This window comes from Nocardioides salarius (assembly GCF_016907435.1).
GTDB lineage: Bacteria > Actinomycetota > Actinomycetes > Propionibacteriales > Nocardioidaceae > Nocardioides > Nocardioides salarius.
Genome location: NZ_JAFBBZ010000001.1, coordinates 448,678 through 504,700, shown reverse-complemented (window position 1 = coordinate 504,700; position 56,023 = coordinate 448,678). Strand labels below are relative to the sequence as shown.

The 56,023-nt window shown below is 73.9% G+C and carries 55 protein-coding genes and 1 other RNA gene (1 of these 56 cut by a window edge); 38 read left to right on the top strand and 18 right to left on the bottom strand.

Annotation, left to right across the window (positions count from 1 at the left end):
- Positions 1-42 carry the start of an HAD-IC family P-type ATPase gene (locus tag JOE61_RS02505; protein ID WP_193669202.1) on the bottom strand. The gene continues 2,760 nt to the left of window position 1, outside the view, so the window shows 42 of its 2,802 coding nt (coding positions 1-42); its start codon is at positions 40-42; its stop codon lies off the left edge, out of view.
- 201 nt (positions 43-243) lie between these two features.
- Here JOE61_RS02505 and JOE61_RS02500 point away from each other — a divergent pair, with 201 nt between their 5' ends.
- Positions 244-1,347, top strand: coding sequence for a collagen-like domain-containing protein (locus tag JOE61_RS02500; protein ID WP_227491877.1), 1,104 nt, complete (start codon positions 244-246; stop codon positions 1,345-1,347).
- A 78-nt stretch (positions 1,348-1,425) separates the two neighbouring features.
- Here the strand turns inward: JOE61_RS02500 and rnpB are convergent.
- Positions 1,426-1,824, bottom strand: an RNA gene (gene rnpB, locus JOE61_RS02495) — RNase P RNA component class A.
- Between the two features lie 54 nt (positions 1,825-1,878).
- Here rnpB and JOE61_RS02490 point away from each other — a divergent pair.
- Positions 1,879-2,295 carry a tetratricopeptide repeat protein gene (locus JOE61_RS02490; protein ID WP_193669203.1) on the top strand — a complete coding sequence of 139 codons (417 nt, stop codon included), beginning with the start codon at positions 1,879-1,881 and terminating at the stop codon, positions 2,293-2,295.
- An 18-nt stretch (positions 2,296-2,313) separates the two neighbouring features.
- On the opposite strand, the gene map is transcribed toward JOE61_RS02490, so the two are convergent.
- The gene (map, locus tag JOE61_RS02485) at positions 2,314-3,162 is read right to left on the bottom strand and encodes a type I methionyl aminopeptidase (protein ID WP_193669204.1); all 849 of its coding nucleotides are present in this window, start codon (positions 3,160-3,162) and stop codon (positions 2,314-2,316) included.
- A 44-nt stretch (positions 3,163-3,206) separates the two neighbouring features.
- Between map and JOE61_RS02480 the strand changes: the two genes are divergently transcribed.
- Complete coding sequence (locus JOE61_RS02480) at positions 3,207-3,416, top strand: hypothetical protein (protein WP_193669205.1); 210 nt, start codon at positions 3,207-3,209, stop codon at positions 3,414-3,416.
- Between the two features lie 4 nt (positions 3,417-3,420).
- The gene (locus tag JOE61_RS02475) at positions 3,421-3,711 is read left to right on the top strand and encodes a hypothetical protein (RefSeq protein ID WP_193669206.1); all 291 of its coding nucleotides are present in this window, start codon (positions 3,421-3,423) and stop codon (positions 3,709-3,711) included.
- A gap of 6 nt (positions 3,712-3,717) precedes the next feature.
- On the opposite strand, the gene JOE61_RS02470 is transcribed toward JOE61_RS02475, so the two are convergent.
- The 3 genes from JOE61_RS02470 to panB are packed head-to-tail and all read right to left on the bottom strand — an operon-like array spanning position 3,718 to position 7,078.
- On the bottom strand, positions 3,718-4,887 hold the full coding sequence (locus tag JOE61_RS02470; RefSeq protein ID WP_193669207.1) for a PQQ-dependent sugar dehydrogenase: 1,170 nt from the start codon (positions 4,885-4,887) through the stop codon (positions 3,718-3,720).
- A 34-nt stretch (positions 4,888-4,921) separates the two neighbouring features.
- A complete protein-coding gene (locus JOE61_RS02465; RefSeq protein WP_193669208.1) occupies positions 4,922-6,202 on the bottom strand; it encodes a hemolysin family protein in 1,281 nt (426 codons plus the stop codon).
- Between the two features lie 12 nt (positions 6,203-6,214).
- Positions 6,215-7,078 carry a 3-methyl-2-oxobutanoate hydroxymethyltransferase gene (gene panB / locus JOE61_RS02460; protein ID WP_193669209.1) on the bottom strand — a complete coding sequence of 288 codons (864 nt, stop codon included), beginning with the start codon at positions 7,076-7,078 and terminating at the stop codon, positions 6,215-6,217.
- Positions 7,079-7,271: 193 nt separating this feature from the next.
- On the opposite strand from panB, the gene galE reads away from it, so the two are divergent.
- Positions 7,272-8,285 (top strand): UDP-glucose 4-epimerase GalE, encoded by a 1,014-nt coding sequence (galE, locus tag JOE61_RS02455; RefSeq protein WP_193669210.1) that lies wholly within the window; start codon positions 7,272-7,274, stop codon positions 8,283-8,285.
- 60 nt (positions 8,286-8,345) lie between these two features.
- On the top strand, positions 8,346-10,409 hold the full coding sequence (locus JOE61_RS02450; RefSeq protein ID WP_204797348.1) for an NAD(+) synthase: 2,064 nt from the start codon (positions 8,346-8,348) through the stop codon (positions 10,407-10,409).
- A 92-nt stretch (positions 10,410-10,501) separates the two neighbouring features.
- On the opposite strand, the gene JOE61_RS02445 is transcribed toward JOE61_RS02450, so the two are convergent.
- The 3 genes from JOE61_RS02445 to JOE61_RS02435 form a co-directional block, all read right to left on the bottom strand.
- Complete coding sequence (locus JOE61_RS02445) at positions 10,502-11,986, bottom strand: sensor histidine kinase (protein WP_193669212.1); 1,485 nt, start codon at positions 11,984-11,986, stop codon at positions 10,502-10,504.
- Positions 11,987-12,136: 150 nt separating this feature from the next.
- Positions 12,137-12,985 (bottom strand): JmjC domain-containing protein, encoded by an 849-nt coding sequence (locus JOE61_RS02440; RefSeq protein ID WP_193669213.1) that lies wholly within the window; start codon positions 12,983-12,985, stop codon positions 12,137-12,139.
- Complete coding sequence (locus JOE61_RS02435; RefSeq protein ID WP_193669214.1) at positions 12,982-14,163, bottom strand: GNAT family N-acetyltransferase; 1,182 nt, start codon at positions 14,161-14,163, stop codon at positions 12,982-12,984. Before JOE61_RS02435 ends, JOE61_RS02440 begins: the two co-directional genes overlap by 4 nt.
- A 223-nt stretch (positions 14,164-14,386) precedes the next feature.
- On the opposite strand from JOE61_RS02435, the gene JOE61_RS02430 reads away from it, so the two are divergent.
- The 6 genes from JOE61_RS02430 (at position 14,387) to JOE61_RS02405 (ending at position 21,469) form a co-directional block, all read left to right on the top strand.
- Entirely contained in the window at positions 14,387-15,049 is a 663-nt protein-coding gene (locus tag JOE61_RS02430; protein WP_193669215.1) for a hypothetical protein, read from the top strand.
- Positions 15,050-15,092: 43 nt separating this feature from the next.
- Entirely contained in the window at positions 15,093-16,430 is a 1,338-nt protein-coding gene (glnA, locus tag JOE61_RS02425) for a type I glutamate--ammonia ligase (RefSeq protein ID WP_193669216.1), read from the top strand.
- Positions 16,431-16,432: 2 nt separating this feature from the next.
- Positions 16,433-17,158 carry a type 1 glutamine amidotransferase gene (locus JOE61_RS02420; RefSeq protein ID WP_193669217.1) on the top strand — a complete coding sequence of 242 codons (726 nt, stop codon included), beginning with the start codon at positions 16,433-16,435 and terminating at the stop codon, positions 17,156-17,158.
- A complete protein-coding gene (locus JOE61_RS02415; protein WP_193669218.1) occupies positions 17,155-20,136 on the top strand; it encodes a bifunctional [glutamine synthetase] adenylyltransferase/[glutamine synthetase]-adenylyl-L-tyrosine phosphorylase in 2,982 nt (993 codons plus the stop codon). The genes JOE61_RS02420 and JOE61_RS02415 overlap by 4 nt, the downstream gene beginning before the upstream one ends.
- Positions 20,137-20,266: 130 nt before the next feature.
- The gene (locus tag JOE61_RS02410) at positions 20,267-20,683 is read left to right on the top strand and encodes a pyridoxamine 5'-phosphate oxidase family protein (protein WP_204797126.1); all 417 of its coding nucleotides are present in this window, start codon (positions 20,267-20,269) and stop codon (positions 20,681-20,683) included.
- A 9-nt stretch (positions 20,684-20,692) separates the two neighbouring features.
- Positions 20,693-21,469 carry an isocitrate lyase/PEP mutase family protein gene (locus tag JOE61_RS02405; RefSeq protein WP_193669220.1) on the top strand — a complete coding sequence of 259 codons (777 nt, stop codon included), beginning with the start codon at positions 20,693-20,695 and terminating at the stop codon, positions 21,467-21,469.
- 475 nt (positions 21,470-21,944) lie between these two features.
- Here JOE61_RS02405 and JOE61_RS02400 read toward each other — a convergent pair whose 3' ends face one another.
- Positions 21,945-22,217, bottom strand: coding sequence for a hypothetical protein (locus tag JOE61_RS02400; RefSeq protein ID WP_193669221.1), 273 nt, complete (start codon positions 22,215-22,217; stop codon positions 21,945-21,947).
- A gap of 247 nt (positions 22,218-22,464) precedes the next feature.
- On the opposite strand from JOE61_RS02400, the gene JOE61_RS02395 reads away from it, so the two are divergent.
- From JOE61_RS02395 to JOE61_RS02375, 5 genes are all read left to right on the top strand, one after another.
- On the top strand, positions 22,465-23,112 hold the full coding sequence (locus JOE61_RS02395) for a TasA family protein (RefSeq protein ID WP_193669222.1): 648 nt from the start codon (positions 22,465-22,467) through the stop codon (positions 23,110-23,112).
- 336 nt (positions 23,113-23,448) lie between these two features.
- The gene (locus JOE61_RS02390) at positions 23,449-24,138 is read left to right on the top strand and encodes a signal peptidase I (RefSeq protein WP_204797125.1); all 690 of its coding nucleotides are present in this window, start codon (positions 23,449-23,451) and stop codon (positions 24,136-24,138) included.
- A gap of 347 nt (positions 24,139-24,485) precedes the next feature.
- On the top strand, positions 24,486-25,118 hold the full coding sequence (locus JOE61_RS02385) for a TasA family protein (protein WP_193669223.1): 633 nt from the start codon (positions 24,486-24,488) through the stop codon (positions 25,116-25,118).
- Positions 25,119-25,269: 151 nt separating this feature from the next.
- Positions 25,270-25,611, top strand: coding sequence for an Hpt domain-containing protein (locus JOE61_RS02380; RefSeq protein WP_193669224.1), 342 nt, complete (start codon positions 25,270-25,272; stop codon positions 25,609-25,611).
- Positions 25,612-25,732: 121 nt separating this feature from the next.
- Complete coding sequence (locus tag JOE61_RS02375) at positions 25,733-26,386, top strand: hypothetical protein (RefSeq protein WP_193669225.1); 654 nt, start codon at positions 25,733-25,735, stop codon at positions 26,384-26,386.
- A gap of 24 nt (positions 26,387-26,410) precedes the next feature.
- Here JOE61_RS02375 and JOE61_RS02370 read toward each other — a convergent pair whose 3' ends face one another.
- Entirely contained in the window at positions 26,411-27,202 is a 792-nt protein-coding gene (locus JOE61_RS02370; protein WP_193669226.1) for a response regulator, read from the bottom strand.
- Positions 27,203-27,349: 147 nt separating this feature from the next.
- Between JOE61_RS02370 and JOE61_RS02365 the strand changes: the two genes are divergently transcribed.
- From JOE61_RS02365 to JOE61_RS02345, 5 genes are all read left to right on the top strand, one after another.
- Complete coding sequence (locus tag JOE61_RS02365) at positions 27,350-27,796, top strand: hypothetical protein (protein WP_193669227.1); 447 nt, start codon at positions 27,350-27,352, stop codon at positions 27,794-27,796.
- 133 nt (positions 27,797-27,929) lie between these two features.
- The gene (locus JOE61_RS02360) at positions 27,930-29,777 is read left to right on the top strand and encodes a helix-turn-helix domain-containing protein (RefSeq protein ID WP_193669228.1); all 1,848 of its coding nucleotides are present in this window, start codon (positions 27,930-27,932) and stop codon (positions 29,775-29,777) included.
- Positions 29,778-29,877: 100 nt separating this feature from the next.
- Complete coding sequence (locus JOE61_RS02355; protein WP_193669229.1) at positions 29,878-30,648, top strand: 3-hydroxybutyrate dehydrogenase; 771 nt, start codon at positions 29,878-29,880, stop codon at positions 30,646-30,648.
- A gap of 60 nt (positions 30,649-30,708) precedes the next feature.
- Positions 30,709-31,533 (top strand): CoA transferase subunit A, encoded by an 825-nt coding sequence (locus JOE61_RS02350; protein WP_227491810.1) that lies wholly within the window; start codon positions 30,709-30,711, stop codon positions 31,531-31,533.
- Entirely contained in the window at positions 31,533-32,180 is a 648-nt protein-coding gene (locus JOE61_RS02345; protein WP_193669230.1) for a 3-oxoacid CoA-transferase subunit B, read from the top strand. The genes JOE61_RS02350 and JOE61_RS02345 overlap by 1 nt, the downstream gene beginning before the upstream one ends.
- Here JOE61_RS02345 and JOE61_RS02340 read toward each other — a convergent pair.
- The gene (locus JOE61_RS02340) at positions 32,158-32,595 is read right to left on the bottom strand and encodes an SRPBCC family protein (RefSeq protein ID WP_193669231.1); all 438 of its coding nucleotides are present in this window, start codon (positions 32,593-32,595) and stop codon (positions 32,158-32,160) included. The genes JOE61_RS02345 and JOE61_RS02340 overlap by 23 nt on opposite strands.
- A gap of 19 nt (positions 32,596-32,614) precedes the next feature.
- On the opposite strand from JOE61_RS02340, the gene JOE61_RS02335 reads away from it, so the two are divergent.
- From JOE61_RS02335 to ctlX, 3 genes are read left to right on the top strand one after another with little or no spacing between them, the layout of a single operon-like run.
- Positions 32,615-35,059, top strand: coding sequence for an ATP-binding cassette domain-containing protein (locus JOE61_RS02335; protein ID WP_372440046.1), 2,445 nt, complete (start codon positions 32,615-32,617; stop codon positions 35,057-35,059).
- A gap of 24 nt (positions 35,060-35,083) precedes the next feature.
- Positions 35,084-35,809 (top strand): sulfite exporter TauE/SafE family protein, encoded by a 726-nt coding sequence (locus JOE61_RS02330; RefSeq protein ID WP_193669233.1) that lies wholly within the window; start codon positions 35,084-35,086, stop codon positions 35,807-35,809.
- 37 nt (positions 35,810-35,846) lie between these two features.
- Positions 35,847-36,875, top strand: a complete 1,029-nt coding sequence (ctlX, locus tag JOE61_RS02325; RefSeq protein ID WP_193669234.1) for a citrulline utilization hydrolase CtlX — start codon at positions 35,847-35,849, stop codon at positions 36,873-36,875.
- Between the two features lies 1 nt (position 36,876).
- Here the strand turns inward: ctlX and JOE61_RS02320 are convergent, their stop codons facing one another.
- Entirely contained in the window at positions 36,877-37,944 is a 1,068-nt protein-coding gene (locus JOE61_RS02320; RefSeq protein WP_193669235.1) for a flavin monoamine oxidase family protein, read from the bottom strand.
- Between the two features lie 119 nt (positions 37,945-38,063).
- Between JOE61_RS02320 and JOE61_RS21995 the strand changes: the two genes are divergently transcribed.
- On the top strand, positions 38,064-38,192 hold the full coding sequence (locus JOE61_RS21995) for a hypothetical protein (RefSeq protein WP_264675491.1): 129 nt from the start codon (positions 38,064-38,066) through the stop codon (positions 38,190-38,192).
- A 61-nt stretch (positions 38,193-38,253) separates the two neighbouring features.
- Here the strand turns inward: JOE61_RS21995 and JOE61_RS02315 are convergent, their stop codons facing one another.
- The gene (locus JOE61_RS02315) at positions 38,254-40,524 is read right to left on the bottom strand and encodes a catalase (protein WP_307822764.1); all 2,271 of its coding nucleotides are present in this window, start codon (positions 40,522-40,524) and stop codon (positions 38,254-38,256) included.
- A gap of 216 nt (positions 40,525-40,740) precedes the next feature.
- Here JOE61_RS02315 and JOE61_RS02310 point away from each other — a divergent pair, with 216 nt between their 5' ends.
- The 6 genes from JOE61_RS02310 (at position 40,741) to JOE61_RS02285 (ending at position 49,164) form a co-directional block, all read left to right on the top strand.
- Complete coding sequence (locus JOE61_RS02310; protein WP_193669236.1) at positions 40,741-42,228, top strand: DUF3375 domain-containing protein; 1,488 nt, start codon at positions 40,741-40,743, stop codon at positions 42,226-42,228.
- Entirely contained in the window at positions 42,225-42,986 is a 762-nt protein-coding gene (locus JOE61_RS02305) for a DUF4194 domain-containing protein (protein ID WP_193669237.1), read from the top strand. The genes JOE61_RS02310 and JOE61_RS02305 overlap by 4 nt, the downstream gene beginning before the upstream one ends.
- Positions 42,986-46,453: an ATP-binding protein gene (locus JOE61_RS02300; protein ID WP_193669238.1), complete on the top strand. Its 3,468-nt coding sequence runs from the start codon at positions 42,986-42,988 to the stop codon at positions 46,451-46,453. The genes JOE61_RS02305 and JOE61_RS02300 overlap by 1 nt, the downstream gene beginning before the upstream one ends.
- 15 nt (positions 46,454-46,468) lie before the next feature.
- Complete coding sequence (locus tag JOE61_RS02295; RefSeq protein ID WP_193669239.1) at positions 46,469-47,098, top strand: TetR/AcrR family transcriptional regulator; 630 nt, start codon at positions 46,469-46,471, stop codon at positions 47,096-47,098.
- A gap of 46 nt (positions 47,099-47,144) precedes the next feature.
- Positions 47,145-48,143 (top strand): oxygenase MpaB family protein, encoded by a 999-nt coding sequence (locus tag JOE61_RS02290; protein WP_193669240.1) that lies wholly within the window; start codon positions 47,145-47,147, stop codon positions 48,141-48,143.
- A 64-nt stretch (positions 48,144-48,207) separates the two neighbouring features.
- Entirely contained in the window at positions 48,208-49,164 is a 957-nt protein-coding gene (locus tag JOE61_RS02285; RefSeq protein WP_193669241.1) for a phosphotriesterase family protein, read from the top strand.
- 9 nt (positions 49,165-49,173) lie between these two features.
- Here the strand turns inward: JOE61_RS02285 and JOE61_RS02280 are convergent, their stop codons facing one another.
- From JOE61_RS02280 to JOE61_RS02265, 4 genes are all read right to left on the bottom strand, one after another.
- On the bottom strand, positions 49,174-50,406 hold the full coding sequence (locus JOE61_RS02280; RefSeq protein WP_193669242.1) for an MFS transporter: 1,233 nt from the start codon (positions 50,404-50,406) through the stop codon (positions 49,174-49,176).
- Between the two features lie 69 nt (positions 50,407-50,475).
- The gene (locus JOE61_RS02275; RefSeq protein WP_227491828.1) at positions 50,476-50,715 is read right to left on the bottom strand and encodes a hypothetical protein; all 240 of its coding nucleotides are present in this window, start codon (positions 50,713-50,715) and stop codon (positions 50,476-50,478) included.
- Positions 50,716-50,720: 5 nt separating this feature from the next.
- Positions 50,721-51,611 carry a sigma-70 family RNA polymerase sigma factor gene (locus tag JOE61_RS02270; RefSeq protein ID WP_193669244.1) on the bottom strand — a complete coding sequence of 297 codons (891 nt, stop codon included), beginning with the start codon at positions 51,609-51,611 and terminating at the stop codon, positions 50,721-50,723.
- An 89-nt stretch (positions 51,612-51,700) separates the two neighbouring features.
- Positions 51,701-52,564, bottom strand: coding sequence for a universal stress protein (locus JOE61_RS02265; protein ID WP_193669245.1), 864 nt, complete (start codon positions 52,562-52,564; stop codon positions 51,701-51,703).
- Between the two features lie 168 nt (positions 52,565-52,732).
- Here JOE61_RS02265 and JOE61_RS02260 point away from each other — a divergent pair, with 168 nt between their 5' ends.
- The 6 genes from JOE61_RS02260 (at position 52,733) to JOE61_RS02235 (ending at position 55,967) form a co-directional block, all read left to right on the top strand.
- The gene (locus tag JOE61_RS02260; protein ID WP_193669246.1) at positions 52,733-52,972 is read left to right on the top strand and encodes a hypothetical protein; all 240 of its coding nucleotides are present in this window, start codon (positions 52,733-52,735) and stop codon (positions 52,970-52,972) included.
- An 82-nt stretch (positions 52,973-53,054) separates the two neighbouring features.
- Entirely contained in the window at positions 53,055-53,408 is a 354-nt protein-coding gene (locus tag JOE61_RS02255) for a DUF8129 domain-containing protein (RefSeq protein WP_193669247.1), read from the top strand.
- Positions 53,409-53,464: 56 nt separating this feature from the next.
- The gene (locus JOE61_RS02250; RefSeq protein WP_193669248.1) at positions 53,465-53,701 is read left to right on the top strand and encodes an acyl carrier protein; all 237 of its coding nucleotides are present in this window, start codon (positions 53,465-53,467) and stop codon (positions 53,699-53,701) included.
- A 66-nt stretch (positions 53,702-53,767) separates the two neighbouring features.
- The gene (locus JOE61_RS02245; RefSeq protein WP_193669249.1) at positions 53,768-54,040 is read left to right on the top strand and encodes a DUF7218 family protein; all 273 of its coding nucleotides are present in this window, start codon (positions 53,768-53,770) and stop codon (positions 54,038-54,040) included.
- Between the two features lie 9 nt (positions 54,041-54,049).
- Positions 54,050-55,012, top strand: coding sequence for a TIGR03557 family F420-dependent LLM class oxidoreductase (locus JOE61_RS02240; protein WP_193669250.1), 963 nt, complete (start codon positions 54,050-54,052; stop codon positions 55,010-55,012).
- Between the two features lie 190 nt (positions 55,013-55,202).
- Positions 55,203-55,967 (top strand): universal stress protein, encoded by a 765-nt coding sequence (locus tag JOE61_RS02235; RefSeq protein ID WP_193669251.1) that lies wholly within the window; start codon positions 55,203-55,205, stop codon positions 55,965-55,967.
- Positions 55,968-56,023: the final 56 nt, after the last annotated feature.

The window sequence follows — 56,023 nt, the reverse complement described above, 5'->3', positions numbered from 1 at the left end:
CGCGGGCCGAGCGGGGCTCTCGGTGCGGGCGGGGCCGGCCATGGGTCCCAGCGTCGTGGCGCGCGGCCCGGCTGCTGCAGACACCAACGACCCCCTCGCGCGGGACCTAGGTCCCGCCGGACGCTGACTGCTGGCCTGGCAGGGCGGTCCAGCCCACCAGGGCACGTTTGCGTCGATCGGCTGCGCAGCGACACCAGGGAGTGGGAGCGTTCTCTGACTTCACCCCCGACCGCAAGGATTCCTGTGGCTCTCCACGTCAACCGGTCGCGCCTCGCCGGCGTTGCCGTCGCCTCTGTCGCCCTGACCGTCGCCGTGAGCGGCGCCTACGCCAGCTCAGCGATGAAGGACGACGGTGTCGTCAACGCTTGCTACCGGCTCAAGACCGGCGACCTGCGCCTCGAGAGCAGCAAGCGCCCGTGTGCCACCGACGAGGCCAAGTGGCGCCTGCGCGAGCGTCGCATCTCCTGGAACGAGGAGGGCGTCCGGGGGGCGGCCGGACTGCCCGGCGTCGACGGCATCGACGGCGTCGACGGCATCGACGGCATCGACGGCAACGACGGCGCACCAGGACCGAAGGGGGCGCCTGGCGCTGACGGTTCCCCGGGCCCGGTCGGTCCGATGGGACCGATCGGGCCCGCGGGACAGATCGGCCCCATGGGCCTTCCTGGCCTCGACGGCACGAACGGCGAGGACGGCGCCGTTGGCCCGCAGGGCCCCGAGGGTGAGGCAGGTGAGACCGGCCCGCAGGGGCCGAAGGGTGACACGGGTGAGACCGGTCCGCAGGGTCCGAAGGGTGACGCGGGCGAGACCGGCCCGCAGGGACCGGCTGGCCCCGCCGGTGCGCCCGGTCTGATCGGCCCCGTTGGTCCGCAAGGAGCCACTGGCCCGCAGGGGCCCGCAGGCGCAGGTGGGGGATTCGAGCTCGTCGACGGTGACGGCGTCACCCTCGGGGACCTGATGTCCATCGATCGCAGCTCCTTCACGCTGCTCACCTCGACCGGCTACCTGCTCACGGCCCGTTGGGACGGCACGATTCCCACGTCGCAGACCTACTACACCGGTGCCGGCTGCACGGGTACGCCCTACCTCAACTCCAGCAGCGGTATCCCGGCCTTCGCGAAGACCCTTGTCTACCTCGGCTCACCGGGCTCGCTCGGTGTGCCGGACGTGACCGGCGCCGGGGCAGCGCCGGCGGTATCCCTCACCTCCGCGTCGATCGACAACCCGGCGTGCGGGACGAGCGAGGGAGCCAGGACCGGTGTGAAGATGAAGACCACCACCGCAACCGCCGTCGGGCTCCCGGCCGGGACCACCAACCAGCTGGCGACCCCGCTCAGCATCAACTGATCCCTCGCCGCCCCTGCCGGGGCGCGGGGCGGCGGGTCGGTGGGCTCGCGGACCGACCCCGGGGGAGCGGCCCGGGTGCGGACGGGCTGGCCTGTAGGCCGGGTTCTGTCCCCGGACCTCTCGGACCGGGGGGCGACCATCCATCTAGGCCCACCGTTGCCGGTGGGCTCCAGCGGTCTACCCGCGTGCTCGGGCGGGCCGCCCTCAGACGCACGCGCGCCACCACGAGTGGTGGCTTCTTGACCTTGCTCCAGGTGGGGTTTGCCTAGCCGTCCGGGTCGCCCCGGACGCTGGTGGGCTCTTACTCCACCGTTTCACCCTTGCCCCGTCCGGCCGGAGCCGGTCGTGGCGGTCTGTTCTCTGTGGCACTGTCCCGCAGGTTGCCCCGGGTGGGGGTTACCCACCACCTCGCCCTGTGGAGCCCGGACCTTCCTCGGCGCCCCTCGAGAGGGACGACGCGGTCGCCCGGCCAGCCCGTCCGCGCCACCAGGGTAGCGGAACACCCAGGTGGCCCGGCGCGTTGGACCTTCCATGAGCGAGGAGTACCCGATCCAGGCCCCGCCGCTGCTCTTCCCCGGGCAGTGGGCGCCCGAGTCCGCCTACCGCACCGCCTTCGACCTGCTCGCCCGCAACGCGCCCGGCCCGGCGCTCGAGGTGCTCGAGCCCGCCCTCGAGCGCGAGCCCGACAACCGCGGGCTGCGCTCGCTGCGCGCCTGGGCCTTCCTGCTGCGCGCCCAGCTGGGCCGCGCCGAGGACGACCTGCGCGCGCTGGTCGAGGAGCGCCCCGACGACGTCTGGGCCTGCCACGCGCTGGGGCGCAGCCTCGAGCGGCAGAGCCGGTACGCCGAGGCGCTGGGCTTCCTGCGCCTGGCCGCGGTGATGAGCGACGACCACGAGCACCGGGTCGACGTGCTGCGCGTCGAGGGCCGGCTGGGCGACGACGCCTGACCGGCCGCCGGCCACCGCTCAGGGGTTCGTCAGCACCTCGGCGCCGTCGGCGGTCACCAGCAGGGTGTGCTCGAACTGCGCCGAGCGGCGCTTGTCGGCGGTCACGACGGTCCAGCCGTCGTCCCACATCTCCCACTCGTGGGTGCCGAGGTTGAGCATCGGCTCGATGGTGAAGGTCATCCCGACCTCGATCAGGTCGTCGTGCTGCGGGTCGTCGTAGTGCGGCACGATCAGCCCGGAGTGGAAGTGCGTGCCGATGCCGTGGCCGGTGAACTCGCGCACCACGCCGTAGCCGTGCCGCTTGGCGAAGGACTCGATGACCCGGCCGATGACGTTGATGCGGCGCCCCGGCTTGACCGCCCTGATGCCCCGCTCGAGCGCCTCGCGGGTGCGCTCGACGAGCAGCCGCGACTCCTCGTCGACGTCGCCGGCGAGGAAGGTCGCGTTGGTGTCGCCGTGCACCCCGTCGAGGAAGGCGGTGATGTCGATGTTGACGATGTCGCCGTCCTCGACGACCCGGCTGTCGGGGATGCCGTGGCAGACCACCTCGTTGACGCTCGAGCACAGCGACTTGGGGAAGCCGCGGTAGCCGAGCGTGGAGGGGTAGGCCCCGTGGTCGCAGAGGAGCTCGTGGCCGATGCGGTCGAGCTCGTCGGTGGTGACGCCGGGCACGACGTGGCGCCCGACCTCCTCGCGGGCCTGCGCGGCGAGCCGGCCGGCGACCCGCATCCGCTCGATGGTCTCGGCGTCCTTCACCTCGGGCCCGGTGTAGGGCGCCGGCGCGTCGCGGTCGACGTACTCGGGGCGCACCACGTGGGCGGGCACGGGTCGGCGCGGAGACAGGGTCGCGGGGGCCACGGGAGTCACGCCGACCGAGTCTAGGCGGCCGGCGCACGCGTTAGTCTCGGGGCATGAGCGAAGGCGGCAACCCCGACCAGTACTGGTTCTGCGTCAAGCACCACCGGGTCGAGACGGTCGACGACCTGTGCCCGGCCAAGCACCGCCTGGGCCCCTACGACTCCCGCGAGGCGGCGGCCCAGGCCCTCGACACCGCGCAGGCGCGCAACGAGGAGTGGGAGGAGGAGGACGAGCGCTGGGACGACGCCGGTCTCGAGGACTGAGCCGGTGGTCTCGCGCCGACGCACCCGTCCCGCCCCGCGCCCCGACGCCGCCGACCCGTGGCCCTTCGTGGGCATGGTCGGCATGGCCACGACCTTCTTCCTGTACGCCGCCAGCGCGCCCTTCACGCCCTGGTGGGTGCAGGCGCTGATGCTGGTGTGGTGGGCCTTCTGCCTGCTCGTCGCCTCCGCCTGGTTCACCCTGCACCCGCGCTGGGTGCCGTGGGTGGCGGTCGTCTCGGCGCTGAGCTGGTTCGCCGTCGTGGTGCCCGGCGGCATCTGGCTCGGCTGGGAGTGAGCAGCGCTAGCGCGGCGTGACCCGCAGCACCTCGTCGGCGCCACCGCCGTTGTCGGTCAGCAGCAGCAGGCTGTTGTCGCTGTCGCGCACCACGGTGCGGATCCGCCCGTGCCCGGTCAGCTCGTCGGGCACCCGCTGGGCCCGCAGCCGCCCGCGCGAGTCGAAGTCGAGGAAGCGCACCTGCTGGTCCTTGAGCACCGCCATCGCCAGGTCGCCGCGCAGCGCCCCCCACTTCCCGCCCGCCACGAAGTCGGCGCCGCCGGGGGCGATCGTGGGGTTGCCCGAGCGCCAGCGCGCCACCCGCTGGCGACCCGGCAGCGAGCGGTCGGTCATCGGCACCTGCTCGTCGTAGCCGGGCACGGGGTGCCAGCCGTGGTCGCCGCCGCGCACCAGCCGGTTGACCTCGTCGTCGCGGAAGCTGCCGTGCTCCACCGACCACAGCGAGCCGTCGCTGCGCTGGGCCAGGCCCTGGACGTTGCGGTGGCCGTAGGTGAAGACGTAGCGCTTGCGCGTGCTGGTCGCCCTCGGGAACGGGTTGCCCGGCCAGGGCTTGCCCGTCATCCGGTCCAGGCGCAGCGTCTTGCCGCCCAGGGAGGTGAGCCGGCGTGGGTTCCGGCCGATGGCGGCGTCGCCGGTGCCGACGACCAGCGCCCCGTCGTCGGCCACCAGCAGCCGGCAGCCGCCGTGGCGGCCGGTGGTGGCCGGGATGCCCCGCAGCAGCGGTCCCCGCCGCTTGGCGCGGGTGGCGCGCTGGTTGAGCTTCCACGCCAGCACTCGCACGTCGTGCCCGCCGCCCGACCGGGTCGCGCCCTGGCAGGTGTAGAAGCGCCGGTTCTGCTCGAAGCGGGGGTCGGCGACCAGGCCCATCAGCCCGGTCTCGCCCGAGACCCAGACGTTGCGCGAGGGGAAGGCCAGCCGGCGCACGTCGCCGTCGGCGCCCAGCAGCGACACCGTCGCCCGGTCGCGCTGGGTCACCAGGTAGTCGCCGCCGCCGATCGGGGCGATGTCCCACGGGTGGTCGAGGCCGTCGGCGAGCGTGGTGACCCGCAGCGCCGGCACGGCGCGGCGTTCGGCCGGCTCTGCTGGCCCTGCTGGCTGGCCCGACCCGGCAGGCGGGGCCGCGAGCAGCGCGGCGGCGACGGTGGAGACGAGACCCAGCAGCAGCGGTCGGCGCATCAGCCCACCGTACGTCGCGCCGTCGCGGCGGTCATCAGTCCGTCGCGGTGCCGCTCGAGAGCGGCCGCACCTCCAGGCGGGTGATCCGGTGGCCCTCGAGCCCGACGACGTGCAGCTCGGCGTCCTCGACCGCGACCAGGTCGCCCAGGCGCGCGACCCGCCCGAGGCGGTGCAGCACGAAGCCGGCGGCCGTCTCGTAGGGCCCGTCGGGCAGCTCCAGCCCCGAGGCCGCCCCGAAGTCCTCGATGCTCAGGCCCGCGTCGAGGCCGTCGGTGCCGTTGCGCGCGTGCGCGAGCGGGGCGTCGTACTCGTCGTGGATCTCGCCGACGAGCTCCTCGACCAGGTCCTCGAGGGTGACGATGCCGTCGGTGCCGCCGTACTCGTCGACGACCACGGCGATGTGGCTGCGGTGGTCGCGCATCCAGGTCAGGGTCGGCAGCACCTTGTTGGTGCCGGGCAGGAAGGCGATCTCGCGGGCCAGCGAGGAGACCGGCGCCTGCGGGTCGGCGCCCAGCAGGTCGCGCACGTGCAGGAAGCCGCGCACGTCGTCGGGGCCGCGGCCCACCACCGGGTAGCGGGAGAAGGGGTGCTCGAGCACGGTCGCGACGGCCTCGCCGACGGTGGTCGCCGCGCCCAGCACGACCGCGTCGCCGCGGGGGCGCATCACCTCGCGCAGCGTGCTGTCGCCGGCGTCGAAGACGTCGGTGAGGATCTGCCGCTCGGCCGGCTCGAGACCCTGGTGCTGGTCGACGAGGTAGCGCAGCTCCTCGTCGGACATCTCCTCGGAGGCCGCGTGCGGGTCACCGCCCAGCACCCGCACCACCGCGTTGGTGGAGAGCGAGAGGAACCACACCACCGGACGCACGAGCGTGGCGAAGCGGTCCAGGGGCGGCCCCACGAGCAGCGCGACGCTCGTGCTGCGCTGCAGGGCGATCCGCTTGGGCACCAGCTCGCCGAGCACCAGGGAGGTGTAGGCGATGGCCAGGGTGAGGACGACCAGCGCGAGCGTGTCGGCGGCGCCGGTGGGCAGGCCGAGGGCGACCAGCGCCGGCGCGAAGTCGGGCGCCAGGGTGGAGGCGCCGTACGCCGCGGAGAAGAAGCCCGCCACGGTGACACCGATCTGCACCGCGGCCAGGAAGCGGTTGGGGTCGCGCGCGACCGAGGCGACGCGCGCGCCCCGGCCGCCCCGCTTGTCGAGCTGGTCGAGCTGCGACTCGCGCAGGGAGACCAGCGCGATCTCGGTGCCGGCGAAGACACCTCCCACCATGACGAAGAGCAGGACGAGGCCGAGGTTGAGCAGGGTCTGGGTGTCCACCTGGCCCCCGGCCTAGAAGGTGTGCTCGGAGGCGGGGAAGGTGCCGCCCTTGACGTCGGCGGCGTAGGCGCGCGCGCCCTCGAGCAGCACGCTGTGCACGTCGGCGTACTGCTTGACGAAGCGGGCCATCCGCCCGGTGCGCAGCCCGAAGGCGTCCTGCCAGACCAGCACCTGGCCGTCGCAGCCGGCGCCGGCGCCGATGCCGATGGTCGGGATGGCCAGCTCGGCGCTGATCTCGGCCGCGACGTCGCCGGGCACCATCTCCATCACCACCGCGAACGCACCGGCCTCCTGCACCGCGAGCGCGTCGCGGCGCACCCGCTCGGCGGCCTCGCCGCGCCCCTGCACCCGGTAGCCGCCCAGGGTGTGCTCGGACTGCGGCGTGAAGCCGATGTGCGCCATCACCGGGACGCCCCCGCGGGTCAGCTTCTCGATGACCGGCACCATCTCGACGCCGCCCTCGAGCTTCACGCAGTGCGCCCCGGCCTCCTTCATGAACCGCACCGCGGTCAGGTAGCCCTGCTCGGGGGAGGCCTGGTAGCTGCCGAACGGCAGGTCGCCCACGACCATCGCCCGCCGGGCGGCGCCGGCGACCGCGCGGGTCAGCGGCAGCAGCTCGTCGACGGTGATCGGCAGGCTGGTCTCGTTGCCGAGCACGTTGTTGGAGGCCGAGTCGCCGACCAGCAGCAGGTCGATGCCGGCCTCGTCGAAGGTGGCCGCGGTGTACATGTCGTACGCCGTGAGCATGGTGATCTTCTCCCCGCGCTCCTTCATCTCGCGCAGGTGGTGGGTGCGCACCCGCTTGGCGGGGGCCTGCGCGGCGGTGGGGGCGGGTGCGGGGGTGCCGCTGCCGTAGGGGGCGGTCTCTTCGCTCATCGTCGAGCTCCTCGTGGTGCATCTCGCGGCTCCCTGCTGGAGTCCACGGACTGCCCCCAGGCTAGGCCCGGCCCCGCCCCCGAGCCGATGTGGTGCTGCTCACGCCCGGCCGCGGGTCGTCGGTGTGGTCGTGGGTCTGGGGTCGTCGGTGCGGGGGAGGGGGCGTGGTCCGCGACCGGCTAGGTTGCAGCCCATGCGCGTTCTCGTCTCCGGCGGTGCCGGCTACATCGGCTCACACACGGTCCTGGCCCTCATCGAGGCCGGGCACGACATCCTGGTGGTCGACGACTTCTCCAACGCCAAGCCGACGGTCGTGGCGCGGCTCGAGGCGCTCTCGGGGCGCCACATCCCCGTGCACGCCTTCGACCTGACCGACGTCGACAAGACCTCGCACCTCTTCGACACCGAGACGATCGACGCGGTGATCCACTTCGCGGGCTTCAAGGCCGTCGGCGAGAGCGTCGCCAAGCCCCTGAGCTACTACGAGAACAACCTCGGCTCGACGTTCTCGCTGGTGCGCGCGATGCAGCGCCACGGGGTGCGCAAGCTGGTCTTCTCCTCCAGCGCCACCGTCTACGGCACCGACCAGGCCGGGGCCACCGAGGACCGGGCGACCTTCGCCACCAACCCCTACGGCTGGACCAAGGTGATGCAGGAGCAGATCCTGCGCGACGTCGCCCTCGCCGACCCCGAGTCGCGCTTCGCGCTGCTGCGCTACTTCAACCCCGTCGGCGCGCACCCCTCGGGCACGATCGGCGAGGACCCCAGCGACGTGCCCAACAACCTGATGCCCTACATCGCCCAGGTGGCCGTGGGCCGGCGCGAGAAGCTGCAGGTCTTCGGCGACGACTACGCCACCGTCGACGGCACCGGCGTGCGCGACTACATCCACGTCGAGGACCTCGCCGCCGGCCACGTCGCGGCGCTCGAGGCGCTCGACCGCACCGGCGAGCCGGTCAGCACCTGGAACCTCGGCACCGGCCGCGGCACCAGCGTCCTGGAGCTGCTGCACGCCTTCGAGCGCGCCGTGGGGCGCGAGCTGCCCTACGAGGTCGTGGCGCGGCGCTCCGGCGACGTGGCGTCGTCGTACGCCGACCCGTCGAAGGCGAACGCCGAGCTCGGGTGGCGCACCGTCAAGACCGTCGAGGAGATGTGCGCCGACACCTGGCGCTGGCAGTCGCAGAACCCCGACGGCTACCCCGACTGAGCAGACGGGGGTCGCGGACCACCCTGCTGGTCGTCCCCGAGGCCGGCGGCGGCTGACACACTGCGTGGCGTGGACTTCTACAACGCCTACGAGCACGGGTTCGCCCGGGTCGCCGCGTGCACGCTGCCGGTGGCCATCGCCGACCCCGCAGCCAACGCCGCACGGGTGCTGGAGCAGGCCCGGCTCTGCCACGACGACGGGGTCGCGGTCGCGGTCTTCCCCGAGCTGTGCCTCTCGGGCTACGCCATCGAGGACCTGCTGCTGCAGGACGTGCTGCTCGACGCCGTCGACGAAGCGGTGGCGAGCGTGGTCGAGGGCTCGCGGGAGCTGACCCCCGTGCTGGTGGTCGGCGCGCCGCTGGTCGTCGACGGCCGGGTCCTCAACTGCGCGGTGGTCGTGCACCGCGGCGAGGTGCTCGGCGTCTCGCCCAAGTCCTACCTGCCGACCTACCGCGAGTTCTACGAGCGACGCCACTTCGCCCCCGGCGACGACCGCCGCGGCGGCAGCGTGAGCGTGGCCGGGCGCTCGGTGCCCTTCGGGCCCGACCTGCTCTTCGACGTGGTCGACGTGCCCGGGCTGGTGCTGCACGTCGAGGTCTGCGAGGACATGTGGGTGCCGGTGCCGCCCTCGGCGGAGGCCGCGCTGGCCGGCGCCACGGTGCTGGCCAACCTGTCCGGCAGCCCGATCACCGTGGCGCGGGCCGAGGACCGCCGCCTGCTGGTGCGCTCCGCCTCGCACCGCTGCAACGCGGCGTACGTCTTCGCGGCCGCGGGCCAGGGCGAGTCGTCGACCGACCTGTCGTGGGACGGCCAGACGATGATCTACGAGGTCGGCGAGCTGCTGGCCGAGGGGGAGCGCTTCCCCGAGGGGCCGCGCCGCACCGTCGCCGACGTCGACCTCGACCACCTGCGCCAGGAGCGGCTGCGGATGGGCACCTTCGACGACAACCGACGCACGCACGCCGAGCGGACCTCGCAGTTCCGCACCGTGCGCCTCGAGCTCGCGCCGCCCACGGGCGACCTGGGGCTGCGGCGCAAGGTCGACCGGTTCCCGTTCGTGCCCGACGACCCCGAGCGGCTCGCGCTCGACTGCTACGAGGCCTACAACATCCAGGTCTACGGCCTCGAGCAGCGGATGCTGGCGATGAGCAGCGAGACCTGGGCGCCCAAGGCCGTCATCGGGGTCAGCGGCGGCCTCGACTCCACCCACGCCCTGATCGTGGCGGCCAAGGCGATGGACCGCGCCGGTCGGCCGCGCAGCGAGATCCTCGCCTACACGATGCCCGGCTTCGCGACCGGCAGCGAGACCAAGGACTACGCCACCCGGCTGTGCGCCTCGCTCGGGGTCACCTTCGAGGAGATCGACATCCGCCCGGCCGCCGAGCAGATGCTCGACGACCTCGACCACCCCTACTCCGAGGGCGAGGACGTCTACGACGTCACCTTCGAGAACGTGCAGGCGGGGCTGCGCTACGACTACCTCTTCCGTCTCGCCAACCACCGTGGCGGACTCGTCGTCGGCACCGGTGACCTCTCCGAGCTCGCGCTGGGCTGGTGCACCTACGGCGTCGGCGACCAGATGTCGCACTACAACGTCAACGCCGGGGTGCCCAAGACGCTCGTGCAGCACCTGATCCGCTGGGTCGCCGACAGCGGGCAGTTCGAGGCCGAGACCAACGACGTGCTGCGCGAGATCCTCGAGCTCGAGATCACCCCCGAGCTGATCCCCGCCACCGAGGACGCTCCCGAGCAGCGCACCGAGGACACCGTCGGGCCCTACTCGCTGCAGGACTTCACGCTCTACCACGTGCTGCGGCGCGGCTACCGGCCCAGCAAGATCGCCTTCCTGGCCTGGCACGCCTGGCACGACGCCGAGGCCGGCGAGTGGCCCCCGGGCTTCCCCGCCGACAAGCGCGGCGCCTACGACCTGGCCACCATCCGCGGCTGGCTCGAGGTCTTCGTGCGGCGCTTCTTCGCCAGCCAGTTCAAGCGCTCGGCGCTGCCCAACGGCCCCAAGGTCAGCGCCGGCGGCACGATGTCGCCGCGCGGTGACTGGCGGATGCCCTCCGACGCAGCCCCCACCGCCTGGCTCGCCGAGATCGAGGCCAAGGTCCCCCGCTCCTGACCCGGCCCAAATCGGCCGCTGACCCGGCCCGAACCTCGCGCTGACCCGGCCCGAACCTCGCGCTGACCCGGCCCGAACCTGCGGGGCCGGGCTCAGCCGAGCACGGCACCGGGCAGACGGACGTGGAACTCGGTGCCCGTGCCCGGTTCGCTGGACAGGCTGATGCTGCCCCCGTGAGCCTCCACGATGGACTGGACGATCGTCAGCCCGAGACCGGTGCCGGGACGGTGGCGCTCGAGGGCGCCGCTGCCGCGGAAGAACCGGGTGAAGGCCCGCTCCACCTCGGCCGCGTTCATCCCGATGCCGGAGTCGTGCACCCGGATGTCGAGCGTCGTGCCGTCGACCCCCACACGCACCCCCGCGGCGCCGCCGCGGTCGGTGTACTTGACGGCGTTGGAGACCAGGTTGTCGACCACCTGGCGCAGCCGCTGGCCGTCGACCAGGGCGTCCAGGACCTCGGGCACGTCGACCTCGAGCCCGACCCCCGCCGCGGCGGCGGCCGGCGCCGCCGCCTCCAGGGCCTCGTGGACCAGGCGAGCCACGTCGACGGTGTCCCGGTCGAGCTGCAGCGAGCCGGCGTGCGCCTGCGCGACCTCCAGCAGGTCGGAGACGAGGGTGCGCAGCCGCTCGGCGTTGCGCCTGACCACCCCGAGCTGGCGTCGTACCGGGGGCGGCAGCTCGTCGGACTCGGCCAGGATCTCGAGATGGCCCAGCACCGCGGTCAGCGGGGTGCGCAGCTCGTGGGAGACCGAGGCGACGAACTCGTCCTTGACCGCCAGCGCGCGCATCAGGTCGGTGACCTCCTGGTAGGCGATCGTCGCTCCACGGCGCTCGCCGTCGGCGCCGCGCACCTGCCGGGCGGAGGTCGAGAACGCCGAACGGGTCACCGGGTCGTGACCGACCCAGTAGAGGTAGTCGTCGAACTCCTCGCCCCGGGTGGCGCGCCACGAGGGCATCTCCTCCCGCGTCAGGAGGGTGACCCCGTCGGGGCGGTAGACGTGCCCGAGCTGGCCCGCGTGACCGTCGTGGCCGTCGGGGAACGGCAGGCGCATCGTCTCCTGGTGGCGGCGGTTGGACCGCTCGTAGCGGCCGTCGGCGTCGATGAGCAGCAGTCCGACGTTGACGGTGTCGAAGATGGCCTCGAGGGTGCTGCGCTCGGTCTCGAGCTCGGCGACCGTGCGCTCGAGGTGGTCGCGGCGCTCGTGCTCCTCGCTGACGTCGAGGATCTGCGAGATGAAGTGCTGGGGCTCGCCGGTGTCGTCCCGCACGAGCGCCACCGACAGGTCGCCCCACACCACGCTCCCGTCCGGGCGCAGGTAGCGCTTGAGGATCCGGTAGCTGTCGATCTCCCCGGCCAGCGTCCGCTCGAACTGCGCCAGGTCGGCGTCGAGGTCGTCGGGGTGCGTGATCTCCTGGAACGTGCACGCCCGGAGGTCGTCGGCGTCGCGGCCCAGCATCGTGCACGCGGCTCGGTTGACCATCGTCAACCGTCCGTCGAGGTCGACCAGCACCATCCCGATGGGGGAGTGCTGCAGCGTCAGCCGCCACAGGGTCGCGTCGTAGCCCGCTTGCTCCACCTGGGTTCTCCGTCCGCTGTCCGGGGCCCAGGGTAGGTGGCGCTCGGTCGCCCCCGGGTGGCTTGAGGAGAGATTTAGACCGGGTGGACGTGAAGTTTGCGCCGGCTCGGCGGGAGGTTCAGGCCGGGTGGGCGGGAAGTCTGCGCCGGGTCAGCGGCGGCGTACGGCGGCCTTGGCCTTCTCGGCCGCGGAGACGGCCGTGGCCTTGGCCCGGTCGGCGCCGGGGCGGATGCCGGGGGCGCTGGGGGACAGACCGGCGCGGCGCAGGTAGGAGTTGGCGCGCAGCACCCGGGCCTCGTCGGCCAGGGCGTGGCTGCGCCAGGTGACCGACAGCGAGATCGACAGCGCCGGGCCGTTGACCACCTTGTGCTGGGTGTAGGGCGGCACGTAGATGCCGTCGCCGGGCTGGAGGTGGTGCTCGACCGGGTCCTGCACGTCGTGGCCCAGGTTGCGGTGCCCGCCGCCGACCAGGCGCTCGGCCTCGCCGGCCCGGGCGTCGGGGGTGGCCCAGCGTCCGGTGACCATCGTCTTGGTGCCCTGCACCTGCAGCAGCACGTTGTGCTCGGGGTCGATGTGGGAGGGCGTCATCGAGCCGGGAGCGGACAGGAAGACGAACCCCTCGCGGTGGTAGGCCTGGCCGGGCCCGGAGACGAGGTCCTCGATCTCGTCGAGACAGGAGTCGAGCAGGGCGCTGTAGCGGGGGTCCTGCTCGACGTTCTTGACCACGCACCAGGCGCCGTTGGTCTCCAGGCCCAGGATCATCTCGCGCAGCTCGAGGTCGAGGGTGGGCGCGCGACCGTCGGCGACCACGTCGGGCAGCGCGCCGACGTTGTGCTCGATGCTCTCGGCGGGCAGCGAGACGGCGAGGTCGGCGAGCGCCTCGAGGGTCAGCAGGTCGTGGGAGCGCAGGGCGTGGGTCACCTCCTGCGCCTCGCCGGTCTCGCCGGCGGTGCGCAGGGCGTGCACGGACTGCTCGTCGAGGTGCAGCAGGCTGGTCATGGTCGGTCCTCTCGTGGGTCGGTCGTGGTGCGGTGGCGGCGCACGGCCGCGGCGGTCCTGGCCACGGCCCGCGCCCAGCGCACGGCCAGCGCGCCGCGCCGCGGACCCAGCGCGACGGCGAGCGTCACCAGGAGCCGGTCGTCGCCGTGCAGGCGTCGTGCCATGGGATGGTCGGGGGCGGCGCAGGTGTCGACGAGCGTGGCGCCCGAGGCGTGGAAGCGGGAGAGCTGCTCGAGGTAGAGCAGCAGCCCGGGGGAGTGGCTCGCGTGCTGCTCGTCGTAGGCGATCTTGAAGGTGAGCTGGGTGTCGCCGTCGCACAGCACCAGCGCCATCGCCGCGGGCCCGCCCTCGCGCCCGCGCAGCGTCAGGACCTCGAGACGTCCCTCGCCGGCCAGGGCACGGCAGGCCTCGAGGAAGAACGCGCGCTCGGCCGGGCGGCCGGCGATGGCCCCGCCGTCGGCGCCCTTCCACCCGGCGGCCTCCAGGGCCAGGAACTCCTCCAGCGCGGCCTCGAGGGCCGGCGCGGAGGCCCCCGCGGCCAGGTCGACGAGCTCCAGCCCGCCCCCGAGGCTCTCCTCGAGGCGTCGGCGCACCCGCCGCAGCTCCTTGCGCCGGCGTCCGCTCAGCTGCTGCTCGGCGTAGTCGTCGCGCTCGTGGCGGTGGGTGACGGGGCGGGCCTGCTCCTCGAGCCGCCGGGTGGCCAGCCCCAGGCTCGCGGCCGCCGCCTCCACCTCGCGCACCACGTCGACGTCGGTCTGCGGCAGCACGAACCACGCGTCGCGGCTCTCGCGCAGCGCCACGAGCGCCGCGCGCCAGCCCTGCTCACCGAGGGTGGGTGCGACGAGCGGCGTACCGAGGAAGTGGTGGGTGTGGGCCCAGCCCACGCACGCGCGCACCGGCGTACGCCGGGTGCGTCGCCGGGTCGCGATCGGCAGCAGAAGGTCGAGGCGTCCGGGGGAGCCCACCGTGAGCAGGCGGACCTCGCCCGGCTCGGCCAGGTGGCGCAGCGCGGGCACCAGGACCCCCGCGCCCAGGAAGGGGTTGGCGTGCCGGGCCCGGGCGGACAGGTCGGCCCAGGCCGCGGTGCCCACGGGGTCGTCGAGCCCGTCGGGCTCCAGCAGCGCGGCGCAGGAGCGCCGCGCGCCGGACGGCGCGGCACTGTCGACGGTGGTGCTCACGGGGCTCCTGGTCGTGGGGGTGTCGTGGCGGCCGACACCGGACGCGAGACCGCGCCGACCCCCTGGAGACCCTGCTGCCCGCGGGGCAGCGGGGCCAAACACCCCGACCCGCTCCACGACGCTGGTCCAGACCAGTCGGCGGCGTCGCCGAGCGCGCAACCGGGGGCCCGGCCCGGGCGTAGAGGAGGTGTCCACACCCACCCACCGCCCCAGGAGGCACCCCGTGCACCGCACCGTCCCCACCCCGTTCGCCCCCCTCGCCACCGGCCTGGCCGGAATGGCCGCCCTGGCCGCCGTCACCGGTCTCGCCGCAGCCGGCACCGTCGCGGCCACCGCCGCCACGAGCACCCCCACCACCACCCTCACCACCACGGCCGCCCGTGCCGACGACGGCACCACCCGGGTCGTGCTCCCCATCGAGGACTGCCGCGGCTGCCGGGTGCAGGTCTACTCCGCCCTGGCCACCGACGACCCGGCCGAGCCGCGGCTGTGGGCCTCGCTGGAGAAGCGGGTCCGCGACGGCAAGGTCGCCTTCGCGGTTCCGCACTCGCGCACCCCCGGCATGCAGGTCGTGGTCCGTGCGCCCTGGGAGGGCCACACCGGCTACGACACGAACGTCGTCTTCCGCTACGCCGGCCACGGCGCCGGCGACGTGGTCGACACCGAGGTCGCCGCCGCCAGGAACAGGGCCAGCAGCTGCTTCGAGGGCACCTCGCGCGACAAGGTCACCCTGCCCGTCGTCGTACGACGCGTGCAGGTGCCCGGCGTGCACGGCCCGGTCGCCGGCACCCTGGCGCACCTGGAGACCACCACGCCGTGGCTCTCGCCGATGCGCCGCGCCCACGAGGGCGTGCTGGGCCAGCAGGACGTCACCGTGTGCCGGTGAGACCCTCCGCCCGGCCGGGGGCGCCCACCACTAGGCTCCAGCCATGGGCAAGCAGGAAGACTTCGTACTCCGTGCGCTCGAGGAGCGCGACGTCCGGTTCGTGCGGTTGTGGTTCACCGACGTGCTGGGCTCGCTGAAGTCGGTGGCGGTCGCCCCGGCCGAGCTCGAGAACGCCTTCGACGAGGGCATCGGCTTCGACGGCTCGGCGATCGAGGGCTTCGCGCGGGTCTTCGAGGCCGACATGCTCGCCAAGCCCGACCCCTCGACGTTCCAGATCCTGCCCTGGCGCGAGGAGGGCCCGGCCACGGCGCGGATGTTCTGCGACATCGAGATGCCCGACGGCACCCCGTCGTACGCCGACCCGCGCCACGTGCTCAAGCGCACCTTGAGCAAGGCGGCCGAGCAGGGCTTCGCCTTCTACACCCACCCCGAGATCGAGTTCTACCTCTTCAAGGGGCTGCCGGGCGCCGGCGACGAGCCGGTACCGGTCGACCGCACCGGCTACTTCGACCACACCGCGCAGTCCGAGGGCGCCGACTTCCGCCGCGAGGCGATCACGATGCTCGAGCAGATGGGCATCTCGGTGGAGTTCAGCCACCACGAGGCCGGCCCGGGCCAGCAGGAGATCGACCTGCGCTACGCCGACGCGCTGACCACCGCAGACAACATCATGACCTTCCGCACGGTGATCCGTGAGGTGGCGCTGAGCCAGGGCATCTGGGCCAGCTTCATGCCCAAGCCGTTCACCACCCACCCCGGCTCGGGCATGCACACCCACCTCAGCCTCTTCGAGGGCGACGAGAACGCCTTCTACGAGGCCGGGGCCCAGTACCAGCTCTCCGCGACCGGGCGCCGCTTCATCGCCGGCATCCTGCACCACGCCCCGGAGATCTCGGTGGTCACCAACCAATGGGTCAACTCCTACAAGCGGATGATGTTCGGCGGCGAGGCGCCCTCCTACATCTGCTGGGGCCACAACAACCGCTCGGCGATGATCCGGGTGCCGATGTACAAGCCCCTCAAGGGCCAGTCGACCCGGGTCGAGCTGCGCACCATCGACGCGGCCTGCAACCCCTACCTGGCCTACGCCGCGGTCCTGGCGGCCGGCATGAAGGGCATCGAGGAGGGCTACGACCTGCCCCGCGAGGCCGAGGACGACGTGTGGTCGCTGACCGAGCGCGAGCGCACGAGCCTCGGCATCAAGCCGCTGCCCAAGAACCTCAACGACGCGATCAGCGTCGCCGAGGACTCCGAGCTGCTGGCCGAGACCCTCGGCGAGCAGGTCTTCGACTTCTTCCTGCGCAACAAGCGCGCCGAGTGGGACGAGTACCGCGGCCAGGTCTCCGCCTTCGAGCGCGACCGCATGCTGCCGGTCCTCTGAGCGTGCCGCGCCCACCCCGAGTGCTGGTGGTCCAGCACGAGGACGACTGCCCGCCGGCCCTGGTCGGCGGGTGGCTCGCCGACGCCGGGTGCGAGCTCGAGGTGTGCCGCCCGTACGCCGGCGACGCGCTGCCCGTCGACCCCGCGGCGTACGACGCGCTGCTGGTGCTGGGCGGCTCGATGGGCGCCGACGAGGACGCCGACCACGCCTGGCTGGGCCCCACCAAGCTGCTGCTGCGCGAGGCGGTGGGCGCCGAGGTGCCGACCCTGGGCATCTGCCTGGGCCACCAGCTGCTGGCCAGCGCGTTGGGTGGGCGCGTCGAGGTCAACCCGCGCGGGCGCACCGTCGGCCTGGTGCCGGTGGAGTGGACCGACGACGCCGCCGACGACCCGCTGGTCGGCGCGCTGGCCACCGCGCGGCGCGGCGTGCACTGGAACAACGACGTGGTCACCGAGCTGGCGCCGGGCGCGCTGGTGCTGGCCCGCACCCCGCAGGGCGACGTCGAGGTGGTGCGCCACGGCCCGGCCGCCTGGGGCGTGCAGCTGCACCCCGAGGTCGACGCGGCGGTCGTGGCCCGGTGGGCGGCCTCCGACGACAAGCCGGCGCCCGGCGTCGACACCGCCGCCGAGGTGGCCCGCGTCGACGCGGCCCGCCCCGAGCTCGACGAGGCCTGGGCCCCGCTCGCGCTGTCCTTCGCGCGGCTGGTCGGGGAGCGAGCCCTCCGGTGAGCCGGCCGGCGACCACGAAGGGCCAGCTGCTGCGGCTGGGCTTCAGCGACGCCGAGAAGTCGCTGCAGCGGCTCGACGAGGTCGGCCCGGCCGCTCCCGCGCTGCTGCCGCTGCTGGCCCGCACCGCCGACCCCGACCACGCCGTCGCGGGCCTGGTGCGACTGCTCGAGGCGGCCGGCGACGACGCCGCGCAGCTGCTCTCCCGGGTGGGCGACGACGAGGGCCTGGCCACCAGGCTCTTCGCGGTGCTCGGGGCCAGCGAGGCGCTCAGCGACCACCTCGCGCGCCACCCCGAGCAGTGGCGCGAGCTCGACGACCCGACGCTGGAGTGCAGCCGCCCGGCGGCGTACGCCGTGCGCGAGGCGGTGCTGCGCGCCCTGGGCGCCGACCCGGCCGACACGGTGCCGGTGGCGCAGGGCGACGACGCGGCGCTGGTCGACGTGCTGCGCGTGGAGTACCGCCGGGTGCTGCTGCGGCTCGCCGCGCGCGACCTGGCCCACGGCGCCGGCGTCGACGACGTGGCCGCCGAGCTCTCCGACCTGGCGGCCGCGACCCTCGAGGGCGGGCTGGCGATCGCGCGCCAGCGGATGGGCGACAAGGCGCTGCTGGCCCGGCTGGGCGTGGTCGCGATGGGCAAGTGCGGCGCGCACGAGCTCAACTACGTCTCCGACGTCGACGTCATCTTCGTCTACGAGCCGGCCGACGAGAGCGGCGACGACCACGCCGCCAACCGCGCCGCCTCCCAGCTGGCCGCCCACCTGATGCGGATCTGCTCCGAGCCCACCGCCGAGGGCGAGATCTGGCCGGTCGACGCCAACCTGCGCCCCGAGGGCAAGTCGGGCCCGTTGGTGCGCACCCTGGCCAGCCACCAGGGCTACTACGAGAAGTGGGCGAAGACCTGGGAGTTCCAGGCGCTGCTCAAGGCCCGTCCGGTCGCCGGCGACATCGAGCTGGGCCGGGCGTACGTCGAGATGGTCGCGCCGATGGTCTGGAGCGCGGCCGAGCGCGACGGGTTCGTCGAGGACACCCAGGCCATGCGTCGCCGGGTGCTCGACCACATCCCCGCCAAGGAGGCCGAGCGCCAGCTCAAGCTGGGCGCCGGCGGGCTGCGCGACGTGGAGTTCGCGGTCCAGCTGCTGCAGATGGTGCACGGGCGCGCCGACGAGACGATCCGCGCGCCCACGACCCTCAGCGCGCTGGCCGACCTGACCCGGGGCGGCTACATCGGCCGTGAGGACGGCGAGCAGCTGCACGACGCCTACGCGTTCCTGCGCACCCTCGAGCACCGCATCCAGCTGCACCGGCTGCGGCGCACCCACGTGATCCCCGACGACACCGAGGCGCTGCGCCGCCTCGGGCGCAGCATGGGGCACCTCAAGAGCTCCGTCGACGCGCTGCGCAAGGAGCTCGAGCACCACCGGCGCGAGGTGCGCCGGCTGCACCAGAAGCTCTTCTACCGCCCGCTGCTGGCCGCGGTGGCCCAGCTGCCCGGCGAGCAGGCCCGGCTCTCGCCGGAGGCCGCCCGCGACCGCCTGGCCGCGCTGGGCTACGCCGACCCGCGTGCCGCGCTGCGCCACCTCGAGGCGCTGACCAGCGGCGTCACCCGCTCGGCCAACATCCAGCGCACCCTGCTGCCGGTGCTGCTCGAGTGGTTCGCCGACGGCCCCGACCCCGACGCCGGCCTGTTCGGCTTCCGGCGGATCTCCGAGGCGCTGGGCGAGACGCCGTGGTACCTCACCACGCTGCGCGACGAGGGCGAGGTGGCCCAGCGGCTCGCGCGGGTGCTCTCCACCTCGCGCTACGCCACCAGCCTGCTGGAGCGCGAGCCGCAGGGCGTGCGGATGCTGGGCCAGTCGCTGGCCCCGATGGACGCCGAGTCGCTGACCGCCGAGATGCGCGCCGCCGCGGCGCGGCGCGACGACGCCGAGAAGGCGGTGCGGGCGGTGCGCGCGGTGCGCCGGCGCGAGCTGTTCCGCATCGCCTCCGGCGACCTGCTCGGGCTCACCGACGTCGAGGACGTCGGAGCCGGTCTCTCCCGCCTCACCGACGCCACGCTCGAGGTGACCCTCGAGGTGGTGGGCGAGTCGGTGCGCCGGGCCAAGGGCCTCGACCGGGCCCCGACCCGGATGGCGATGGTCGCGATGGGCCGCTACGGCGGCTTCGAGCTGTCCTACGGCTCCGACGCCGACGTGCTGTTCGTGCACGAGCCGGTCAGCGGCGCCGACGGCCACGAGGCGGCGACGTACGCCCAGGCGGTCGCCAACGAGCTGCGCCGGCTGCTGGCGCTGCCGGGCACCGACCCGGCCCTGGTCGTCGACGCCGACCTGCGCCCCGAGGGCAAGCAGGGGGCGCTGGTGCGCACCCTCGAGTCCTACGCCGCCTACTACGAGAAGTGGTCGGCGGTCTGGGAGGCGCAGGCGCTGCTGCGCGCCGACGCCGTGGTCGGCGACCCCGACCTGTGCCGGCGCTTCCAGGAGCTCGTCGACCCGCTGCGCTACCCCGAGGGCGGCATCAGCGAGGACGACGTGGTCGAGGTGCGCCGCATCAAGGCCCGCGTCGACGAGGAGCGGCTGCCGCGCGGGGCCGACCGCAAGACCCACCTCAAGCTGGGTCGCGGCGGGCTCGCCGACATCGAGTGGACCGTGCAGCTGCTGCAGATGCGCTACGCCGGCCAGGTGCCGGGGCTGCGCACCTCGCGCACCCTGCCGGCCCTGGCCGCCGCCCAGGAGGCGGGGCTGCTGGCGGCCGAGGACGCCGCGCTGCTGGCCCAGGCCTGGCGCCGCGTCAGCCGCACCCGCAACGCCGTGACGCTGGTGCGCGGCGCCCCCAGCGACCAGGTGCCCTCCGACCTGCGCGAGCGGGCCGCGGTCGCGGCGATCCTGGGCTACGCCGAGGGCACCTCCGAGCAGATGGTCGACGACCACCTGCGGATGACGCGGCTGGCGCACGCCGTGGTCGAGCGGGTGTTCTGGGAGTAGCCGGCCCGGGCCGAAGGTCCCCCGCGGGGTGGACGCCGGTCCCTGGGCGGGGCGGCGCGTCCGGTGCACGCTGGGCCCCAGCCGGCCCGCCGCCACGACGGGCCCGGCACCGACCGGGGGAGGCCCGATGGTGGACAGCGCGAGCGGCGTACGGCTGGAGGAGCTCGACGAGGAGACCTGCTGGCGGCTGGTCGCCTCGGTGCCGGTCGGGCGGATCGCGTGGAACGAGACCGGTGGGCCGGTGGTGCTGCCGGTGAACCACGTGGTGGCCGACGGCACCGTGGTCGTGCGCACCGGCGCCTGGTCGGGGCTCGAGCGCCACGTCGACGACAGCGACGTCGCCTACGAGGTCGACGAGGTCGACGAGGCCACCCGGGCGGGCTGGAGCGTGCTGGTCCGCGGGCTCGCCGAGGTGTCGTACGACGACGACGCCGGCGCCCGGCCCGAGCCCTGGGCGGGGGGCGCGCGCCCGGTGACGGTGCGGGTGCACCCGCGCAGCATCAGCGGACGCCGGCTGGTGGTCGACCGCGACCCGCAGGAGTCCTAGGGTGGGTCGATGAGCGAGCTCCAGGACAAGGCCACGCACCTGCTCGGGCTGCACCGCGACCCGACCCTGCTCACCGTCGTCAACGTGTGGGACGTGATCAGCGCCCGCGTCGTCGCCGACGGGATCGGCACGACCGCGCTGGCCACCGCCAGCCACTCGATCGCGGCCTCGTTCGGCTACGAGGACGGCGAGAACATCCCGGTCGACCTGATGATCGAGGCCTGCGGACGGATCGCGGCCGCCACCGACCTGCCCGTCAGCGCCGACCTCGAGGCCGGCTACGGCCATCCCGTCGAGACCGTGCGCAAGGCGCTGGGCGTCGGCATCGTCGGCGCCAACATCGAGGACCAGATGCGCCCGCTGCTCGAGGCCGCCACGATCGTCGAGGACGTGATGGCCGCGGCCGACGACGAGGGCGTCGACTTCGTGCTCAACGCTCGCACCGACGCGTTCCTGCTGGCCGGCGACCGCGACCGCGGCGCCGTGCTGGGCGACGCGGTCGAGCGGGGCAAGGCGTTCCTCGACGCGGGGGCGCCGGCGGTCTTCGTGCCGGGGCGGCTCAGCGAGGAGGAGGTCGTGACCCTGGTCGACGCCTTCGGCCCGCAGCGCCTGACCATGATCGGCGTGCCCGGCAACCCGGCGCTCGACCGGCTCGAGGAGCTGGGGGTCGCCCGGGTCTCCTACGGCCCGATGCCGCAGCGCGTCGCCCTGACGGCGTTGCAGGAGCTGGTCGAGGAGGTGCACCGCGGGGGCGGGGTGCCCGACTCGATGCGCCCACTGAACTGATCCCCGAGCCGGCACGAGTTCCTGCCGAGCCGGCATGAGTTCCCGCCGAGCCGGCGTGAGTTCCTGGAGCTGGCGGCGTACGCCGTGAAGTCGCGCCGGGTCGCGGGGAACTGGTGCCTCTCGTTCGCCAGCAAGGGTGTGCATGTGACCAGAAGAAGGACGTCCGCTCGGCGAGTGAGGTGCCCGCTCGTGCCGATGAGCGATCGGCTCGCTGGGTGCGCGAGCCGGGGCAGCAAAGTGTGGAGTCCTGGATCAACCTGATTGATCGCAGACTCCACACTTTGCGATCTGAGGACATGTGCGTGCTGCCCCGGCGTAGTCGATAGGACCGAAGGCTGCTGGATCCACGCACGGCCGCGGGGGCTGTTGCCGGACAGCTCGTTCGGTCCTTCCGGCTACGAGTGCCCGCACGATCGCCTATGCCGACGAGCGGACCGGGGCTCAAGAGAGACGCGTTGAGGGCAAGCCACTCGGGTCAGGCGCGTGTGTAGAGCGGGAACGTCTCGACGTCGACCTTCGAACCGTTCTCGTTCGACCAGCGACACTGGAGACGCCCGCGCAGGTAGTCAGCAGAAGCGGTCACGACCGCTTGAGACTCATCGGTCGTTCGTGGCGGGTCGGCCCTGAGGCAGCGCTCGGTGATGTCCCAGGAGAGGTAGGCGCCCGCAGTGACGGCAACGCCGAGCCCGCCAGCCGGCACGAGGACGACTGCAAGCGCCAGACGGCGTCCGAGTGTCTTGCGCTGCATGACCTCATTCTGTCATCCCTTGCCGGCGGCGTACGCCGTGAAGTGGCGCCGGCTCGCTGTGAAGTGGCGCCGGCTCGCTGTGAAGTGGCGCCGGGTCGCGGGGAACTGGCGCCGGGTCGCGGTGGTCTTGCGGGTTGCTTGTGGGAACGGGGGGTCTTTGCGGGGTGGTGGCTTGAGGTGGGGGCGTCAGAGTTCTGTTCATCGCCCCGGACCGGCACTTGCCGGCCTCTAGACAAGGACTCCCCTCATGGCCTCGAACACCTCCTTCTCGAAGACCGCTTCTTCTCGCAAGTCCGTTACTCGTGTCGTCGCGTCGGTGGCGCTGGTTGCTGGTGCGACGGCGGTGGCGGGTCTGGGCACGTTCGGTTCGTTCACGTCCTCGACCGACGCGACTGAGGCGGTGGCGGCGGGGGAGACGCGGATCGAGCTGGCCGGGCAGGGCACGCAGGGTCTGGACGTGGCTGCGGTGAACCTGGTGCCCGGTGACACCGTGGAGCGGGCGGTGCAGCTGAGCCGTGCTGGTGCTACCGAGGGGTTCGGGTCGGTGGCGCTGTCCACGACGTCGGCGGCCGCGGTGCCCTCGATCCTGACCAGCGACGCCAAGGACGGGCTGCAGCTGTCCATCGACCAGTGCGCCACGGCGTGGGTCAAGGCGGCTGAGTCGAAGAAGATGACGTGTGCCGGTGAGGTGACCTCGATCCTGTCCTCGGTGCCCGCGATCGCGGCGAACCGTGACCTGGCGGCGGTGACCAAGACCCTCAACGGCGAGTCGAAGGTCTCGAACCTGCGGATCACCCTGGCCCTGCCCCAGAGCGCGGGCAACGACTTCCAGCTCAAGAGCGACAGCGTGAAGTTCGTCTTCGACGCCACCCAGCGCGCCGCCGAGGCCCGCTGACCCACGGTCGCTCCGCCGACCATCTCGATCTCCATCCGGGTCGGGCCGCCGACGCCCGGCCCGGATGGACACCATGACCAGGCTCCGTGCACATGCACGGGAGGCTTGGTGGGCCGGGTCCCGGCACCGGCGGGGTGGTTCGCCAGCTGGTCGAGGTCGTCTTGCGCGTTCCTTGAGACAACGTCGCGGGTTTGCCGGCGGAGGGCTTGAGGTCGAGGTAGCAGAGTTCTGCTCATCGGACGGACCGTCACCGGCCCGCCCGACGTGTGGCCGCCGCGGAGGGAGCGGCGGCCGCACGTCACACCCCCTCGCCCACCACCTCGCAGGAGCCGGATCATGAGCAGCCCCGCCGTTCCCCTGGTCGTCGGCCGTCACCGCGCCACCACCGTGCGCACCATGGCTCCGCGTCGCAGCTCGACCCCGGTCACCGCCGGTGGCACGTCGCCGGCCCCCGCGCCGCGGCGACCCGTCCGGCGTACGGCCCGGGTCCTGCGCCGCCTCGGCCGGGTCGTCACCTCGCTGCTGGTCGTGGCCGCTCTGGCCTTCTTCCTGTTCTTCGCCGTCGGCCCGCACGTGCTGGGCTACCGCACCGCCACGATGCTCACCGGCTCGATGGAGCCCGGCATCATGGTCGGCGACGTGGTGGTGACCGCCGAGCGGCCGATCGCCGACGTGACCGTCGGCGACGTGATCACCTACGCCATCCCGATCGAGGACAACCGCGTCGAGACCCACCGGGTCACCGAGGTCATCCGCGGCGAGGACGGCTCGGTCGCCGTGCGCACCAAGGGCGACAACAACCCCAACGTCGACCCGTGGGTCGCGACCCTCGAGGGCGACACGGTCTGGGAGGTACAGGCCGTCGTCCCGAAGGTCGGCTCCGTGATCCGCGCCCTGCGTACCCCGGTCCTCAACGACGTGATCCTGTACGGCGCACTGGGGGCGGTGCTCCTCCTCGGCCTGGGCCGCATCTGGGCCAGCGAGGACAGCGACGACAGCGACGACGCCGACGACGCCGAGGCCTGAGCCGCCGCTTCCCGCTCCCAGCTCCAACGCACCGCCCGGGTCCGACCAGGACCCGGGCGGTTGCTGCGTCTCCGGCCCCGGCTCGACGGGACAGCCCCGCGAGCCGGCGCGAGTTCCGGCCGAGCCGGCACGAGTTCCTGGAGCTGGCGGCGTACGCGGGGAACTGGCGCCGGCTCGCGGGGAAGTGGCGCCGGCTCGCGGGGAACTGGTGCCGGCTCGCGGTGGTCTTGCGGGTTGCTTGTGGGAACGGGGGGTCTTTGCGGGGTGGTGGCTTGAGGTGGGGGCGTCAGAGTTCTGTTCATCGCCCCGGACCGGCACTGGCCGGCCTCTAGACAAGGACTCCCCTCATGGCCTCGAAGACCGCTTCTTCTCGTAAGTCCGTCACTCGTGTCGTTGCGTCGGTGGCGCTGGTTGCTGGTGCGACGGCGGTGGCGGGTCTGGGCACGTTCGGTTCGTTCACGTCCTCGACCCAGGCCACCGAGGCGGTGGCGGCGGGGGAGACGAAGATCGAGCTGGCCGGGCAGGGCGCGCAGGGTCTGGACGTGGCTGCGGTGAACCTGGTGCCCGGTGACAGCGTGGAGCGTGCGGTGCAGCTGAGCCGTGCTGGTGCTACCGAGGGGTTCGGGTCGGTGGCGCTGTCCACGACGTCGGCGGCCGTGGTGCCCTCGGTCCTGACCAGCGATGTCAAGGACGGGCTGCGGCTGTCCATCGACCAGTGCGCCACGGCGTGGGTCGAGGCGGCTGAGTCGAAGAAGATGACGTGTGCCGGTGAGGTGACCTCGATCCTGTCCTCGGTGCCGGTGATCGCGGCGAACCGTGACCTGGCGGCGGTGACCAAGACCCTCAACGGCGAGTCGAAGGTCTCGAACCTGCGGGTCACCCTGGCCCTGCCCCAGAGCGCGGGCAACGACTTCCAGCTCAAGAGCGACAGCGTGAAGTTCGTCTTCGACGCCACCCAGCGCGCCGCCGAGGCCCGCTGAGGCTGATCGCTCCGGCCCTCGCGCCGCAGACACGTGTGGCCGCCGCGGAGGGAGCGGCGGCCACACGGCACGACCCGACTCCTCCACCACAGCACCACACCACCACCCCACCCACCCACCGGCCCGGCAGGGCGTCGAAGGAGCCACACCCATGCGCGTCCTCGACACCGCTGTGATCACCCAGCTGGGCACGGACCTCGGTGACCGCGCCTTCGTCGACCGCTTCGTCGGCACCTACCTCCGGATGCTCCCGGGCCGGGTGGGGCGTGTCCTGACCGCCCTCGAGGCCGAGGACCACGACGACCTGATGGACGCGGTGCTGAGCCTGCGCACCTCCGCGACCACCGTCGGGGCCGTCGCGCTGGCGAGCCTGGCCCGGGACGTCGAGCAGCACGTGCGGGCCGGTGACACCGTCGGCGCCCGGCGCGCCGTACGCCGCCTCTCGAGCACGGCCCAGCAGACCTGCCAGGCGCTGGCCGGCGTCGCCTCCTGACGCGCCTTGCGCGTTCCTTGAGCGAACCCACCGCCTGAGCGTGGGCTTCCCTGCGCCCGGCTTGCGTGCGCGACGGCAGAGTTCTTCCTGTCACCCCCCCCTTCCACCTTGGAGTGCTCCCATGACCAGCCCCGGATCGCACCGTCGCCCGAGCCCCCGTCGCCGCGCCTCGCGCCCGCGCAGCGGCGCCGGGAGCCGGCTCGCGGCGTCGCTGGCCCTCGTCGCCGGCGCGGCGGCCGTGGCGGGCCTGGGCACCTACGGCTCGTTCACGTCGTCGACCTCGGCCGCGGAGTCGGTCTCGGCCGGTCGCATCGAGCTGGGCCTGGCGAACCAGAACCAGGGCTTCAACGTGCCGGCGACCGGCATGGTCCCCGGCGACTCCGCCCAGCGCGCCGTCCAGCTGACCCGCGTCGCCGGCAGCGAGACCTTCGGGTCGGTGACCCTGACCACCGCCGGTGGTGGGCTGCTCGCCAACGACGCGAACGGTCTGAAGATGACCGTCGAGCAGTGCTCGGTGCCGTGGACCAAGGTCGGCTCCACGATGACGCTGGCCTGCAACGGCACCACCACCACGGTGCTCACCCAGCGCGCCGTGCCCATGACCGGTCAGGTGCTGCCGGCCTCGACGCTCAACGCCGTGAACGGCACGAGCGCCGCCGCCAACCTCCGGGTCACCCTGGCCCTGCCGCTGGAGGCGGGCAACCACCTGCAGGGCGCCTCCGGCACGATCACCTTCACCTTCGACGCCACGCAGCGCACCGGCGAGAACCGCTGAGCCGGGCCCCGCGACCGGTCCGGGTCAGGCGGGCAGCGTCTCCATGCGGTAGCCGACGCCGCGCACCGTGCGGATCAGGCGCACGCCCTGCTGGCCGGCCTCGATCTTGCGGCGCAGGTTGCCCACGTGCACCTCGACGAGGTGGGTGTCGGTGGCCCAGTCGGTGCCCCACACCGAGCGCAGCAGCGCCTCACGGGTCCAGACCCGCGCGGGCGTCCGCATCAGCTCGGTGAGCAGGTCGAACTCGGTGCGCGTCAGGGTCAGCTCGGTGTCGCCGTGGAACGCACGGCGCCCGTCGACGTCGACGCGCAGCGGGCCGTGCTCGAGCAGCTCGTGGTCGGGCAGCGTCTGCACCGGGGCAGGCGCCGGCTCGGCGGCAGCCGCGTCCGGCTCACCCGGGGTCCCGACCGGTGCGGCCAGCCCCCGGGGCTCCACGCGCCGGGGACGCCGGAACAGCGCGTTGACCCGGGCCTTGAGCTCGCGCACCGAGAACGGCTTGGTCAGGAAGTCGTCGGCACCGGTCTCGAGCCCGAGCAGCCGGTCGATCTCGTCGTCGCGCCCGGTGATCATCACGACGTAGGCGTCGGTCAGCTCGCGCAGGCGCCGGCAGGTCTCGATGCCGTCGATGCCGGGCAGGCCCAGGTCGAGGGTGATCAGGTCGGGCTCCTGGGCCCGCACCGCCTCGATCGCCTTGGGGCCGGTGTCGACGGCGGTCACCGCGAAGCCCTGCGTGCCGAGCGTGAACTCGATCAGCGACCGGATGTCCTCGTCGTCCTCGACGACCAGCGCGCGGCGCTCGGGGGCGTCCTGGGTCATGGGTCGATCCTCCTCGACGTCGAGACGTGGGGGCGGCTCGACGGGCTTGCGGAAACCTTGCGGTCAGGCTCACGGGGCCTTGCAAAGCTGACGACAGACTAGGGCCTGCGGGGAGGACCCCGAGCACTATCCCTGAGGAGACCATCCATGCACGCCATCGACCGCGTCCGACGCGCCGCGACGGTGCTGCTCGTTGCCGTGTTCCTCCTGGTCGCGCCCCAGATCGCGTACGCCGGGTTCTCGACGCCGAAGGCCTCGGGCCTCGCGGTCGGGGCCGCCTCGTTGGTGGCGCCGAGCTCGGTGCAGGGCTCGACGTCGTGCTCGACGTTCCTGTTCTGGGAGCGGTTCGACGTCTCGGTCTCGTCCTTCACCGACCCCGGCCCGGCCGGCAGGGCCTACACCTACACCTACGTCCTGTCCCGCAACGGCAACGAGGTCGACCGCGCCACCGGCACCGCCAAGAGCACGTCGCTGTCGACCGGCACGGTGGGCCGCGGCGGCAGCTACACGGTGAGCATCGAGTCGAGGCTGGGCGGCTGGGCCGCGCCGACCTTCGAGCTCGCCACGTCGTGCACCTCGGGCAGCCTGAGGTAGCGGGCCCGGCGAGGTGTACGAACGCCGACGCAGCCCGCGCCCGAGAGGCGGGCTGCGTGTGGAGGCGGTCCCGAGGTCCAGCACTCCTCTACCCCTCGAGGCGGCAGGCCCAAACCTCCGGCATGATGCGACGGTGGCCCGCACCCTGCTCGACCTGCTGTACGACGAGGCGCCGCGCGCCGACTTCGACCGGCTCGTCGAGGAGGCGGGGGACGACCCCGACGCCCGCCGCTCGTACGACGTCGCCTTGCGGCTGCGCGAGCTGATCGCGCGCCAGCGCTCCCGCGAGGCCGAGCTCTCGGCGCTCTACGACACCGCCAGCGACCTGACCGCGATCCGCGACGTCAACGCGATCCTCAGCGCGATCGTGCGCCGCGCCCGCCAGCTGCTCAAGGCCGACATGACCTACCTCTCCCTCAACGACGAGGGCGAGGGGGCGTCGTACATGAAGGTCACCGACGGGGCGCTGTCGGCGGAGTTCCGCACGCTGCGCCTGCCGCTGGGCACCGGGCTGCTGGGTCTGGTGGCGCAGACGGGGGCGCCCTACTTCACCTCCGACTACCAGCACGACGAGCGCTTCGTGCACCGCCGCTTCGTCGACGACGCCGTGGCCGGCGAGGGGATCCGCGCGATCCTGGGGGTGCCGCTGGTCGTCGAGGGGCGGGTGATCGGCGCCCTGCTGGCCACCCACCGCACCGTGCGCCCCTTCCCGCCCGAGGAGGTCTCGCTGCTGACGTCCTTCGCCGCGCACGCGAGCGTGGCGCTCGAGAACGCCCGCCTCTTCGCCGACCTCGACGAGGCCAACGCCCAGCTGCGCGCCCAGGCCGAGGCCGTCGAGGAGGCGGCCCGCGCCCACGACCAGCTGACCGGTCTGCTGCTGCACCGCAGCACCCTCGCCGAGGTGGTCGCGGTGTTGGGCGAGGTGCTGGGCGGCAGCCGGGTCGCGGTCCTCGACGCCGACGGCCACGTGCTGGCCGGCGACGCCGCGCCCGGCCCCGGTCCCGGGCGCGCCGCGCTCGACCAGGCGGTCGCCTCGGGGCACTCGGTGGAGCTCGACGACGGCTACCTCGCCCCCGCCCTGGCTGGCCAGGAGCACCTCGCGACGGTGCTGGTGCACGGTGGACCGCGCCTGGACCGCGCGGGGCGGCGCACGCTGGAGCGCGGCGCCATCGTCGCCGGCCTGGTGCTGCTCTTCGCCCGCTCGGTCGACGAGGCGGAGGAGCGGCTGGGGGGTGCGCTGCTCACCGACCTGATCGAGGGCAGCGAGGCCGACCCGGCCCGGCTGCGCCAGCGCGCGCGGAGCCAGCGGCTGCGCCTCGACGCGGGTTGCGTGGTCGCGGTCGCGGAGGTGCCCACGGGGGAGCGGCACCGCGCGGCGCGGGCCGCGGCCCGCCTGGCCCGTGCCGCCGAGGGCCTCGCCGTCGAGCACCGGGGCCGGCCGGTGCTGCTGGTGCCGGCCCACGACGACGCGCAGGCGGTGGGGCAGCGGCTGCGCGCCGCGCTGGCCGAGGCCTGCGGCGAGCCGGTGACGCTCGGGGTCGCCCCGGGGCCCCGGCACCCCGTCGACGGTGCGCTGCCGGCGGCGTACGACGAGGCGCGCCGCTGCCTCGAGGCGCTGCTGGCGCTGGGCCGCGTGGGCGAGTGCGCCGACCCGGCGGCCCTGGGGGTGACCCGGCTGCTGCTCGGCACGAGCGGGCCCGGTGAGCTCGACGACTTCGTGGCGCGGGCGCTCGGGCCGGTCCTCGACCACGACCGGCGGCGCGGCACCGACCTGGTGACCACGCTGGAGGCGTGGTTCGCGGAGGGCGGCCGGTCGCGGGCCGCGGCCGAGCGCCTGCACGTGCACCCCAACACGGTGGCGCAGCGGCTCGACCGGGTCACCGAGCTGCTGGGGGCCCGGTGGCGCGAGCCCGACGCGGCGCTCGACCTGCAGCTGGCGCTGCGGGTGGCCCGGCTGCGCTCGCAGCAGCCCGCGGACTGACCCAGCCGACCGGGGGTGTGCCGACGGCACACCTCCCGGTCGCGACGATGGTGGCCGGACACATGGACCGGTGTGCGGTCGGCCTCCTACCGTGAGCGCCATGAGCTCTGTGACCGCCGCCACGTCCGCCTCCCTGGAGGGCCGTCGTGCCCTCGTCACCGGCGGAGCCGGGGGCATCGGCGCCGCCGTCGTCGAGGCCCTGGCCGCCCAGGGCGCCCACGTCGTCGTCGTCGACCGCGACGAGGACGCCGCCGCGAAGGTCGCCGCCCGGGCGGGCGGCAGCGCCGTCGGGGTCGACCTGACCGACCCCGAGGCCATCGAGGCCCTCGACCTCGACGTCGACGTGCTGGTCAACAACGCCGGGGTGCAGCACGTCGCGCCGGTGCACGAGCTCGACCCCGCCAAGTTCCAGCAGGTCCACGACCTGATGCTGCGCGCGCCGTTCCTGCTCGCCCGCCGCGCCCTGCCCGGCATGTACGAGCGTGGCTGGGGCCGGCTCGTGCACGTCTCCAGCGTGCACGGCCTGCGCGCCTCGGCCTACAAGTCGGCCTACGTCTCGGCCAAGCACGGTCTCGAGGGCCTCTCGAAGGTCCTCGCGGTCGAGGGCGCCGGCAAGGGGGTCACCTCCAACACCGTGTGCCCCGGCTACGTGCGCACCCCGCTCGTCGAGGGCCAGATCGCCGACCAGGCGCGGGTCCACGGCCTGCCCGAGGACCGCGTCGTCGACGAGGTGCTGCTCGCCCGCACCCCCGTCAAGCGGCTGGTCGAGCCCGAGGAGGTCGCCGGCCTGGTCGCCTGGCTGTGTGGTCCGCACTCGGCCTCGATCACCGGCACCTCGCACGTCATGGACGGCGGGTGGACCGCCACGTGAGCCGCCCCGCGCCCGTACCCTGGCCCCGCCCCTCCAACCAGACAGGTCGGTGAACAGCTGATGATCGACAAGACGATCGGGTCGGCCGCCGAGGCCGTCGCCGACATCGCCTCGGGCTCCACCCTCGTCGTGGGCGGCTTCGGCCTCTGCGGCATCCCCTCCGTGCTCATCCAGGCCGTGCTCGACTCGGGCGCCGACGACCTCGAGCTGGTCTCCAACAACGCGGGCGTCGACGACTGGGGCCTGGGGCTCCTGCTCGGCGCCGGGCGCGTGCGCCGCATGGTCGCGTCGTACGTCGGCGAGAACAAGGAGTTCGCCCGGCAGTACCTCTCCGGCGAGCTCGAGGTCGAGCTGACCCCGCAGGGCACGCTCGCCGAGCGGATGCGGGCCGGGGGCGCGGGCATCGGTGCCTTCTTCACCCGCACCGGCGTGGGCACCCAGGTCGCCGAGGGCGGCCTGCCGTGGCGCTACGCCGCCGACGGCAGCATCGCGATCGCCTCGCCGGTCAAGCAGACGCAGGTGCTGCCCACCCCCGACGGGCCGCAGGAGCACGTGCTCGAGCACGCCATCCACGCCGACGTCGGCCTGGTGCGGGCCTGGAAGGGCGACCGGCACGGCAACCTCGTCTACAAGGACGCCGCCCGCAACTTCAACCCGCCCGCCGCGATGTGCGGTCGGGTCACCATCGCTGAGGTCGAGCACCTCGTCGAGCCGGGCGAGATCGACCCCGCCGAGGTGCACACCCCCGGGGTCTTCGTGCAGCGGGTGGTCGAGCTGACCCCCGACCAGGCCGCTGACAAGCGGATAGAGAAGCGCACCACACGGGGGGCTGCGCCCCCCGTGGACCCCCCGAGGTCAACAGATTCCGTGAGGGAGGCCCGCTGATGGGGTGGAGCAGGGACGACATGGCCGCACGCGCGGCCGCCGAGCTCGAGGACGGGTCCTACGTCAACCTCGGGATCGGGCTGCCGACCAAGGTGCCCGACCACGTGCCCGACGGCGTCGAGCTGGTGCTGCAGTCGGAGAACGGGATCCTCGGCGTGGGGCCCTACCCGGTCGCCGGCACCGAGGACCCCGACCTGATCAACGCCGGCAAGGAGACCGTGACGCTGCGCCGCGGGGCGTCGTACTTCGACTCCGCGACCTCGTTCGCGATGATCCGCGGCGGCAAGGTCGACGCCGCGATCCTGGGCGGCATGCAGGTGGCCGGCAACGGCGACCTGGCCAACTGGATGGTGCCCGGCGCCATGGTCAAGGGCATGGGCGGCGCGATGGACCTGGTGCACGGCGCCCGGCGCGTCATCGTGCTGATGGAGCACACCGCCCGCGACGGCTCGGCCAAGCTGGTGCGCGACTGCACGCTGCCGCTGACCGGCAAGGGCGTGGTGCACCGGGTGATCACCGACCTCGGCGTCCTCGACGTCACCGGCAGCGGGTTCCGGCTCGTCGAGCTCGCCCCCGGCGTCACCGAGGACGAGGTGCGCGAGCGCACCGACGCCGACCTGGAGGTCAGTGCCGACGTTCGGCGATGAACGCCAGGCGGCGCAGCGTCTCGGTGTTGCGCCAGGCCAGCGGCAGGTCGCGCAGCGGCTTGGGCACCAGCCTGCCCGGGCCGCTGGTCGCGTCCTCCTCGATGGTGACCCGCGTGCGGTCGGTGCCGACCGGCTCGAGGCTGATCGTCACGCCGGCCTCGCCGCCGGGCCAGGCCTTGGCCTGCACCTGCAGCAGCTCCTCGGGCCGGCACTGCAGCACCTCGGTCTCGTCGTCGACGAGGAGCGGCCAGCTGCCCACCGAGTGGTACAGCCTGGAGCCCACCACCGGCCAGTGGTCGTCGACCTCGCGCATCCGCGAGGCGCCGACCACCCACAGCGGGTAGAGCCAGCCGTCGGCCAGCACCTTCCACACGGCGGTCGGCGTCGCGGAGATCTCCCTGGTGTTCGTGCTCATGGGCCCTACTGTGTCCTGCGTGGCACCAGTCGAAACCGACCACGGGGGTGACCCGGCGGCGCGCGGTCCCGGCCGGCACCCCGCCGACGGGCACGACCTGATCCGGGTCCAGGGGGCTCGGGTCAACAACCTGCGCGACGTCAGCGTCGAGCTGCCCAAGCGACGGCTGAGCGTCTTCACCGGCGTCTCGGGCTCGGGCAAGAGCTCGCTGGTCTTCGCCACAATCGCGGCGGAGTCCCAGCGCCTGATCAACGAGACCTACAGCGCCTTCGTGCAGGGCTTCATGCCCTCGCTGGCCCGCCCCGAGGTCGACGTCCTCGAGGGACTGACCACGGCGATCGTGGTCGACCAGGAGCGGCTGGGGGCCGACCCACGCTCGACGGTCGGCACCGTCACCGACGCCCACGCGATGCTGCGCATCCTCTTCAGCCGGGTCGGCCGGCCGCACGTCGGCGCCCCGAGCGCGTTCTCCTTCAACACCCCCTCGGTCTCGGCCAGCGGCGGGCTGACCGTCGAGCGCGGCGAGGGCCGCACCCGCACCGAGAAGGTCACCTTCGAGCGGCTCGGCGGGATGTGCCCGCGCTGCGAGGGCCGCGGCCAGGTCAGCGACATCGACCTGAGCGCGCTCTACGACGACTCGCTCTCGCTCAACCAGGGCGCGCTGACGATCCCCGGCTACTCGATGGAGGGCTGGTACGGCCGGATCTTCCGCGGCTGCGGCTACTTCGACCCCGACAAGCCGATCAAGGACTTCACCAAGCGCGAGCTGCACGACCTGCTGCACCGCGAGCCCACGAAGATCAAGGTCGAGGGCATCAACCTGACCTACGCCGGGCTGATCCCGCAGATCAAGAAGTCGTTCCTGGCCAAGGACATCGACGCCGTGCAGCCGCACGTGCGCGCGTTCGTGGAGCGGGCGGTGACCTTCGGCACCTGCCCCGACTGCGACGGCACGCGGCTCACGGCCCTGGCGCGCTCGGCGAAGGTCGGCGGGCACGACATCGCCGAGCTGTGCAGCTGGCAGATCAGCGACCTGGCCGCGTGGGCGCGGGGGATCGAGGAGCCCGGGGTCGCCCCGCTGGTCGCGGGGCTGCGCCACCTGCTCGACTCCTTCACCGCCATCGGGCTGGGCTACCTGTCCCTCGAGCGGCCCTCGGGGAGCCTCTCGGGCGGGGAGGCGCAGCGCACCAAGATGATCCGTCACCTCGGTTCCTCGCTCACCGACGTCACCTACGTCTTCGACGAGCCCACCATCGGGCTGCACCCCCACGACATCGAGAAGATGAACGAGCTGCTGCTGCAGCTGCGCGACAAGGGCAACACCGTGCTGGTCGTCGAGCACAAGCCCGAGACGATCCTGCGCGCCGACCACGTCGTCGACCTCGGCCCGGGCGCGGGGTCGGGCGGGGGAGAGGTGGTCTACGAGGGCAGCGTCGAGGGCCTGCGCGCCAGCGGCACCCTCACCGGCCGCCACCTCGACGACCGGGCCCGGCTCAAGGACGCGGTGCGCACGCCCACGGGTGTGCTCGAGATCCGCGGCGCCGACACCCACAACCTGCGCGACGTCGACGTCGACGTGCCGATGGGGGTCCTGGCCGTGCTCACCGGCGTCGCCGGGTCGGGCAAGAGCTCGCTGGTCGACGGGTCGCTGCTGGCACTCGCGGGCGCCGACGGCGGGCCGGGCGTGGTCGCGGTCGACCAGAGCGCCATCCGCGGCTCGCGGCGCAGCAACCCGGCCACCTACACCGGCCTGCTCGACCCGGTGCGCAAGGCCTTCGCCAAGGCCAACGGGGTCAAGCCCGGCCTCTTCAGCCCCAACTCCGACGGCGCCTGCCCGGTCTGCAACGGCGCCGGCGTGGTCTTCACCGACCTCGCGATGATGGCCGGTGTCGCCGCCCCCTGCGAGGAGTGCGGGGGCCGCCGCTTCCTGGCCTCGGTGCTCGAGCACCGGCTCGGCGGGCGCGACATCAGCGAGGTGCTGGCCATGTCGGTCGAGGAGGCCGAGCGCTTCCTCGGCGCGGGCGAGGCACGCGTCCCGGCGGCGCACTCGGTGCTGACCCGCCTGCTCGACGTCGGGCTCGGCTACCTCACTCTCGGCCAGCCGCTGCCGACCCTCTCGGGCGGCGAGCGGCAGCGGCTCAAGCTGGCCACACACATGAAGGAGAAGGCCGGGGTGCTGGTGCTCGACGAGCCCACCACCGGGCTGCACCTCGCCGACGTCGAGCAGCTGCTCGGCCTGCTCGACCGGCTCGTCGACGCCGGCCGCTCGGTGGTCGTCGTCGAGCACCACCAGGCCGTGATGGCGCACGCCGACTGGATCATCGACCTGGGCCCCGGGGCCGGTCACGACGGCGGCCGCGTCGTCTTCGAGGGCACCCCGGCCCAGCTGGTCGCCGACGCGAGCACGCTCACCGGCCAGCACCTGGCGGCGTACGTCGACGGCGGGCCCGCGCGCGAGGGCTGAGCCCACCAGGGCATGATCCGGTGCGTGAGCGCACTCGTCGTGGTGGCCGTGGCGGCGGTGGCGGTCTTCGTGCTGGCCGCGCTGGCCCAGGCCGCCAGCGGCTTCGGCTCCGCGCTGGTCGCGGTGCCCCTGCTGGGCTTCGTGGTCGGCCCGGGCGACGCCCTGGTGGCCGCGACCGCGGCCGGGCTGGTGCTCACCGGCGGGGCGTGGCGCCGCGAGCGCGGCCACACCGACGCCCCCGTCGTACGCCGCCTGACCGTGGCCGGTGTCCTGGGGATGCCGGCCGGGCTGGCGGTGCTGCTGCTGGCGTCGGAGCGGGTGCTGACCTCGGTGATCGCGGTGGTGCTGCTGGGCACCGTGGCGCTGCTGGCGGCCGGCGTGCGGCTGCCCACCGGCCGCCGGGCCCAGTGGGGCGCGGGGGTGGCCAGCGGCGCGCTGCTGACCTCGACCGGCATGAACGGTCCGCCACTGGTGCTGGTGCTGCGCGACGAGGCGCCGCACCGCTTCCGCGCCACCCTGCAGGCCACCTTCTGCCTGCAGGACGCCGTGGCGGTGGTCGCGTTCGTGGCGCTGGGCCAGGTCGGCGCACCCGTGCTGGTGGCGGCCGCCGCGGGTGTGCTGGGCATGCCGCTGGGCTGGCGCCTGGGCGACGCGGTCTTCCGGCGGCTCTCGCCCGAGCGGTTCCGGGTGCTGGTGCTGGCCGGGCTGGCCGCGACCGGCACCGTGGCCCTCGTCGGCGCGCTGGCCTGACCGCTCGGCGGGGGCCGGTCTCGGCTAGGTTCCTCCCGTGAGCGCACAGGCCCCCTCCGCCGTCATCCTCGTCCGAGCCGAGAAGTTCGTGCCCAACCCCGCGACGGCCGCCGACAACGCCTTCCAGGCCGACGTGCCGGCCGGCCAGAGCAACGAGCAGACCGCGGCGGCGGCGCTGGCCGAGATGGACCTGGTCGCCGACGCCCTGCGCGGGGCCGGGGTGCGCGTGCACGTCTTCGCCGACAGCGACCACACCCGCCCCGACAGCGTCTTCCCCAACAACTGGCTCTCCACCCACGCCGGCGGCCAGGTGGCGGTCTACCCGATGTACGCCTCCAACCGGCGCCACGAGCGTCGCGCCGACGTGCTGGAGATGCTGAAGTCGTCCTACCGGGTGCAGACCATCATCGACTACTCCGGTCTCGAGCCCGACGGCATCTTCCTCGAGGGCACCGGTGCGATGGTGCTCGACCACGTCTCGAGGGTGGCCTACACGGCCGTCTCGCACCGCGCCGACACCCACGTCCTCGAGCGCTTCTGCACCGACTTCGGCTACGAGCCGATGGCCTTCGACGCCTTCGACGCGGCGGGCGTGCCGGTCTACCACACCAACGTGATGGCCTGCATCGGCACCGACGTCGCCCTCTTCGCGCTCGAGATGATCCACGACGAGGTGCGCCGCGAGGCGGTGCGCGAGCGGCTGACCGTCAACGGACGCCGCCTGGTGGAGCTGACCGAGGAGCAGGTCCGCGAGTTCGCCGGCAACGCCGTCGAGCTGTGCGGTCGTACCCCCGACGGCCGGCGCCGCTACATCATGGTGATGTCGGCGCGGGCGCGCCGCAGCCTGCGCGACGACCAGGTCGCGGCCATCGAGGAGTCCTGCGAGATCGTCGCGGTCGAGATCCCGACCATCGAGCTGGCCGGCGGCTCGGTGCGCTGCATGATCGCCGGGGTGCACCTCGACCGTCGGCGCCCGGGCCTCGAGCCCGAGCGCACCCCCGCGGTGGAGGCGATCGACGAGGACCCGCACACCCCGGACGGCCGCGACGTCGCCGGCGACGACTGAGCTACGAGGCTCCGGCCACCGCGGCGGCGGCCCGCTCGGCCGCCAGCAGCGCGCCCTCGACGTGGCCGGCGAAGGCCCCCGCGGTCTCGGTGGAGGCCCAGTGCAGGCGCCCGCCCAGGGCGGGGGCCCGCAGCAGCGGGTGCCCGTAGAGCGAGTGGTCGCCCGGGCGTGAAGCGGCGTCGGCCGGGCTGGTCCACGCCTCGCTGCTCCAGTCGGTGACGGTGAGGCTGCGCGGCTCGGCGCCGCGGGGCCCGAGGAGCCGCCCGAGCTGGGCGCGCACCCGCTCCTCGGCGTCGGCGCCCACCAGCGCCGAGGGCGCGAACCCGAGGACCGCGGCGGGCACCCCACCAGGGCCCGACATGTCGTGGAGCTCCTGCACCGGCCCGAGCCGGCTGGCGCCGGCTCCCGCGAGGCCGGCCTCGCGCCAGAAGGGCGTGTCGTAGACCGCCACGACCTTCGCCACCTGGCCCATCCAGGTCGGCACCGCGCCCGCGACACGCACCAGCTCCGCGGGCAGCTCGGCCGGCAGCTCGACGGTGTCGACGGCGACCGAGGGCGGCAGCGCGAGCACGACGTGACGGGCGTGCCAGCGCCGCCCGCACGCCTCCACCTCGAGCCGGCCGCCGGGTGCGCTCGCGAGCCGGCGTACCGGGTGCTCGAGCAGCAGGCAGCCGGGCGGCAGCCCGGCCGCCAGCGCGTCGGTGAGCGCGGCGGCGCCCCCGGTGTAGCGGTGCGCCGGCGCGTCGATGAGGTTGCCGGGGTGGCGCTGCACGCCGTTGAGGTCCTCCACGACCGTGTCGCCGGCCAGGTGCTGGGCGTACGTCGTCACGCCGAGGCGGCGCGCCAGCGCGAGCACCCGCTGCTCGCCGTCCCAGCACCACGTGGCGCCCAGGTCGAGCCCGTCGGGCGTGCTGAGCAGCCGGCCGCCGGTGCGCGAGCGCGCCTCGAGCACCACCACGTCGCGCCCGGCGCCGACCAGCGCGTCGGCGGCCGCGAGCCCGCCGATGCCGGCACCCACGACCACCACGTCCACCACGTCGACCCGCGCGGCCACGTCCGCCTCGTCCATCCCTCGAGTCTGGTCCCACCCCCGAGGTGGGGGCGCACCCGGGGCGGGCCGCTCCGCCACCGCGACGATGCCCCGGATGGGGCATGTCGCCGGCCCGCCCACCGGCGTAGCGTGCGGACATGGACGGACCCGAGCCCGTCGAGGACCCCGCCGACCTGGCGGTCGCCGGGGCGGCGTACGGCGTCGAGATCGACATGGACGCCACGGCGCGGCTCCTCGAGGAGCACGCAGGGCTCTTCGAGCCCTGACCACAGCGACCCGTCGGCCCCGGCCCGGGGGAGGACCGGGCCGGAGCCGACGGGTGTCGGTTCAGCCGGTGGTGGTGGCGAAGCGCTCCCAGACGCGGTGCGAGGCCATCAGCTCCTGCACCTCGGTGAGCACCTGCGTGGCGTCGTCACCGCTGACCACGCCCGCCGCGCCCGCGCAGCCGGCCAGGTCGAGCACCCGGCCGCCCGCACCCCAGGCGCCGATGGCCTTGGCGTGCCGGAAGGCCTCCTCGACCAGCAGCAGGACCCGCGGGTCGACGCTGCTGGCGTCCTCGGCGCCCGCCTTGGCGTCGCGCTGCGGGAGCGCGTCGGGGGCCGGCGCCGGGGCGCCAGCCAGCAGCACCACGTCGAGCTCGATGGAGCGCACGGTGGCGAAGGTGCGCTGCACCGGGACACCGTCGACCGTGCCGCCGTGCGGGGCCACGACCAGCGGCACCATGCCGGCCTCGAAGACGGCCTGGCGCACCGCCTCGACGCCGTCGAGCCCGGCGTCGGGGTCGACGACGATGCCCACGAGCCGCCCGTCGGCCGGCCACGCGCCACCCACCTGCGACAGCGCGGGGCTCGGCGTGGCCTCGGCCAGCGGCACCGTGGGCTCGGGGGCCTCCAGGCCCAGCCCGGTGGCGACCTCCGAGCAGAGCACCGGGTCGATGTTGGCCAGGCTCTGCAGCTGGCGCTGCTTGACCGCCTCCTCGTAGCACTTGCCCAGCTCGAAGGTGTAGGCGCGGATGATGTGCTCCTGCTCGACCGCGCTCATGCTGAGCCAGAAGAGGCGCACCTGGCTGTAGTGGTCGTCGTACGACGCCGCTGCGTCGCGCACCTTCGAGGCCTCCGGCACGCGCACCGGCAGGTCCTTGAAGGCCGAGGCGTCCACCTCGCCCCCGGCCGTGAAGGGGCACCCGCCGTCGAGCGAGTTCGGCGAGTACGGCGCCACCCCGGTGTGCACGCCGTGCTGGTGCAACCCGTCGCGCAGCATGTCGTTGACCGGTGCGTGCGGCCGGTTGATGGGCAGCTGCGAGAAGTTGGGCCCGCCGAGCCGGGTCAGCTGGGTGTCGAGGTAGGAGAAGAGCCGCGCCTGCAGCAGCGGGTCGTCGGTGACGTCGATGCCCGGGGGCAGGTGGCCGACGTGGAAGGCGACCTGCTCGGTCTCGGCGAAGTAGTTCGTCGGGTTGGCGGTGAGCACCATCAGCCCGACCGGCTGCACCGGCGCGATCTCCTCGGGCACGATCTTGGTCGGGTCGAGCAGGTCGATGCCCTCGTAGGTCTGCTCGGGGGTGTCGGGGAAGACCTGCACGCCGAGCTCCCAGGCGGGGTAGGCCCCGGCCTCGATGGCGTCGGCCAGGTCGCGGCGGTGGAAGTCGGGATCGAAGCCGTTGGCCAGCTGCGCCTCCTCCCAGGTCAGCGAGTGCACGCCCAGGCGCGGCTTCCAGTGGAACTTCACCAGGGAGGTCTCGCCGTCCTCGTTCTCGCACCGGAACGTGTGGACGCCGAAGCCCTCCATCATCCGGTAGGAGCGCGGGATGCCGCGGTCGGACATGTTCCACATCGTGTGGTGCTGGGCCTCGGTGTGCAGCGAGACGAAGTCCCAGAAGGTGTCGTGGGCGCTCTGCGCCTGCGGGATCTCCCGGTCGGGGTGCGGCTTGCCGGCGTGGATGACGTCGGGGAACTTGATGCCGTCCTGGATGAAGAAGACCGGGATGTTGTTGCCGACCAGGTCGAAGGTGCCCTCGTCGGTGTAGAACTTCGTCGCGAAGCCCCGGGTGTCGCGCACGGTGTCGGCCGAGCCGCGCGAGCCCAGCACGGTGGAGAAGCGCACGAAGACCGGGGTCTCCTTGCCGTCGGCGAGGAAGCCGGCGCGGCTGATCGACGAGGCGGTGCCGTAGCCGACGAAGACGCCGTGCGCCGCGGCGCCGCGCGCGTGCACGACCCGCTCGGGGATGCGCTCGTGGTCGAAGTGGGTGATCTTCTCGCGCAGGTGGTGGTCCTGCAGCAGGGTCGGGCCGCGCTCGCCGGCCTTGAGCGAGTGGTCGGTCTCGCGCAGCCGGGCGCCCTGCGAGGTGGTCAGGTGGGCGCCCTGCTGGGCGCGGGCGTTGCGGGGGGCGCCGGTGTCGGTGCCAGTCGCGGTGCGCGGCTGCGGCTCGGCCTGGTCGGGCTTGGGCGGCAGCGGCTCGCGCGGCCGGGTCGGCTCGGCCAGCGACGGCGGCTCGCTGCCGGGGGTGCCGGGCACGGCCGGTTCGCTGGCCGCGCCGGCGGCGTCGGCGAGACCGGCGACGACGCGGTCGAAGGTGTCCTTGGCCAGCTTCTTGGGATCCACGAGATGGTTCTCCTTGCTCGGGAGCAGTTGGGACGGCTCCCAGCCCACCAGGACCGACCGGGTTCCTGCTTGCCCCTTGAGGGTGAAGCCACCCGACCGCCGGCGGCCGCGGGCGAGCGGCCGGGGCCAGGCGCCGCGGGTCCGGGGCACTCTGGGATGCTGGCCCGTCGTACGACGACACCCGGGGCCGGCGCCGGGCGGGAGCAGGGAGGGACGATGAGCGAGGTCGCGAGCGAGCTCGCCCGGGTCAAGGGCGCCTTCTCCCAGCCGACGCTGACGCTGCTGCACCAGCGCCAGGCGCCGGTGGTCATCACGATCTTCCGGGCGGTCTTCGGCCGCGACAACCGGCCGGTCCCGACCGCTCGGCTGCACGCGCAGGTCGAGGAGCACCTGGCCCAGGTCCGCCAGGCCGGCGAGCTCGAGGTGCCCAACGGCAGCGTGCGCGACCTGTGCCACCGCTGGATGCGCGGGCAGTGGCTGGTGCGCTCGCTCGACGAGCGCGGCCACGAGGTCTACACCCTGACCTCGCACGCCCAGCAGGCGCTGCAGCTGGTCAAGAACCTGACCCGGGACCGGGCCACCCTCAGCGAGCACCGCATCGCGACGCTGCTGGGCACCGTGCGCCGCTTCAACGCCGAGGCCAACCCCGACCGCACCGCGCGGGTCAGCATCCTGGGCGCCGAGATCGCCCGGCTGCAGGCCGAGCGCGACCGGCTCGTCGACGGCGCCGAGCTGCCCAGCCCCACCGAGGACTACATGCTCGAGGGCTTCACCGAGCTGCTCTCGCTGGTCTCGGCGCTGCCCAGCGACTTCGCGAGGGTGGAGGAGCGCTTCACCCAGATCCGCGGCGAGATCCTGGCCGCCTTCCGCGCCGAGGAGCGCCCGGCCGGCGAGGTGATCGACGACTACCTGGCCCGGGCCGACGCGCTGATGACCGCCACCCAGGAGGGGCGGGCCTTCGAGGGCGCCTTCGCGCTGCTGCGTGACGACGCGCTGGTCAGCCGGCTGCGCGACGACCTGGGTGCGCTGCTCGACCACCCGCTCTCCGACCGGCTGCTCGGCGAGGCCGAGCGCGCCGAGCTGCGGGGCACCGTGCGGCTGGTGCGCGAGGGCCTCGACCGGGTGCTCTCGCAGCGCTCGCGGGTCACCGCGACGCTCAAGGAGTACATCGTCTCCCACGACGCGGTGCGCGACCGCCAGCTGGAGCAGACGCTGCGCCAGGTCGAGTCCGAGCTGATGACCTGGATGGCCGGCACCGGGCCGCGCGCCACCCACGACGTGGCGCTGCTGCCGGGCCGGGTCGGCCTCGACCACCTGCGCGAGCGCTTCCACGACCCCGACGACGACGTGCTGCCCGACCGGATCAGCGCCGCGGACCCCGACGACGCGCCCCCCGTCTCCCTCGACGAGCTGCTCGCGCAGGGCGGCCCGCAGCTCTCGGCGCTGCGCGGGCGCATCGACGAGGCGCTCGCGGCCGCGGCGCCGGCCGGCTCGCTGGGAGAGGTCTTCGACTCGCTGGAGCCCGAGCTGCGCCGCCCCGTGGAGATCTTCGGCCTGCTGCACCTGGCCGCCGACCGCGGCTGGCTGAGCCAGGAGGGCCTCGAGGCGTACGCCGCCGTGCGCCCCGACGGCTCGACGCGCACCTTCACCGTGCCCCGCACCCCGCTGCCCGACCCCGACCTCGAGAGCGAGCACCACCGATGAGCACCCACGTCGAGCACGACCCCACCGACCTCGACGGGCTGGTGGAGGGGTTCGACGAGGACCCCGGGGCGGGCTCGGTCTCGCTCTTCGAGGGCGACGAGGGCGGCCTCGAGCACGGCCAGCGCCACGCCCTGGTCACCCTGCTCAAGCAGCGCTTCATCAGCGCCCGCACGCACCCGCGCGACTGGGCGGTGCTGGTCGAGCACGAGCGGCTGCTGCGCTCGCGGCTCAACGACCTCTTCCTCGACCTGGCCATCGACCGCTCGCGCGAGGTGGCCTGGAAGCGCCAGGCGCTCTCCGAGACCGGCAGCCGCTTCCCGACCCTGCTGCACGACACGGCCTGGTCGCGCGAGGAGACGCTGGTGCTGGTGCACCTGCGCGACCGGCTGCGCAGCGGCCTGGCCGGCGGCGAGACCCGGGTGCACGTCGACCGCGAGGACGTCGTCGACTACGTCGCCAGCTTCCGGCCCGCGCACGCCACCGACGAGTCCGGCGACGAGAAGCGGGCCCGCAACGCGGTCGCGAGCATCGTCAAGGCCGGCCTGCTGATCGGCGCGGTCGGCGACGACCGCTACGAGGTCAGCGAAGCCGTCGAGCCGCTGCTGCCGCTCGAGGTGCTCCAGCAGCTGCTCGAGTCGCTGCAGCGCGCCAACAGCCGCGAGCAGCCGGTCGCCGACGCCGACGACGACCTCTTCGAGCCCGCGGCGCCCACCGCGGCCCGCACCGACGCCACCGACGCCACCAACGGAGGCCACTGATGTCCATCGACGAGACCGAGCAGGTCGACGAGCGCGGCGGCCTCTTCGAGCACCAGCTGGTCGCCGCCCCGGGCGACGACACCATGCAGTGGCGTGCCGCACTGCTGCAGATGGTCAACTGGGGCGGCTTCGCCGGCCTGACCACGGTGCCGCTGGGCGGCGACGCGACGATGATCTCGGGTGCCTCGGGCGTGGGCAAGAGCACCATCCTCGACGCCTACACCGCGCTGATGATGCCCTCGGACACCAAGTTCAACGGCGCCTCCAACGACGCGGTCAGCGGCCGCGCCCGCGGCGTGGGCCAGCGCAACCTGCTCTCCTACCTGCGCGGTGCGGTCGACGTGGTCGACGACCCGCGCACCGGGCGACCGGTCGAGAAGCTGCTGCGCGGGCGCGGGGTGGACACCTGGGGCGCGGTCGCGATGACCTTCGTCAACGACCGCGGCGGCTCGTTCACCGCGCTGCGCACCTACTACGTGCCGCGCCGGGCCACCCGCTCCAGCGAGGTCCAGATGCAGCTGGTCAGCCACGAGGGTCCCCTCGACCTGGCCTCGCTCGAGGTCGCGGTCGCGGAGCGCTTCCACGCCAACACCCTCAAGAAGCTCTACCCCGGGGTGCGGGTGCACCGCACCTACGCGGAGTACGCCGAGGTCCTGCACGCGCGGCTGGGCATCGGCGCCGGTGGCGACGGGGCCAAGGCGCTGCGGCTGCTGTCGCGCATCCAGGCCGGCAACCAGGTGCGCAGCGTCGACGAGCTCTACAAGGACATGGTGCTTGAGCGCCCGTCGACGTACGCCGCCGCGGACCGCGCGATCGAGCACTTCGACGACCTCGACGCCGCGCACGCGGCGATGCGCACCGAGGAGGAGAAGCTGGCGCTGCTCGCGCCGATCGCCGGGCTGCACGAGCGCCGCGCCGCCGCCGCGCGGCGCCTCGCCGAGCTCGACTCCTACGGGGTGACGGCCCCCGGCGACACCCCGCTGCGGCTGTGGCTGCTGCGCACCCACCGGCGCCTCATCGAGGCGGCCGTCGAGACCAACCGCGACGAGCGGGCCGCCACCTCGGAGGCGCTGGCCGGGGCCCGCTCGGCCGAGGCCGCGCTGGTCGCCGACCTCGAGGCCGCCAAGGATGCCCACCGCGACGCCGGCGGCGGCGACCTGCAGGCGCTGGCCGCCCAGGTCGACCACGAGCGCGCGATCCGCGAGGAGCGCGCGGCGCGGTTGGCCGAGCTCGAGGAGCGGGTCTACCCGCTCGTCGGGATCGTCGACGACGCCGCCGAGGCAGCCCCCGACCTGGACTCCGCGCTCGACTCGGCCGCGGGCTTCGCGGCCCTGCAGCTGCACGCGCGCAAGCAGCTGGCCGCCGGGGACGACGCGCGGGCGCGGCTGCGCGCCGAGCGCGACGAGGTCCGCGACGCGCTGGTGCCGCTCAAGGAGCAGCAGGCCGCGCTGCGCCGCGAACGGGCCTCGCTCGAGAGCCGCGCCGGCCGGGTGCCCTCCCACCTGCACGAGCTGCGCTCCGAGGTGGCCCGCGCCGCGGGGATGTCGCCCGAGGAGCTGCCCTACGTCGCCGAGCTGCTCGACGTGGCTCCCGAGGAGGCGCGTTGGCGCACCGCGATCGAGACCGTGCTGGGCGGCACCGCCCGCACCATGCTGGTGCCGGTCGAGCGGCTCGCGCACTTCTCGGCGGCCATCGACGGGCTGCGCCTGCGCACCCGGTTCACCTTCCAGGGCGTCGACCTCGACCTCCCCGACACCGGTCCCTCCGACCCCGAGCGGATCGCCGGCAAGCTGCTCTTCAAGGACTCGCCCTTCTCGGGCTGGGTCCAGCAGCACGTCGCCGAGGCGTCGCGCAACGCCTTCTGCGTCGAGACCGCCGCCGGGCTCGACGGGCCCGGCTTCCGGGTCACCGAGGCGGGCCAGACCCGCAACGGCCGCCGCGGCGCCCACGGCCGCGGCGAGCAGCGCAGCATCATCGGCTTCTCCAACGGGGAGGCCGTCGCCGAGGTCGACGCCCAGCTCGCGCGCCTCGAGCGCGAGCTGCTCGAGGTCGACGACCGCCTGGCCGCCATCGACCGGCGCGCCGGGGTGCTCGAGCAGCAGCGCTCGGCGTACGACGCCGTGGCGATGGTGCGCCACGACGACGTCGACGTGGCCGGCTGCGACCGGCGCATCGCCGAGCTGGAGCGACGCCGCGAGGCGATCCTCACCGCCGACGACCGGCTGCAGGTGCTGCAGGAGCAGATCGACGACCTGGGCGCCCGCCTCGACACCACGCGCCAGCAGCGCTTCGCCCTCGAGCAGCAGCAGAAGGCGCTGGCCGCGCGGCACGGCGAGCTGGTCGAGGACGAGGACCACGTCAACGACCGGCTCGAGGCCACCGAGGGGCCCGGGACCGCCGGCCCGAGCGACGAGCAGGACGCGGCGCTGCGCGTCGAGCTCGCCGCCGCGGCCGCGCCGGCCGACCCCGACGACCTCGACCGGTTCGCCGAGAACGCCAAGCGGCTCGAGGCCCGCCTGCACGAGGCGGTCGCCGACGCGACGACCGAGCTGGCGCGGGTCGAGGACGACCTGGTCTCGGTCTTCCGGCACTACAAGTCGCGCTGGGACTCGCCGAACCTCGGCGCCACCGCCGACTCCTACCCCGACTACGAGCGCATCCTCGAGGACATCCGCGGCAAGGGCCTGGCCGACCGGCGCTCCGAGTGGCGCCGGCGGCTGACCGAGTGGAGCGGGCAGGACCTGGTGCCGCTGGTCGGGGCGATGGCCGCCTCGGTCGAGGAGATCGAGGACCGGCTGGTGCCGATCAACGCGATCCTCAAGCGCCTGGAGTTCGGCGGCGCCGGCGACCGGCTGCGGATCCGGTTGCGGCGGCTCTCGCCGGTGCACGTGCAGGCCTTCATGAAGGAGCTGCGGGCCCTCTCGGCCGGCAGCCCGGCGACGGCCCCGCTGGAGGAGGCCGACCTCGAGCGGCGCTTCAGCGACCTGAGCCGCTTCATGGAGCAGCTGCGCCCGCAGGCGCCCGGCGGCGCGCCCACCGAGCGCGACCGGCTGCTCGACGTGCGCCGCCACGTCGAGGTCAGCGCCGAGCGCTACGACCACCTCAGCGGCGAGCTGCGCGCGACGTACCGGACGCTGGGGGAGAAGAGCGGTGGTGAGAGCCAGGAGCTGGTCGCCTTCATCGTCGGCTCGGCCCTGCGCTTCCGCCTCGGCGACGAGATGCGCTCGCGCCCGCGCTTCGCGCCGGTCTTCCTCGACGAGGGGTTCGTCAAGGCCGACTCCGAGTTCGCCGGGCGGGCGGTGCGGGCCTGGAAGGGCCTGGGCTTCCAGCTGGTGATCGGGGTGCCGCTCGACAAGGTGACCGGTCTCGAGCCGCACATGGACGAGCTGCTGGCCATCACCAAGAACACCGCCACCCACCAGGCCTGGATCACCCCGATCACGCAGGCGGGGCCGGCCACGGGCTAGCACTAGGGTGGCGCCGTGGATCTGGGAGCGGTGCTGGGACGGGCCTTCGGGGGCGGGGCGAGCGGGGTGCCCGACGACGCGACGGCGACGAAGATCCTCGACGCGACGGTCGGGGCCTGCGCCGCGCAGGGCATCGGCGCGGTGACCATCGACGGTGTCGCCCGCCGCGCCGGCGTCAACCGGGTCACGGTCTACCGGCGTTTCGGTGACCGCGACGCGCTGCTGCAGGCGATGACGCTGCGCGAGGCCGAGCAGATGGCGCAGGGGATCATGGCGGTCCTCGAGGGACTCGACGACCCGGTCGAGCAGCTGGTCGAGGGCTTCGCGGCCGCGCTGCGGCTGGCCGAGGCGCACCCGGTGATCCGGCGCACCGCCGAGCACGAGCCGCAGGACCTGATCGCGGCCGGGCTGGCCGACGACGCCGCGCTGCTGAGGCTGGGCAGCGCCTTCGCCGCGGCCGGCGTACGCCGCCTGCAGGCCGACGGGCGGGCCACCCACCTCGACGCGGAGGCGGTGGGGGAGACGATGGCGCGCCTCTTCGCCTCCTTCGTGCTGCTGCCGGCCCAGCACGCCATCGACGTGCGCACCCAGGACGGGGCGCGGGCCTACGCGCGCCGGACGCTGGTGCCCCTGCTGCTGGGATGAGCGGCGACCATTGACCTGATGTAACACTTGCGTCATTGTTTGTTGCATGACGCACATCGAGCACCAGCCCCTCGACCACGGCATCTTCGGCCCCGGGTCGGTGACCTGGAAGGTCTACCGCTGCCCGACCTCGATGACGGTCGGCTTCGCCCGCACCGCGCTGACCGAGATGTTCGACCCCCTGGTGGTCGCCTCGGTGGCGGGCACCGGCTCGTTGCGCGAGCGGGCGTCCGACCGCTACGACCGCACGCTGGAGTACGCCGGCGCACTGGTGCTGGGCGACAGCGCCACCGCGGCGCGGATGGCCGACACCTTGATGCGCATCCACTCCAGGGTCGGCGGCACCGACCCCGTCACCGGGCAGCACTACGACCCCAACGACCCCGCCGGCCAGCTGTGGATCCACCTGACCCAGTGGCAGTCGGTGCTGCACGTCTACGAGCGCTTCGGCCCCGGGCGGTTGAGCGCGGATGAGGAGCGCCAGTACTGGGCCGAGTGCGCGGTCGCGGCGCGGTTCCAGACGATCGACCCGGCCGACGTCCCGCGCGACCGCGCCGAGATGCGCGCCTACTACGAGCGGGTGCGCCCCGACCTGGTCGTCAGCGACGTGGCGGTCGAGCACGCGCTGCTGGTCCTCGAGGGCGGCAACCTGGCCAGCCGGCTGCCGGGGCGCCTGCGGGTGCTGAGCCCCCTGGTGCACCGGGTGCTGCGCCGGGCCACGATCGCCACGCTGCCGGGCTGGATGCGCGAGGCCATCGGCACCCGGCAGGGCCCGGTGACCGACGCCCTCGTCACCGCGCTGGTCCGCCCGGCGCTGCGCCTGGCCGCCCGTCGTCCCCGGGCGCTGGCCCGGGTCCTCGCCGAGGCCTCGCCGCGGGCCTACGAGGTGCTGGCCCCCGCCGTCCTCGACATCGCCCCCGAGCGCGCCGAGACGGTGACCGTCGAGGAGGCGTTCCGACGGCTGGGCCGGCCGCTGCCGCGCGAGCAGCACCTGGCGGCCGTCGCGGGAGCCGCCGACGGCGGGCGGGCTAAGCAGGCCTCTTGACCCGGTCGGTGGCGGCGGACACACTCCGGGTGTCCGCCGTCGTCCGTCTCGAGGGGTCGTCCACGTGAGCACCGTCCACACCGCCACCGGCAGCATCGACTCCAGCGAGCTGGGTCGCACCCTGATCCACGAGCACGTCTTCGTGATGGGCACCGAGCACCAGCAGAACTACGGCGACTGGGACGAGCAGGCGCGGGTCGCCGACGCCGTCTCGCGCCTCGACGAGCTCAAGGCGCTGGGGATCGACTCGATCATGGACCCCACCGTGCTGGGCCTGGGGCGCTACGTGCCCCGCATCCAGGAGATCGCGACGCAGACCGACCTCACCATCGTGCTGGCGACCGGGCTGTACACCTACAACGAGATCCCCTTCCAGTTCCACTACACCGGTCCGGGCCTGCTCTTCGACGTGCCGGAGCCGCTGACCGAGCTGTTCGTCAAGGACCTCACCCAGGGCATCGCCGACACGGGCGTGCGGGCGGCGTTCCTCAAGTGCGCGATCGAGGAGCAGGGCCTGACGCCCGGGGTCGAGCGGGTGATGCGTGCGGTCGGGCAGGCGCACGTGCAGACCGGGGCCCCGATCACCGTGCACACGAACCCGCACACGCAGTCGGGGCTGGTGGTCCAGCGGGTGCTGCGCGAGGAGGGCGTCGACCTGGGCAAGGTCGTCCTGGGCCACTGCGGCGACTCCACCGACCTCGACTACCTGACGAGCCTGGCCGACGCCGGATCGATGCTGGGCATGGACCGCTTCGGTCTCGACATCCTGCTGCCGTTCGAGGAGCGGGTCTCGACGGTGGTCGAGCTGGTGCGTCGCGGGTACGCCGACAGGATCGGTCTGGCCCACGACGCCTCGTGCTTCATCGACTGGTTCGACGCCGAGGCCAAGGAGCAGGCGGTGCCCCGGTGGAACTACCGCCACATCAGCGAGGACGTCATCCCGGCGCTGCTCGAGCGCGGGGTCTCGGAGGCCGACCTCGAGACGATGCTGGTGACCAACCCCCGCCGCCAGTTCGAGTAGGCGGGCCGCTCAGGACTCCGTTGCCGGATCCTCGGTGGGCAGCGTCTCGGTCGCGCCCAGCCACGGCAGCAGGGCCAGCAGGCTGACCAGCGCGGTGGTCGCCAGCGCCCAGGCGAAGCCCGCCTGGTCGGCGATGACTCCGACGAGGATCGGGCCCACGATGGCGCCGGAGTCCTGGGCCATCTGGAAGGCCGCCAGCACCTTGCCGCCGCTGCGGTCGTTGCCCACGACGTCGGCGACGGCGGCCTGCTGGCCCGGGTTCACCAGCCCGGCGCCCAGCCCGGAGACCGCGGAGAGCACGAGCAGCACCACCAGGTCGCCGGCCAGGCCGAGCAGCCCGAAGCCCAGGGCCGTCACCGCGAGGCCGGTGATCACCAGCGGACGGCGACCCACGGTGTCGGCGATCCGGCCGGCGACCTGCAGCGTCAGCGCCGTGCCCACGGCCGCGACGCCGAGGGCCGCGCCGGCGACCCAGGGCCGGTCGTAGACGGTGATGGCGAACTGGGGGAGCACCGCCACCCGGACCCCGAAGTTGCACCAGCCGTTGGCGAAGCCCGAGACCAGGGCCGCCCGGTAGGCGGGGTGGCCCAGCGCCTCGCCCACCAGCATCGGGGGCCGTTGGGGCTGGTCGGTCGACGGTCGCAGGCGCGCGCCGCTGAGCCGGGTGCCGACCGCGACCACGGCGACGACCAGCGCGCCGGCGTACACGATGAAGGGCAGGCGCAGGCCGAACGAGGCGAGCAGCCCGCCGAGCACGGGCCCGAGCATCCCGCCGACCAGGAACGAGCTGGCGTACGCCGACGAGACGCGCCCGCGGATGCTGGGCGGAGCCAGGCGCACCAGCAGCGCCATCGCCGAGACCGTGAACATGGTCGAGCCCAGGCCGCCGAGGCCGCGGAAGACCAGCAGCTGCCAGTAGGACTGCGCGAAGGCGGTGGCCAGCGACGACGCGGCGACCACCAGCAGCCCGGTCAGGTAGACCGGGCGCTCCCCGAGCCGCGCCACCAGTGCACCGCCGGCGGGGGCGAAGACCAGCCGGAAGAACGCGAACGCCGAGACCACCACCGAGGCGGCCGCGACCCCGACGTCGAAGGTGCGGGCGTAGGCCGGTAGCACCGGAGAGATCAGCCCGAACCCGATCGCGATCACGAACGCGGCGCCGATGAGCACCGTGATCTCGCTCGGGATCGGGGTGCGGGGCTGCCCGCCCTGCCTGCTCCGGTCGCGCCTCGTCGACCTCATCCGCCGCGTGCCTGGTGACTCACGGCTCGACCCTAGCCACCCCTGTGCTGGGCTGCGCGAGGGGAGGGATCAGTGCCGCGCCGGCGCCTCGGGAAGCTCCGCGAAGGCCTGCTTCATGTCGCGATACCAGCCCAGGGAGCGCTTGGGGTGGCGCCAGCGCGACTTCATCGCGTCCCGCGCCTCCTGGTGGCTGGCGTCGCCGGCCTTCTCGGCCTCCTTCAGGTGCCGGTCCTGGGCGTTGATCACGTCGTCGGCGCTCTCTCCGTGGTGGGCGAGCTCGCAGGGGCCGCCCAGCTGGCGGCAGGTCATCGTCTTCACGGGTGTTCCTCTCGGTTGCGGTGGGACTGCTGGTGGGGACGGTCGTGGGGTCGGCGCCGGGTCCGGGCGAGGACGCCGGGGTCGGCCCGGAAGTCGATGCGGTGCACCAGCCCGTCGACGACGGTGAAGTCGAAGACGACGCGCGCCGTGCCCCGGTCGAACCAGGCCGCGCCCGGTCGCTGTCCGACGAGCACGGGCAGGGCCGCGTGGGCGGCACCGTCGAAGAAGGCTGCGACGTCGTCGCGTCCCTCGATGCGCGCCGGCGTCCCGAGGCCGATCGCGACCTCGTCGCCGACGACGACGGCGTCGGGGGCGAGCAGCGCCAGCAGCCGGGACAGGTCGCCGCCGCGGGCGGCACTCATGAAGGCGTCGACGACCGCGCGGTCGGCCAGGGCGTCCTCGGGGGTCGGCTGGCCGATCTTGGCGCGCGCTCGCGAGGCCAGCTTGCGTGCCGCGGCGGGGCTGGTGCCCAGGGTCGCCGCCACCGTCTCGAAGGGGAACCCGAAGCTGTCGTGCAGCACGAAGGCGACCCGCTCCCGCGGCGTCAGCCGTTCCAGCACCACCTGCAGGGCCACGCCGACCGTGTCGGCGAGCGCCACCTCGTCGGCGGGGTCGGGCGCCGAGCGCGAAGCGCCTCCTGCCGCGTCGTCGAGCTCCTCCAGGTCGTCGTGGAGCAGCGGCGTCCGCGCGCCGAGGCGGTCGAGGCACAGTCGCCCGGTCACCGTCGTGAGCCATGCGGGCGGGTCGAGCACGTCGGCGCCGTGGCGGTGCCAGCGCAGCCACGCCTGCTGCACCACGTCCTCGGCCTCCGTGGCGTCGCCCAGCACCCGCGCGGCGAGCGCGACCAGGCGCGACCGCTCGGCCTGGAACTCCTTGGTCCGCTCCACAGCCACCACCTTCCCATCGACGTCCTCATGGGGTTGACGATGCGTGGGCGCGGCATGTGACACCGCGCGGCGTGGCCCGCCGAGCGTGGTCAGGTCGAGGCTGACCGTGACCTCGTCACGGCCACGGGGCAACCGGCCAGGTGGAGCATCCGGTGGGTGGTCGAGCCGACAGCCAGGCCGTGGAAGCCGCCTCGGCCCCGCGAGCCCAGGACCAGCAGGTCGGCCCGGTGCGACGCCTCGCCCAGGGCGGTGAGCGGCTCCGCGTGGTGCACGTCCAGCGAGACCTCGGTGTCGGGGTGCTCCTCCAGCAGGGCGGTGAGCTGGGCCTCGACCGACTCCCGGCGCCGCAGCGCCTCCTCGTCGTCGGGCGGCAGCGGCCGCAGCAGGTGGCGGGGCCAGCCCTGGGGGAGACCCAGGGCGCTGACGACCGAGAGTCGGGCGCCGCGCAGTCGGTCCTCCTCGAAGGCCAGGGCCAGGGCCGCCCCGGAGTCGGGGGAACCGTCGGTGCCGACGGCGACGCGGTCGTGACCGGCGCTCGCGTGGCCCACGACCACCACGGGGCAGTCGGCGTGCCCCACGACCTGCAGCACGGTGGAGCCGAGCAGCAGGTTGCCGACGTCCTCGCCCTTGGCGCCGAGGGCGACGACCTGGGCGCGACCGGACCTCTCCAGCAGGGCCTGGGCAGGAGTCTGCATCGGCTGCTCGGTGACCACCGCGACGTCGGGGTGCGTCTCGCGCACCAGGGCCACGGCCTCGGCGACGATCTCCTGTCCACGGGCCTCCGCCTCCTCGAACCGGCCCGGCGGGAAGAACGGGAAGTCGGCCTCGTAGCGCGGCAGCGCGTGCACCACGAGCAGGTCGGCGCCGCGCAGCCGGGCCTCGTGGGCGCCCCAGGTGAGCGCTCGCAGGCTGCGGCCGGTGCCGTCCACGCCGACCACGACGGGATCGCTCATGCCGGTGCTCCTTCTCGCGTCGATCGTGTGCAGGTCACAGCGCCAGCCAACGCGGCGGCTGTGTCGACCGGTAGGGCCGAACGTCACTGGCCGACGGGGGTGCGGCAGGTGTGGCACGAGCGCCGACCGGGTACCTGGGACGAGAGGACGACAGCCGAGGAGGACACCGTGTTCGAACTCGTCTTGACCATCGTGGTGCTGCTGGCCGTGGCCGCCGCCATCCTGCTGTTCGAGCGGCCGCGCGCCGAGCGGATCGAGCGCGACCTGCACGAGCAGGCCGCCGACCGCCGCGACGCCGCGACGGCAGCGCCCGACCCCGAGCAGAGCCCCGAGCAGACCACCGAGCACCCCGAGCAGAGCCCCGAGCCGGGAGCGCGGCCCGACGACCCGCCCGACGACCCGAGGTGATCTCACCCCAACGGGCGGAGTGGCCGGGCGGCTCGGTGGCTACTCCTGGAGGTGTCGGAAGCCGATCCACGAGGAGGCGATGATGACGAGCTCGAAGGACCTGCCCATCCCTGACTACGACCACCTGCTGCTCAGCGACATCGAGCACCGGCTGAAGGGGCTCGACGCCGGGTCCGTGGACCGTCTGCTCGAGCACGAGCGGGCGTACGCCGCCCGCCCGGCGGCGATCGTGCTGCTCGAGCAGCGCCGCGCCCAGCTGCGCGAGGACCCCGGCGCCGAGCCGTCGCCGGGCGAGGGGCCCGACCCCGCCGCGCCGCGCGTCGACCAGGTCGGCCAGCACCCCTCGCCGCACCAGGCGTCCCCGCAGACGCAGGGGCCACCGCAGAACCCGCCCTCGCAGGGCGTCCCGACCAACCCGGCGCAGCCGCGTCGCTGAGACCACACCCCTCGACAGCCAGCTCGACACGAAGCTCGACACGAAGGAGGACCAGCATGGCCACAGGCGAGACCGGATTCGACGACGTCGTCTTCGACCTGATCTCGGTGCAGTACCACGCGCTCAAGGCCGGCCACGACTACGGCCAGTACGTGCGCGACGCCGAGAACGCGGGCAAGCAGGAGGTCGTCGACTTCTTCCGTGAGGTGATGGAGCAGGACCAGCAGCGGGCGCACCGCTGCCACGCCCTGCTCCGCGAGCTCGGTGGCGTCGACGTCACGAGCCCGCAGTAGCCGACGTACCCCGACGTACCCCGTCCCGGTCCGACCGGACCGACCCGATCAGCAGAGGAGAGAACCATGCCCGGAGGCCAGGAACCCGGACCCAGCGTCAAGGATGACGAGCTCTACGAGAAGCTGCGCGATGAGGGCAACAGCAAGGAGAAGTCGGCGCGCATCGCCAACGCCTCGGCCAACCAGTCGAGGTCCACGACCGGCCGCAAGGGCGGTGAGTCGGGCTCCTACGAGGACTGGACCGTCGACGACCTGCGCGAGCGGGCCCGCGAGCTCGACATCGAGGGCCGGTCGTCGATGACCAAGGACGAGCTCGTCGACGCCCTGCGCAACCACTGAGGGGCCCGCGTGCGCATCGGCTACTTCCTCTCCACCGAGGAGTACGGGCCCGCCGAGCTGGTCGAGCAGGCGGTGCTCGCCGAGCAGGCCGGCTTCGAGGCGCTGTGGATCAGCGACCACTTCCACCCCTGGAACGACCAGCAGGGCCAGTCCCCGCTGGTGTGGGGCATCATCGGGGCGCTGTCGCAGGCCTGCTCGCTGCCGGTCACCACGGCGGTGACCTGTCCGACGGTGCGGATGCACCCGGCGCTGGTCGCCCAGGCCGCTGCCACCGCCGCCGTGCAGCTCGGGGGGCGGTTCACGCTGGGCGTCGGCACCGGTGAGGCCCTCAACGAGCACGTCCTCGGCGACGCCTGGCCCTCCTGGGACGTGCGCGCCGAGATGCTCGAGGAGGCGGTCGCGCTGATCCGCCGCCTGTGGGAGGGCGACTTCGTGACCACGCGGGGGCGCCACTACGCGGTCGAGAACGCTCGCATCTACACCCTGCCCGAGGAGCCGCCGTCGATCTACGTCAGCGGGTTCGGCCCCAAGTCGACCGACCTCGCGGCCCGCATCGGCGACGGCTTCGTGGGGACCTCCCCCTCGCCCGACCTGGTCCAGCGCTTCAAGGAGGCCAGCGGCGGGCTGCCCGCCCAGGGCGGCTGCAAGGCGGCCTGGGCGCCGACCAGGGACGAGGGCGTCGACCTGGCCTGGCGGCTGTGGCCGCACGCCGGGCTGCCCGGTGAGCTGGCCCAGGTGCTGCCCTCGGTGCGCCACTTCGAGCAGGCCACCGAGCTGGTGACCCGCGAGTCGACCTCCGAGAGCACCGTCGCCGGCCCCGACGTCGGGCCGCACGTGCAGCAGCTCCTCGACTACGTCGAGGCCGGCTACGACGAGGTGTACGTCGCCAACATGGGCCCGCACTACGCCGACATGATCCGGGCCTACGGCGCCGAGGTGCTGCCTCAGGTTCGCTCCGGGGTCGGGGGCTGAGGGGCGCGCCCGGCGCCTGCCCCCGGCAGCACGGGACCAAGGACCCTGCTCCGCCGCGCCCGCAGGCAGGCATCGTGGACGGCGAGGAAGCCTGAGGCGGCGACCCGGGCGCGAGGGAGGCACGGTGGACCCCGAGGACGTGACACGCACGCAGGACGTCGCGGGCAGGACCGGGCCGAGGCTCGGGGTCGTGGCTGCCGTGGGCAGTTGGCCGCGTGACGTGGCCGTGGTCGAGCGGGCGGCGCAGGAGGCCGAGCGGCGCGGCGGGAGCATCACCCTGCTGCACGTCGACCAGGAGCGCTACGCGATGAGTGGGGCCGACGAGGAGTACGTCGGCCGGCACGTCTTCGCCCAGCACGAGGTGCTCGCCGCGGCTGCCGAGCACGCCCGCTCCCTGGGGCGGCGCGGGCCCGTGCAGACCGCGCTGTACGTGGGCGCGGTCACCGACGGCATCCTGCGCACGGCGCACGCCGCGGCGGTGGTCGTGCTGGGCGCCGAGGGAGCCTCCCCGGCCGTGCGTGCCGTGCGGGGCGGGGTCACCGCAGCGGTGGTCGCCCGGGCCACGTGCCTGGTCGAGGTGGTGCCGGCCGGTGAGCGGCTGGCGGGCCCCGATGCTCCGGCGGTGGGACGCGTGGTGGCGGCGAGCATCGCTGAGGGCCAGCGTCGCGTGCTGGCGGGTGTGGCCGCTGCCCAGGCCGCGCTGTGGGACGTCCCCACCGAGGAGGTGACGCTGCCCGGCCGCCCCGGGGCCGACCTGCCGGGCCTGGACGAGCACGACCTGGTGGTCGTGCTGCGCGGCGCGCACGCCCCCCTGTGGGGACGACCCGACGCGCGGATCCGGGGACTGCTCGACCACGCTCCCTGCACCGTGCTCGTGGTACCGCCGGAGCTGGCCGACGACGAGGCCCAGCGAGACGCTGCGGTCACCGCGACACGTCCGGATCGCCGTAGCTGATGTGGCTGATGTGGCTGACGGTGGCGTCGTCGTGCCTGACCTCGACGATCACGCCG

Bases quoted from the DNA above. Each gene is read 5' to 3' on its own strand.
- galE (WP_193669210.1), top strand. From the start codon at position 7,272: ATGCGCGTTCTCGTCTCCGGCGGTGCCGGCTACATCGGCTCACACACG.
- JOE61_RS02385 (WP_193669223.1), top strand. From the start codon at position 24,486: ATGGCCTCGAAGACCGCTTCTTCTCGTAAGTCCGTCACTCGTGTCGTT.
- JOE61_RS02305 (WP_193669237.1), top strand. From the start codon at position 42,225: ATGAGCACCCACGTCGAGCACGACCCCACCGACCTCGACGGGCTGGTG.
- JOE61_RS02340 (WP_193669231.1), bottom strand. From the start codon at position 32,595: ATGAGCACGAACACCAGGGAGATCTCCGCGACGCCGACCGCCGTGTGG.
- JOE61_RS02370 (WP_193669226.1), bottom strand. From the start codon at position 27,202: ATGACCCAGGACGCCCCCGAGCGCCGCGCGCTGGTCGTCGAGGACGAC.
- JOE61_RS02400 (WP_193669221.1), bottom strand. From the start codon at position 22,217: ATGCAGCGCAAGACACTCGGACGCCGTCTGGCGCTTGCAGTCGTCCTC.
- JOE61_RS02350 (WP_227491810.1), top strand. From the start codon at position 30,709: ATGATCGACAAGACGATCGGGTCGGCCGCCGAGGCCGTCGCCGACATC.
- JOE61_RS02255 (WP_193669247.1), top strand. From the start codon at position 53,055: ATGACGAGCTCGAAGGACCTGCCCATCCCTGACTACGACCACCTGCTG.
- glnA (WP_193669216.1), top strand. From the start codon at position 15,093: ATGGGCAAGCAGGAAGACTTCGTACTCCGTGCGCTCGAGGAGCGCGAC.
- JOE61_RS02480 (WP_193669205.1), top strand. From the start codon at position 3,207: ATGAGCGAAGGCGGCAACCCCGACCAGTACTGGTTCTGCGTCAAGCAC.
- JOE61_RS02265 (WP_193669245.1), bottom strand. From the start codon at position 52,564: ATGAGCGATCCCGTCGTGGTCGGCGTGGACGGCACCGGCCGCAGCCTG.
- JOE61_RS02405 (WP_193669220.1), top strand. From the start codon at position 20,693: ATGAGCGAGCTCCAGGACAAGGCCACGCACCTGCTCGGGCTGCACCGC.
- JOE61_RS02380 (WP_193669224.1), top strand. From the start codon at position 25,270: ATGCGCGTCCTCGACACCGCTGTGATCACCCAGCTGGGCACGGACCTC.
- JOE61_RS02375 (WP_193669225.1), top strand. From the start codon at position 25,733: ATGACCAGCCCCGGATCGCACCGTCGCCCGAGCCCCCGTCGCCGCGCC.
- JOE61_RS21995 (WP_264675491.1), top strand. From the start codon at position 38,064: ATGGACGGACCCGAGCCCGTCGAGGACCCCGCCGACCTGGCGGTCGCC.
- JOE61_RS02300 (WP_193669238.1), top strand. From the start codon at position 42,986: ATGTCCATCGACGAGACCGAGCAGGTCGACGAGCGCGGCGGCCTCTTC.
- JOE61_RS02320 (WP_193669235.1), bottom strand. From the start codon at position 37,944: ATGGACGAGGCGGACGTGGCCGCGCGGGTCGACGTGGTGGACGTGGTG.
- JOE61_RS02250 (WP_193669248.1), top strand. From the start codon at position 53,465: ATGGCCACAGGCGAGACCGGATTCGACGACGTCGTCTTCGACCTGATC.
- JOE61_RS02470 (WP_193669207.1), bottom strand. From the start codon at position 4,887: ATGCGCCGACCGCTGCTGCTGGGTCTCGTCTCCACCGTCGCCGCCGCG.
- JOE61_RS02490 (WP_193669203.1), top strand. From the start codon at position 1,879: ATGAGCGAGGAGTACCCGATCCAGGCCCCGCCGCTGCTCTTCCCCGGG.
- panB (WP_193669209.1), bottom strand. From the start codon at position 7,078: ATGAGCGAAGAGACCGCCCCCTACGGCAGCGGCACCCCCGCACCCGCC.
- JOE61_RS02345 (WP_193669230.1), top strand. From the start codon at position 31,533: ATGGGGTGGAGCAGGGACGACATGGCCGCACGCGCGGCCGCCGAGCTC.
- JOE61_RS02245 (WP_193669249.1), top strand. From the start codon at position 53,768: ATGCCCGGAGGCCAGGAACCCGGACCCAGCGTCAAGGATGACGAGCTC.
- JOE61_RS02390 (WP_204797125.1), top strand. From the start codon at position 23,449: ATGAGCAGCCCCGCCGTTCCCCTGGTCGTCGGCCGTCACCGCGCCACC.
- JOE61_RS02280 (WP_193669242.1), bottom strand. From the start codon at position 50,406: ATGAGGTCGACGAGGCGCGACCGGAGCAGGCAGGGCGGGCAGCCCCGC.
- JOE61_RS02395 (WP_193669222.1), top strand. From the start codon at position 22,465: ATGGCCTCGAACACCTCCTTCTCGAAGACCGCTTCTTCTCGCAAGTCC.
- JOE61_RS02310 (WP_193669236.1), top strand. From the start codon at position 40,741: ATGAGCGAGGTCGCGAGCGAGCTCGCCCGGGTCAAGGGCGCCTTCTCC.
- JOE61_RS02440 (WP_193669213.1), bottom strand. From the start codon at position 12,985: ATGACCAGCCTGCTGCACCTCGACGAGCAGTCCGTGCACGCCCTGCGC.
- JOE61_RS02355 (WP_193669229.1), top strand. From the start codon at position 29,878: ATGAGCTCTGTGACCGCCGCCACGTCCGCCTCCCTGGAGGGCCGTCGT.
- JOE61_RS02290 (WP_193669240.1), top strand. From the start codon at position 47,145: ATGACGCACATCGAGCACCAGCCCCTCGACCACGGCATCTTCGGCCCC.
- JOE61_RS02365 (WP_193669227.1), top strand. From the start codon at position 27,350: ATGCACGCCATCGACCGCGTCCGACGCGCCGCGACGGTGCTGCTCGTT.
- JOE61_RS02275 (WP_227491828.1), bottom strand. From the start codon at position 50,715: ATGACCTGCCGCCAGCTGGGCGGCCCCTGCGAGCTCGCCCACCACGGA.